The organism is Caballeronia sp. LZ028 (assembly GCF_031451415.1).
Classification (GTDB): domain Bacteria; phylum Pseudomonadota; class Gammaproteobacteria; order Burkholderiales; family Burkholderiaceae; genus Caballeronia; species Caballeronia zhejiangensis.
In genome coordinates, this window is sequence record NZ_JARUXN010000004.1 from 280,767 (window position 1) to 324,912 (window position 44,146).

General features: G+C 63.5%; 40 protein-coding genes. 30 read left to right on the top strand and 10 right to left on the bottom strand.

All coding sequences use genetic code 11. The features are described from left to right. On the bottom strand, nt 1–1,518 hold the full coding sequence (locus QCE58_RS24025) for an MDR family MFS transporter (protein ID WP_250521812.1): 1,518 nt from the start codon (nt 1,516–1,518) through the stop codon (nt 1–3). Between the two features lie 455 nt (nt 1,519–1,973). Between QCE58_RS24025 and QCE58_RS24030 the strand changes: the two genes are divergently transcribed. Next, nucleotides 1,974–3,323, top strand: a complete 1,350-nt coding sequence (locus QCE58_RS24030) for a HAMP domain-containing sensor histidine kinase (RefSeq protein WP_250440770.1) — start codon at nt 1,974–1,976, stop codon at nt 3,321–3,323. A 177-nt stretch (nt 3,324–3,500) separates the two neighbouring features. Further along, complete coding sequence (locus QCE58_RS24035; RefSeq protein ID WP_033536934.1) at nt 3,501–4,184, top strand: response regulator transcription factor; 684 nt, start codon at nt 3,501–3,503, stop codon at nt 4,182–4,184. Nucleotides 4,185–4,208: 24 nt separating this feature from the next. Here QCE58_RS24035 and QCE58_RS24040 read toward each other — a convergent pair whose 3' ends face one another. After that, nucleotides 4,209–4,403, bottom strand: a complete 195-nt coding sequence (locus QCE58_RS24040; protein ID WP_250521811.1) for a DUF3563 family protein — start codon at nt 4,401–4,403, stop codon at nt 4,209–4,211. Between the two features lie 279 nt (nt 4,404–4,682). On the opposite strand from QCE58_RS24040, the gene QCE58_RS24045 reads away from it, so the two are divergent. The 6 genes from QCE58_RS24045 to QCE58_RS24070 all read left to right on the top strand — a co-directional run bounded on the left by QCE58_RS24045 (nt 4,683) and on the right by QCE58_RS24070 (nt 10,170). Further along, nucleotides 4,683–5,048, top strand: coding sequence for a hypothetical protein (locus QCE58_RS24045; RefSeq protein WP_008354403.1), 366 nt, complete (start codon nt 4,683–4,685; stop codon nt 5,046–5,048). An 82-nt stretch (nt 5,049–5,130) separates the two neighbouring features. Next, nucleotides 5,131–6,309, top strand: a complete 1,179-nt coding sequence (gene dinB, locus QCE58_RS24050) for a DNA polymerase IV (protein ID WP_008354404.1) — start codon at nt 5,131–5,133, stop codon at nt 6,307–6,309. Between the two features lie 113 nt (nt 6,310–6,422). Beyond that, nucleotides 6,423–7,319, top strand: coding sequence for a TauD/TfdA family dioxygenase (locus tag QCE58_RS24055; RefSeq protein WP_250521810.1), 897 nt, complete (start codon nt 6,423–6,425; stop codon nt 7,317–7,319). Nucleotides 7,320–7,348: 29 nt separating this feature from the next. Next, nucleotides 7,349–8,371 (top strand): ABC transporter substrate-binding protein, encoded by a 1,023-nt coding sequence (locus QCE58_RS24060; RefSeq protein WP_008354407.1) that lies wholly within the window; start codon nt 7,349–7,351, stop codon nt 8,369–8,371. A gap of 99 nt (nt 8,372–8,470) precedes the next feature. After that, on the top strand, nt 8,471–9,295 hold the full coding sequence (locus QCE58_RS24065; protein ID WP_008354408.1) for an ABC transporter ATP-binding protein: 825 nt from the start codon (nt 8,471–8,473) through the stop codon (nt 9,293–9,295). After that, nucleotides 9,292–10,170: an ABC transporter permease gene (locus QCE58_RS24070; protein WP_250436124.1), complete on the top strand. Its 879-nt coding sequence runs from the start codon at nt 9,292–9,294 to the stop codon at nt 10,168–10,170. The genes QCE58_RS24065 and QCE58_RS24070 overlap by 4 nt, the downstream gene beginning before the upstream one ends. Nucleotides 10,171–10,176: 6 nt before the next feature. Here QCE58_RS24070 and QCE58_RS24075 read toward each other — a convergent pair whose 3' ends face one another. Continuing rightward, the gene (locus QCE58_RS24075) at nt 10,177–11,070 is read right to left on the bottom strand and encodes a LysR family transcriptional regulator (RefSeq protein ID WP_175982867.1); all 894 of its coding nucleotides are present in this window, start codon (nt 11,068–11,070) and stop codon (nt 10,177–10,179) included. A 108-nt stretch (nt 11,071–11,178) separates the two neighbouring features. On the opposite strand from QCE58_RS24075, the gene QCE58_RS24080 reads away from it, so the two are divergent. Together QCE58_RS24080 and QCE58_RS24085 are read left to right on the top strand one after the other, a co-directional pair. After that, complete coding sequence (locus QCE58_RS24080; RefSeq protein WP_008354411.1) at nt 11,179–12,183, top strand: aldo/keto reductase; 1,005 nt, start codon at nt 11,179–11,181, stop codon at nt 12,181–12,183. 68 nt (nt 12,184–12,251) lie between these two features. Beyond that, on the top strand, nt 12,252–13,064 hold the full coding sequence (locus QCE58_RS24085) for an exodeoxyribonuclease III (protein ID WP_250521809.1): 813 nt from the start codon (nt 12,252–12,254) through the stop codon (nt 13,062–13,064). Here the strand turns inward: QCE58_RS24085 and QCE58_RS24090 are convergent. Next, entirely contained in the window at nt 13,061–13,885 is an 825-nt protein-coding gene (locus tag QCE58_RS24090) for an alpha/beta hydrolase (RefSeq protein ID WP_250440766.1), read from the bottom strand. The genes QCE58_RS24085 and QCE58_RS24090 overlap by 4 nt on opposite strands. Nucleotides 13,886–14,422: 537 nt before the next feature. Beyond that, complete coding sequence (locus tag QCE58_RS24095) at nt 14,423–15,793, bottom strand: nucleobase:cation symporter-2 family protein (RefSeq protein WP_250436120.1); 1,371 nt, start codon at nt 15,791–15,793, stop codon at nt 14,423–14,425. Nucleotides 15,794–16,175: 382 nt separating this feature from the next. Here QCE58_RS24095 and QCE58_RS24100 point away from each other — a divergent pair, with 382 nt between their 5' ends. From QCE58_RS24100 to QCE58_RS24180, 17 genes are all read left to right on the top strand, one after another. Beyond that, complete coding sequence (locus QCE58_RS24100) at nt 16,176–17,093, top strand: STAS domain-containing protein (RefSeq protein WP_008354416.1); 918 nt, start codon at nt 16,176–16,178, stop codon at nt 17,091–17,093. A gap of 62 nt (nt 17,094–17,155) precedes the next feature. After that, nucleotides 17,156–17,515, top strand: a complete 360-nt coding sequence (locus tag QCE58_RS24105) for an STAS domain-containing protein (RefSeq protein ID WP_008354417.1) — start codon at nt 17,156–17,158, stop codon at nt 17,513–17,515. 21 nt (nt 17,516–17,536) lie between these two features. Further along, complete coding sequence (locus QCE58_RS24110) at nt 17,537–17,977, top strand: anti-sigma regulatory factor (RefSeq protein WP_008354418.1); 441 nt, start codon at nt 17,537–17,539, stop codon at nt 17,975–17,977. Next, entirely contained in the window at nt 17,962–19,029 is a 1,068-nt protein-coding gene (locus QCE58_RS24115) for an ATP-binding SpoIIE family protein phosphatase (RefSeq protein ID WP_008354419.1), read from the top strand. The genes QCE58_RS24110 and QCE58_RS24115 overlap by 16 nt, the downstream gene beginning before the upstream one ends. Further along, nucleotides 19,026–20,750: an ATP-binding protein gene (locus QCE58_RS24120; protein WP_250436118.1), complete on the top strand. Its 1,725-nt coding sequence runs from the start codon at nt 19,026–19,028 to the stop codon at nt 20,748–20,750. Before QCE58_RS24115 ends, QCE58_RS24120 begins: the two co-directional genes overlap by 4 nt. Further along, on the top strand, nt 20,747–22,666 hold the full coding sequence (locus QCE58_RS24125; protein WP_008354421.1) for a response regulator: 1,920 nt from the start codon (nt 20,747–20,749) through the stop codon (nt 22,664–22,666). The genes QCE58_RS24120 and QCE58_RS24125 overlap by 4 nt, the downstream gene beginning before the upstream one ends. Nucleotides 22,667–22,797: 131 nt before the next feature. Next, nucleotides 22,798–23,784 carry a glycosyltransferase family 2 protein gene (locus QCE58_RS24130; protein WP_250521824.1) on the top strand — a complete coding sequence of 329 codons (987 nt, stop codon included), beginning with the start codon at nt 22,798–22,800 and terminating at the stop codon, nt 23,782–23,784. Between the two features lie 198 nt (nt 23,785–23,982). Further along, nucleotides 23,983–24,636 (top strand): GntR family transcriptional regulator, encoded by a 654-nt coding sequence (locus QCE58_RS24135; RefSeq protein WP_008354423.1) that lies wholly within the window; start codon nt 23,983–23,985, stop codon nt 24,634–24,636. Between the two features lie 26 nt (nt 24,637–24,662). Continuing rightward, nucleotides 24,663–25,469: an SDR family oxidoreductase gene (locus QCE58_RS24140; protein WP_008354424.1), complete on the top strand. Its 807-nt coding sequence runs from the start codon at nt 24,663–24,665 to the stop codon at nt 25,467–25,469. A 15-nt stretch (nt 25,470–25,484) separates the two neighbouring features. Then, nucleotides 25,485–26,417: a 3-keto-5-aminohexanoate cleavage protein gene (locus tag QCE58_RS24145; RefSeq protein WP_008354425.1), complete on the top strand. Its 933-nt coding sequence runs from the start codon at nt 25,485–25,487 to the stop codon at nt 26,415–26,417. A 14-nt stretch (nt 26,418–26,431) separates the two neighbouring features. Then, nucleotides 26,432–27,205, top strand: a complete 774-nt coding sequence (locus QCE58_RS24150) for an N-acyl homoserine lactonase family protein (protein WP_008354426.1) — start codon at nt 26,432–26,434, stop codon at nt 27,203–27,205. A 40-nt stretch (nt 27,206–27,245) separates the two neighbouring features. Beyond that, nucleotides 27,246–28,373, top strand: a complete 1,128-nt coding sequence (locus tag QCE58_RS24155) for a sugar ABC transporter substrate-binding protein (protein WP_008354427.1) — start codon at nt 27,246–27,248, stop codon at nt 28,371–28,373. Between the two features lie 9 nt (nt 28,374–28,382). Next, the gene (locus QCE58_RS24160) at nt 28,383–29,894 is read left to right on the top strand and encodes a sugar ABC transporter ATP-binding protein (RefSeq protein ID WP_250521808.1); all 1,512 of its coding nucleotides are present in this window, start codon (nt 28,383–28,385) and stop codon (nt 29,892–29,894) included. Between the two features lie 10 nt (nt 29,895–29,904). Beyond that, nucleotides 29,905–32,004 (top strand): ABC transporter permease, encoded by a 2,100-nt coding sequence (locus tag QCE58_RS24165; protein ID WP_008354431.1) that lies wholly within the window; start codon nt 29,905–29,907, stop codon nt 32,002–32,004. Nucleotides 32,005–32,031: 27 nt separating this feature from the next. After that, nucleotides 32,032–32,976, top strand: coding sequence for a 3-hydroxyacyl-CoA dehydrogenase (locus QCE58_RS24170; RefSeq protein WP_175982877.1), 945 nt, complete (start codon nt 32,032–32,034; stop codon nt 32,974–32,976). Nucleotides 32,977–32,991: 15 nt separating this feature from the next. Then, on the top strand, nt 32,992–33,894 hold the full coding sequence (locus QCE58_RS24175; protein ID WP_250436106.1) for an SMP-30/gluconolactonase/LRE family protein: 903 nt from the start codon (nt 32,992–32,994) through the stop codon (nt 33,892–33,894). A gap of 52 nt (nt 33,895–33,946) precedes the next feature. Continuing rightward, nucleotides 33,947–35,476, top strand: a complete 1,530-nt coding sequence (locus QCE58_RS24180) for a class I adenylate-forming enzyme family protein (RefSeq protein ID WP_250521807.1) — start codon at nt 33,947–33,949, stop codon at nt 35,474–35,476. Here the strand turns inward: QCE58_RS24180 and QCE58_RS24185 are convergent. Genes QCE58_RS24185 through QCE58_RS24200 form a run of 4 tightly spaced genes read right to left on the bottom strand, consistent with a single transcriptional unit; the run spans nt 35,469 to nt 39,982 of the window. After that, nucleotides 35,469–36,908 (bottom strand): efflux transporter outer membrane subunit, encoded by a 1,440-nt coding sequence (locus QCE58_RS24185; protein ID WP_250521806.1) that lies wholly within the window; start codon nt 36,906–36,908, stop codon nt 35,469–35,471. The genes QCE58_RS24180 and QCE58_RS24185 overlap by 8 nt on opposite strands. A 10-nt stretch (nt 36,909–36,918) precedes the next feature. Then, a complete protein-coding gene (locus QCE58_RS24190; protein ID WP_008354441.1) occupies nt 36,919–38,079 on the bottom strand; it encodes an ABC transporter permease in 1,161 nt (386 codons plus the stop codon). Continuing rightward, nucleotides 38,076–39,029 (bottom strand): ABC transporter ATP-binding protein, encoded by a 954-nt coding sequence (locus tag QCE58_RS24195; RefSeq protein WP_404989950.1) that lies wholly within the window; start codon nt 39,027–39,029, stop codon nt 38,076–38,078. Before QCE58_RS24195 ends, QCE58_RS24190 begins: the two co-directional genes overlap by 4 nt. Then, nucleotides 39,026–39,982 carry an HlyD family secretion protein gene (locus QCE58_RS24200; protein ID WP_250521805.1) on the bottom strand — a complete coding sequence of 319 codons (957 nt, stop codon included), beginning with the start codon at nt 39,980–39,982 and terminating at the stop codon, nt 39,026–39,028. Before QCE58_RS24200 ends, QCE58_RS24195 begins: the two co-directional genes overlap by 4 nt. Before the next feature lie 247 nt (nt 39,983–40,229). Here QCE58_RS24200 and QCE58_RS24205 point away from each other — a divergent pair, with 247 nt between their 5' ends. The 3 genes from QCE58_RS24205 to QCE58_RS24215 all read left to right on the top strand — a co-directional run bounded on the left by QCE58_RS24205 (nt 40,230) and on the right by QCE58_RS24215 (nt 43,682). After that, complete coding sequence (locus QCE58_RS24205; protein ID WP_008354446.1) at nt 40,230–40,400, top strand: hypothetical protein; 171 nt, start codon at nt 40,230–40,232, stop codon at nt 40,398–40,400. A 169-nt stretch (nt 40,401–40,569) separates the two neighbouring features. Next, a complete protein-coding gene (locus QCE58_RS24210) occupies nt 40,570–42,993 on the top strand; it encodes a penicillin acylase family protein (protein ID WP_250440758.1) in 2,424 nt (807 codons plus the stop codon). 308 nt (nt 42,994–43,301) lie between these two features. After that, complete coding sequence (locus tag QCE58_RS24215; protein ID WP_250440757.1) at nt 43,302–43,682, top strand: DUF4148 domain-containing protein; 381 nt, start codon at nt 43,302–43,304, stop codon at nt 43,680–43,682. 218 nt (nt 43,683–43,900) lie between these two features. On the opposite strand, the gene QCE58_RS24220 is transcribed toward QCE58_RS24215, so the two are convergent. Beyond that, the coding region (locus tag QCE58_RS24220; RefSeq protein WP_309780478.1) for a hypothetical protein at nt 43,901–44,146 on the bottom strand (246 nt) is incomplete at its 5' end.

Sequence of the window (44,146 nt, forward strand, 5' to 3'; positions counted from 1 at the left end):
TCAATGAAACGCCTGATTTGCGGCGTTTTTCGCATCGGCCGCGCCGACCGTCTCGACCGTGCCCTTCGCGCGCCCGATGTCGATCTTCGGCATGAACAGCATCGAAATCACGGTGCCTAGCGCGATCACGAACATCGCCGTGAAGGTCAGATGCAGCGAATGGTGCAGCACGAGGCGAATCTCGTTGTTCGTCGCGAAGTCGCCGGGCACGGACGACAGCAGTTGCTTCAGCTGATCCGCATGAACGGGCGGCAGGCCGGCCGTGTGCGTGAGGCCGTAGTTCTGCACCGCGCCGAACACGGCTGCACCGAGCGTATTGCCGAGGTTGCGCGAAAAGAGGTTCGATGCCGTCGCGCTGCCGCGTTCCATCGGCTGCACGATTTCCTGTATCAGGATGAGGCAGGATACGCTCGTGATGCCCATGCCGAAGCCCAGCACCGCCGAGCCGACGCCCGCCCAGACCGGGCTCGATTGCGGACCGAGCAGCACGAACGGCAACGCGCCCAGCGGAATGAAGACCGGGCCGATCATCAACAGACGCCTCAGGCCGATGCGGCTGAACGCGCGCGACGTGAAAGTGGCGCCGCTCGGCCAGCCGATCATCATCATCGTGAGCGCGAGGCCCGCTTCCACCGGCGTGCGATGCATCACGCCCTGCACGTACATCGGCAGGAAAGTGGTGAGGCCCATCATCGCCATGCCGGCGAGGACCGTCGCGACGTTGCTCGCGGCAATCGGCCGATGCGACCACAGCCTGAACGAGATCATCGGATCGGCGGCGCGGCGCTCCTGAATCACGAAGCACACGATCGCGAGCACGAACACGCCGATCTCCACGCCGACGCGCGCATTGCTCGCGTGGCCGGCGTCGGTGAGCGCCATCATCAGCGCGGCGACGGCGGCGGTGAAGAAGAACGCGCCCGCGAGATCGATCGCCGGACGGTCGTGGCGCTTTTCCTCGTGCAGAAAGAGCGTGAAAAGCAGCGCGGCCAGTATGCCGATCGGCACGTTGATCCAGAAGATCCACGCCCACGAGAACTGGCGAATCAGCAGGCCGCCCACCATCGGCCCGAGCACGGCGGACACGGCCCACACGCTCGCGAGATAGCCCTGCACCTTGCCGCGCTCGCGCGCCGGATAGAGATCGCCGACGACCGTCAGCGCGACCGGCAGGATCGCGCCCGCGCCGACGCCCTGAATCAGCCGGAAGACGATCATCGCGGGCATCGACCACGCGAAGCCCGCGAGCACCGAGCCGATCAGAAAGATCGCGATGCCCGCGAGGATCGCCGGCTTGCGGCCGTAGAGATCGGCGAGCTTGCCGAACACGACCGTGAGCGCCGTCTGCGTGAGCAGGAACGACGAGAACACCCAGCTATACAGATTGAGGCCCCCGAGCTGCGTCGCGATTTGCGGCATCGCGGTGGAGACGATGGTGGCTTCGATCGCGACCATGGCCATCGAGGCCATCACCGCGCCGATGACGAGGGGACGGACGGTTTTGCTGTTCTGTGACATGCGGGCAGGAAGGCATATCGCCCGCCGCGCGTACGAGACAACGATGCGCGCAGACGGGCCATGCTCGAAAAATGAAGATGCGGCGGCGACGCCCCGGCTTGCGGATTCCTTGCAGCCGAAGCAATGTCGCCGATGAGAAAGCGCCGGATGCAATGTTATCCCGCCGCGCGAATCGCTGCTCGATGCGCATTTGCGCGCTCATTCAACGCTAATTCTTCGGGCCTACCTTCTGTACGTGGACGGGCAGCATGCTTCCCCGAGCAATCCGGCGGCCCGTTTCACGTATTCTCCTCAGCCCTTGGCGCCGGCCGTGATTCGGACCGGCGCATTTTTTTCCGCGCTTACGCGCATCTGCCACGCACATGTCGTCTTTCAGACCGAAAGCCCCGGGAATGTCGCCTAAAATCGAACGGGCTGCAGCTTTGCCCCGTTCCCTTCCGAAGCGGCGGACTCGCATGATCAAATCACTGAAGAATCAGCTGGTGCTCGCGCTCGGGCTGCTCGTCAGCGTGATCGGCGTCGTGCAGGGCGTGAGTTCGTATCAGTTGAGCAAGACCGGCATGAGCGCGCTGCTCGACATGCGGCTCGAACAAGTGGCGGCGCGTCTGCGCGACGGACTCGCCGACAGCCTGCCGAAAAATCCCGCACGCGGCACGCAGGACGAGCGCGATGTCGTCGCCGTGGTGTGGAAGCCGGGCGAGGCGCTGCCTTTCCGCACGACCGACCCGTCGCTGCACTTTCCGCGCGACGCGCAGCCGGGTTTTTCCGGCGTCGACGTCAACGGCGAGCATTGGCGCATGTTCACGCGCCAGGAGCCGACGATGACGATCCAGGTCGCGCAGCGCTCGTCGATCCGGCGCGAAATCACGCAGGAAGCCGCGACGCAAACGCTCTGGCCGATCGCGGTGCTTTTGCCGCTCGTGTGGATCGCGGTCGCGCTCGTCGTGCGGCGCTCGCTGCGTCAGTTGAACGAGCTGGGCGAGGAAGTCCGCGCCATCGACATGGGTCATCTGCAGCCGCTGCCGACCGTCGGCGTGCCCACGGAAATCGCGCCCTTCATCCATTCGATCAACACGATGATCGAGCGCCTCGCGACATCGATCGAGAAGGAGCGCAAGTTCATCGCCGATGCCGCGCACGAATTGCGCACGCCGCTCACCGCGCTGCAGCTTCAGGCCGACAATCTCGCGCCGCATATCTATCCCGGCAATCAGGAGCGCTTTCAGGAGTTGCGCAAGGGCATCGCGCGCAGCGGCAAGCTGATTACGCAACTCTTGCGGATGGCGCGCGCCGATGCGCCGATGAACGGCGCGCCGCTCGCGCGCGTGAACATCGCGGACGTGGTCACGGCCGCCGTCGCCGACGTGCTGCCGATCGCCTTGTCGCGCGGCATGGATATCGGCGCGGAGGAAATGGTGAACGCGCACGTGCGCGCGGTGGAAACCGACATCGGCATGGCGGTGAAGAATCTCGTGTCGAACGCGGTGCGCTATACGCCCGATGGCGGCACCATCGACCTGCGCACGCGGCGCGATGGCGACATGGTCTGGATCGATGTCGTCGACACGGGGCCGGGCATCGACGAAGCGTTGCTGCCGCGCGTGTTCGACCGCTTTTTCCGCGCGAATCCGGATATCGAGGGCAGCGGGCTGGGGCTGTCGATCGTGAAGGCGATTGCCGCGCGTTACGGCGGCGACGTGACGCTCGAAAATCGCAGCGACGGGCGCTCGGGCATCGTCGCTTCGATCGGTTTTCCGGTCGAGGAAGTGAGCGAAAGCGTGCCATCGCCCGCGTTGAACCTTTAGTGTTTTGCGCGCTGTTTTCCGCCGATTACAATGCATTCGCTGCGTGGCGCGAAGCGATCGTCGCCGGTCAGTAGAACACTCAAAATGACCGGTCGTGCGTTTTCCGTTTTCCCAGATCCTTCGGGCCGCATTCCGGGCGCGTGGCGCGCGCCATTCTCGCGGGACGCGGGGTGGAACATGCGAATTCTTCTGATCGAAGACGACGTGCAGATCGGCACGAGCCTGATGCGTGCGCTCAAGGACGCCGATTACGCCGTCGATTGGGTCCGCGACGGCAACGCGGGCCGCGAGGCGATCAACGCGGCCGAGTACACCGTCGTGCTGCTCGATCTCGGCTTGCCGGGCATGACGGGCATCGAACTCTTGCGGCAGGCGCGCACGTCCGGCAACGCGACGCCGGTGCTGATCCTCACCGCGCGCGACGATCTCGACACACGCGTCCAGGGCCTCGATCTCGGCGCCGACGACTATCTGCTCAAGCCCTTCGACATGCCCGAACTGCTGGCGCGCATCCGCGCGGTGCTGCGCCGCAAGGCGGGCTACGCGGTCTCGCGCCTCGGCGACGATTCGCTCTGCCTCAATCTCGATCAGCGTACGCTTACGTGCGGAGAGACGTCGGGCGTGCTGTCCGCGCGTGAATTCGCGCTGATGCACGCGCTGCTCGAACGTCCCGGCACGATCTTCTCGCGCGATCAACTCGAAGACCGTCTCTACGGCTGGGGCAAGGAAGTGGAGAGCAACGCGGTCGACGTGCTGATCCATTCGGTGCGCAAGAAATTCGGCGCGGGCGTGATCCGCAACGTGCGCGGCCTCGGCTGGACGGTGATGCTCGGCCAGGCCGGCCGCGAGGAAACGAAATAGCGCGCGCGACATCGGCGGCGCGGGTCAATGCTCGTCGTATCGACGGCCGAGCGCGCCGCAAAAATACATGCTGTAGTCGTGATCCTGCGTTTCGACCTGACGCATGCGCCGTTCGAGATCCGCGAGATCGCTCGACGATGCGAGATAGTCGTCGCGGGCTTCCTGCGCGGTGCGGATCGAAAAGAGATGGTCGATGGAGTGAGTGAGACGTTCAAACATGATGTGCTCCCGTCGTTGAATGCAGGCCGATGAGTGGGGCCGACGAAAGCAGGTTATGCGCGCTGAATTAGCAGCGAATGAGAGCGCGAAGCAGCGACTCGCGGCATGCGCGATGCTGCTCTTCGCATGACGAAGCGTTCGCCAACGCACCGTGACGCGGATCACGCTGCGGGAAGGCACTGCCGCGCCGCACCATCCCGTGCTATCTTGTTTTAATAGGGGTTTCATACGGAACTGTGCGCTGTTCGCATTCGTCGATCGTCTCTCGTGAAGGCCGCCATGAACGATGTGTCTCGTACCCTCAGTGCCCGCGACCGCGTCGAGTTGCTGTGCTGGCTCACATGCGGCAGTCTCGGCGCGTATTACCTCAATGGCGACTGGCCGGCGGCCTCGTTTCACGTACAGGCCGCGCACAAGTGGCTCGACCGTCATCAGCGGCTCGCGGACTGGCTGACGGTCGCGAAGCTCGCGGCCATCGCCCGCGACATCGCCACGCAGCATTGCGCGATGCTCGAAGCCGACTGGGCCCGCGACGCCGTCGAGGAAATTCTCGATAGCGAAGACCTCAACTATCAATCGGATGTCGTGCGGCAGGTTTTCGACGATTGCCGCCGCGCGCTCGCGGAAAAGCGCACGCCGGAATGAGCCGGCCATCGCGACGGGCGGCCTCTAGCGCGAACACCTGTATGGATGTACAGTAAGCCATTTTTCTGCTCTCGTCGCCGCGATGGACGCGCTGTCCTCCACATCCGCACCGCGCCGCATCGCGCATCTCGACATGGACGCCTTCTTCGCGTCGGTCGAACTTCTGCGTTATCCGGAATTGCGCGGCATGCCCGTCGTGGTCGGCGGCGGGCGCAGCGCCACGCCTGAAACGTTGCCCGACGGCACGCGCCGCTTCAAGCGTCTGCGCGATTACGCGGGTCGCGGCGTCGTCACCACGTCTACCTACGAGGCGCGCAAGTTCGGCGTCTTTTCCGCGATGGGCATGATGAAAGCCGCCCAGCTCGCGCCCGACGCAATTCTTCTGCCGACCGATTTCGAGTCCTATCGCCATTATTCGCGGCTTTTCAAGGCGGCCGTCGCGACGTTCACCACGCAGATCGAGAATCGCGGCATCGACGAAATTTATATCGATGTCAGCGATCTACCGGGCGAATCCGCCGAGATCGGCCAGCGCATGAAGGACGCCGTGCACGACGCGACGGGCCTCACCTGCTCGATCTGCATCGCGCCCAACAAGCTGCTCGCGAAGATCGGCTCCGAACTCGACAAGCCCGACGGTCTCACCATCCTCACGATGGACGATCTGCCAACGCGCATCTGGCCGCTCGCCGCGCGCAAGGTGAACGGCATCGGACCGAAGGCGAACGAGAAGCTCGCGGCGCTCGGCATCGTGACCGTGGGCGATATTGCCGCCGCCGATCCCGGTTTCCTGCAGACGCATTTCGGCCACACGTACGCCGCGTGGCTCGCGCGCATCGCGCAGGGGCAGGACGAGCGGCCTGTCGTCGTCACTTCGACGCCCAAATCGATGAGCCGCGAGACGACCTTCGAGCGGGACTTTCATCCGAAGCAGGATCGCGCGACGCTTTCCGCCGAGTTCACGGGGCTGTGCACGCGCGTCGCCGAAGACTTGCAGCGCAAGGGCTACGTCGGGCGCACGGTCGGCATCAAGCTGCGCTTCGACGACTTCCGCACCGTGACGCGCGATCTGACCGTGCCCGTCGCGACCGCCGATCCCGTCGAGATTCGCCGCGCCGCGACCGAATGCCTGAAGCGCATCGTGCTCGATCGCCGCATCCGTCTGCTCGGCGTACGCGTCAGCGCGCTCGCCGGGCGCGACGAAAGCGGCTTCGTCGAGCCGGTGCAGGTCGAATTGCCGTTCGATATCGCCGGCGACTGAAGCGCGCCTTATTTCATAGGCGCATAACGTAATCGCAGATGCTTCGTTGCCGCGCGAATCGCCGCGCGTTAGATTGATCGCTTCCCCAAGCTATCGATTGCCATTAGTCCGACGTGACGATTCTCACTGCCCCCATTGCCGAGCACGCTGCCGCCGATCAATCCATCGAGATTCGCCCGTTCGATGCGCCGCTCGGCGCGGAAGTCATCGGGCTCGAGCTGTCGAAGCCATTGTCACAAGCCGATTTCGCGCGCATCCATCGCGCGCATCTGGATCATCACGTTCTCGTGTTTCGCGATCAGCGCATCACGCCCGACGAACAGGTCGCGTTCAGCAAGCGCTTCGGTCCGCTGCAGATTCACGTGCTGCATCAGTTCGGGCTCGGGGGGCATCCGGAAGTGCTGATCGTGTCGAACATCGTCGAGAACGGCAAGCCGATCGGTCTCGGCGATGCGGGTCATTTCTGGCATTCCGATCTTTCGTACAAGGACAAGCCGAGTCTCGGCTCGATGCTGCACGCGCAGGAATTGCCCGCGACCGGCGGCGACACGCTGTTCGCGAATCAGCATCTCGCGTGGGACACGCTGCCCGCGCATCTGCGCGATGCAGTCGAAGGCCGCGTCGCCGAACACACCTATCTCGCCAAATACGGCGAGTTGCAAAAGCGCAGTCCGTGGCGTCCGAATCTGTCGGCGGAGCAGATCGCGCAAGTCAAGCCGGTGACGCATCCGATCGTGCGGACGCATCCGGAAACCAAGCGTCGCGCGCTCTTCGTGAGCGAGCATTTCACGACGCGCATCATCGGTCTGCCGGAAGACGAAAGCCGCGCCTTGCTCGCGGAACTCTTCGCGCATAGCACGCAAAGCGAGTTCGTCTATCGCCATCAATGGCGCGAACGCGACATGGTCTTCTGGGACAACCGCTCGGTGATGCATCTCGCCGCCGGCACGCCCGACGATCAGCGCCGCAAGCTCTATCGCACGACCATCGAAGGCGACGCGCCTTTCTAAAAAGCCACTATTTTTACGGGGTTTCATCGATGCATTCTCGAACCGGGAAGGGCGGCGCACGCGCGCTCGTCGCGGCGCTTTCGCTCGCGATCGGCGTCACGTCGGCGAGCGCGCATGCCGAAGGCACGTTGCGCATCGCCGAGCAATTCGGCGTCGTGTATCTGCTGCTCAATGTCGCGCGCGACCAGAAGTTCATCGAGCAGGAAGGCAAGAAGGAAGGGCTCGATATCAAGGTCGACTGGGCGAAGCTGTCGGGCGGATCGAGCGTCAACGATGCGCTGTTGTCCGGCTCGGTCGATATCGCCGCGGCGGGCGTCGGCCCGTTGCTGACGATCTGGGACCGCACGCACGGACGGCAAAACGTGAAGGGCGTCGCGTCGCTCGGCAACTTCCCGTATTACCTCGTATCGAACGATCCGCGCGTAAAAACCATCGCCGATTTCACCGACAAGGATCGCATCGCGGTGCCGGCAGTCGGCGTGTCGGTGCAATCGCGCGTCCTGCAATACGCGGCGGCGAAGCAATGGGGCGACAAGGAATACAACCGCCTCGACAAGCTCACGCAAGCGGTGCCGCATCCGGACGCAGCCGCGGCGCTCATCGCGGGCGGCACGGAGATCAACGCGCACTTCGGCAATCCGCCGTTCCAGCAGCAGGAACTCGCGGGCAATCCAAAAGCGCATATCGTGCTCAATTCATACGATGTGCTCGGCGGCCCCAGTTCCGCGACGGTGCTCTACGCGACCGAGAAATTCCGCAACGAGAATCCGAAGACGTATCGCGCGTTTGTCGCCGGTCTTGCCGATGCCGCGCGCTATATCACGCAACATCCGGAACAAGCCGCCGATATCTATCTGCGCGTGAACAACGCGAAGATCGACCGCGATCTGCTGATCAAGGTGATCAAGGATCCGTCGGTGCAATTCAAGGTCGCGCCGCAAAACACGTTCGGGCTCGCTCAGTTCATGCATCGCGTCGGCGTCATCAAGAACGAGCCGAAGTCGTGGCAGGATTACTTCTTTACCGATCCCGCGACGAAAGACGGAAGCTGACGCCGCTTATCGGCGATTGCGGATTCGATATGCGCAATGATTGGTTCGCTCGAGCGCAGCGCGCCGGTATCGTGATCGTTTGCAATCGGGCAGATGAACATGGCCGCCAATCCCCAAGCGCTTTATTCGCACGAAGCCGATCGTGAGGCTGCGACGAGCGGCAAGCTTCTCAGCGCGAAGAACGTCACGCTCGAATACCGCACGCCGGAGCGGCTCGTTCGCGCGACGCACGATGTCAGCTTCGATGTCTACGGCGCCGACCGCTTCGTGCTGCTCGGGCCTTCGGGCTGCGGCAAGTCGACCTTGCTCAAGGCCGTTGCGGGCTTCATCGAGCCGGTTGGAGGCAGCATCGAAATCGGCGGTGAACGTGTGCGCGGGCCGGGCGCGGATCGCATCGTCGTGTTTCAGGAGTTCGATCAGTTGCCGCCGTGGAAGACCGTCGTGCAGAACGTCGCCTTTCCGCTGCGCGTCGCGCGCAAGCTCGGCCGCGCCGAAGCTCGCGAACGCGCGCTGCATTATCTCGACAAGGTCGGTCTCGCCAAATTCGCCGATGCGTATCCGCATACGCTGTCGGGCGGCATGAAGCAGCGCGTCGCCATTGCACGCGCCCTCGCGATGCAGCCGCGCGTGCTGCTGATGGACGAGCCCTTCGCCGCACTCGATGCGCTCACGCGACGCCGCATGCAGGAAGAGCTCTTGCGCCTCTGGAGCGACGAGCGATTCACGCTGTTGTTCGTCACGCACTCGATCGAGGAAGCGCTGATCGTCGGCAATCGCATTCTGCTGCTGACGCCGCATCCGGGACGCGTGCGCGCCGAGCTCAACAGTCATCAATACACGCAGGACAGCCTGGGTCGCGGCGAGTTTCAGCAGAGCGTCGCGCGCATTCATCGTCTGTTGTTCGAAGAGGAGCGCGCGCAATGAGCACGCCGCATCTGATCGTGCCGCCCGTGCGGCCCGAGTATGAAATCGCGCCTGCCGCGAGCGTCGCCGTCGAACATGAAGCGCCGTTGCCGCTGTCGAAGCGGCTAGCGGATCGTGCGTGGCTGCGCAAGTCGATCATCGCGCTCGTGCTGATCGCGTTGTGGGAAATCGCCGCACGCGCCGTCGATAACGATCTGCTGTTGCCCACTTTCAGCGCGACCTTCGTCGCATTCGTGCAGGGCATCGCGTCGGGCGAACTCATCGAGAAGATCGGCATTTCGATGTCGGTACTGCTGCGCGGCTATGCGCTCGGCGCGGCGCTCGCGTTCGCGCTGACATCGCTTGCGGTCTCGACGCGCATCGGCCGCGACATCCTTTCGATGCTCACCGCGATGTTCAATCCGCTGCCTTCCATCGCGCTGTTGCCGCTCGCGTTGCTGTGGTTCGGCCTCGGCACCGGAAGCCTGCTTTTCGTGCTCGTGCATTCGGTGTTGTGGCCGCTCGCGCTCAACACGTATGCGGGCTTTCAGGCCGTGCCGACGACCTTGCGCATGACGGGCCGCAACTACGGTCTCAACGGCATGCGCCATGTGATGCTGATTCTGGTGCCCGCCGCGTTGCCTTCGATTCTCGCGGGCTTGCGCGTGGGCTGGGCCTTCGCGTGGCGCACGCTGATCGCGGCGGAGCTCGTGTTCGGCGCGAGCTCGGGCAAGGGCGGGCTCGGCTGGTACATCTTCCAGAACCGCAACGAGCTTTACACGGACCGCGTGTTCGCGGGACTGGCTGCGGTCATCGTGATCGGCCTTGCTGTGGAGCATCTCGTCTTCGATACGATCGAGCGCGTGACCGTGCGCCGCTGGGGCGTGCAGCAATGAGCGCGCTCAATTCCCCGCGCGAATGAAGTCGATGAACGCGCGCAACGGCCCCGGCATGTGCGCGCGGCTCGGATAATAGAGACGCGGCCCGGTGAAACTCTGCCACCACGGTTTGAGCACGGGCACGAGCGCGCCATCGTCGATGGCCGGGCGCACGAACTCGTCGAACGTATAGACGAGGCCCAATCCCGCGATGGCCGCGCTTCGGCTGATCTCGATCGACGACGTGACGAGCGGTCCTTCCGGCGCGATGCGTATCGTTTCCTTGCCGCGCATGAATTCCCACACGGCCAGCACGCCGCTATCGAAACGATGCCCGATGCACGCGTGATTCACGAGTTCGCGCGGATGCTTCGGCTCGCCGTGCGCCGCGAGATAAGCCGGCGACGCCACCGCGACGAAGCGTTGCGTGCGCGGCCCGATCGGCACGGCGATCATGTCGCGCTCGATGCGCTCGTCATAACGGATGCCCGCATCGAAACCGGCGGCGAGCACGTCGATGAAGGTATCGGTTGCGCTGATCTCCAGCTTGATGCCCGGATGCGCCGTCAGAAAACGCGCGACGATTGGCGGCAGGATCTCGCGTGACACGATGCGCGGGACGTTCAGGCGCAACGTGCCGGTCGGGCTGTCGCGAAAGCCGTTGACGGCATCGAGCGCGCCCGCGATTTCCGCGAACGCGGGCCCGAGGCGTTCGATGAGCCGCTCGCCCGCTTCGGTCGGCGTGACGCTGCGCGTCGTGCGATTCAAAAGCCGCACGCCCAGACGCGTTTCGAGCCTGCGTATGGCCTCGCTCAGCGACGACGCCGACACGCCGCGCAACAGCGCCGCCTGCCTGAAGCCACGCGACCGCGCGACGGCCAGAAACGCGTGAAGATCCGACAAATCCGGTTCGCTCATCTCTCACCCATTGTTCGCTGGGGCGCACAGCCCATTCGGATTGAGGCGGATTATCGCACGCGAGGTTTGCTCCCATAATCGTCTCCATTCTTCAAGGAGAGAACGAACATGGAACAACGCAAGCTCGGAAAGAACGGACCGCAATCGTCGGCGATCGGCCTCGGATGCATGGGCATGTCGGGCATGTACGGGCCGTCGGATCGCGCGGAGAGCATCGCGACGATACACGCGGCCCTCGAAGCGGGCGTGACGCTGCTCGACACCGGCGACTTCTACGGCATGGGGCACAACGAAATGCTGATCGGCGAAGCGTTGAGAAGCGCGCCGCCTTCACGCCGCGATGCGGCGATTCTCAGCGTGAAATTCGGCGGCATGCGCGATCCGGCCGGCCGGTTCATCGCGTTCGATGGACGGCCCGTCGCCGTGAAGAATTCGCTCGCGTATACATTGCAGCGGCTCGGCGTCGAACATATCGACATTTATCGGCCCGCGCGCCTCGATGCGAACGTGCCGGTCGAAGACACCGTCGGCGCGATCGCCGAGATGATCGACGCGGGCTATGTGCGCCACGTCGGATTGTCGGAAGTCGGCGCGGACACGATTCGCCGTGCCGCCGCCGTGCATGCGGTGTGCGATCTGCAGATCGAATACTCGCTGATTTCGCGCGGCCTCGAGGAATCGATTCTTCCGGCATGCCGCGAACTCGGCATCGGCATCACGGCGTACGGCGTGCTGTCGCGCGGACTCATCAGCGGACACTGGAGCCGCGACGCCGCGCAATCCGGCGACTGGCGCGCGAACAGTCCGCGCTTTCAGCAAGGCAACGTCGAACGCAATCTCGCGCTCGTCGATGCGTTGCGCAAGATCGCCGATGCAAAAGGCGTGAGCGTCGCGCAGATCGCGATCGCGTGGGTGCTCGCGCAGGGCGATGACATCGTGCCTGTCGTCGGCGCGCGCCGTCGCGACCGGCTGACGGAATCGCTCGGGGCGCTCGATGTCGCGCTCACGAAGGATGACCTCGCCGCGATCGAAGCGGCGGTGCCGAAGGGCGCGGCGGCGGGCGATCGCTACGAGGCCGTGCAGATGGCGCATCTCGACAGCGAGAAGCGCTGAATCTCCCGGCGTGGTTCGCGACGCGGCACGCAAACTGCGACGCGTGTAGCATCGATCCCGATCCACCGATGGAGAGACGCCGAGTGAAAATCGCGACCTTCAACATCAACGGCATCCGTCCGCGGCTCGACGCCTTGCTGACATGGCTCGAACGCGAATCGCCCGATATCGTCTGCCTGCAGGAACTGAAAGCGACCGACGCGCAGTTTCCCGCCGACGCGATCGCGAACGCGGGCTACGGCGCGCTATGGCATGGGCAGCAATCGTGGAACGGCGTGGCGATTCTCGCGAAAGACGCGGAGCCGGTGCTGAGCCGGCGCGGGCTGCCGGGTTACGAAGACGATACGCATAGCCGGTATATCGAGGCGGCCGTGGGCGGCTTGCTGATCGGCTGTCTTTATCTTCCGAACGGCAATCCGCAGCCCGGCCCGAAGTTCGATTACAAGCTCGAATGGTTCGCGCGCTTCAACGCACATGCGAAGATGTTGCTCGATAGCGGACATCCCGTCGTGCTCGCGGGCGATTACAACGTCGTGCCGACCGATGACGACATCTACAACACGCGCTCGTGGCTGAAGGACGCGCTGTTGCAGCCGGAGAGCCGCGCGGCCTACGCGGATTTGCTCGCGCAAGGCTGGACCGATGCGCTGAAGCAGAAGTTTCCCAATGAGCGCATCTATACGTTCTGGGATTACTTCCGCAATCATTGGCAGACGAATTCCGGCTTGCGCATCGATCACATCCTTCTTAGCAAGGATCTCGCGAAGAAGCTGGAGGCGGCGGGCGTCGACAAATGGGTGCGCGGCGAGCCGCATGCGAGCGATCATGCGCCGGCGTGGGTCACGCTCAAGCTCGGGCGCACGCGCAGGAAATCGGCTTAGGCTTGCAGCGTGTCGCGCGTCGGTTGCAGTGACGCGAGGAATTGCATCGCGTGTTCGCGGCCGCCCATCGTCCAAACGTCGAGATGATCGGCGTCTTCGATGAGCGCGAGACGCTTGTCGCCGCGTGCTGCATCGAAGAGACGCTGGAAGTGTTCGGGCGGAATCACGCCGTCTTTCGTGCCGCCGTAGATCAAGAGCGGCGCATCGATCGATGCGATTTTCGCGAGGCTTTCGTAGCGATCGCGTGCGAGCAGCCGCACGGGAAAGAGCCGGAAGCGTTTCGCGGCGACATCGACGATGCTCGTGAACGGCGCTTCGAGCATCAGCGCATGGATCTTCGCGACGCTTGCAAGCTGCACGGCGACACCCGAGCCGAGCGAATAACCGTGCAGCACGATGTTGCGTGAACGCGCCGCGGCGTAGGCGTAGGCGGCGCGCGAATCGGCGTAAAGGCCGGCTTCGTGCGGCCTGCCGGGATTGCCGCCGTAGCCGCGATATTCGGCGAGCAGCACGCCATAGCCCGCTTCGATCATCTCCAATGCAACATGACCGCGCTGGAAAAGGTCTTCGCCATTGCCGTGAAAGAGGATGACCGTGGGCGCGTCGTCGTCGGGCGGCGCTTTGTAGCGCATGGTCAGGTCGAGGCCGTCATCGGTTCTGATGACGACTGCTTCGGTGCGCGCTTCCACATCGGCGTTCTTGAAGGCTTCGATCTGTTCCAGCGGATAGACGAGCCTTCCTTGCAGCCAATACAGGCCCGCGAGCGCGATCGTGTAGACCAGCGCTATGGCGAGCAGGGCGATCCAGAGGACTTCGCGCATCGGTGTCGGCGGCGGGTTGGCGTTCCTCGTATGGTAGTGGAGTTGCGGCGTGTGGATGCGTGCGCTTGCGCCTGCATTTCATGTATGGGCGGTGAATTGTTACCGACAGAAAAATGACCCAGATGAATTCCGCGGATCCAATCGATCAAATTCGACGCGGACAACTTGTCGGTGTCAAATCGCCATCGAGTTGATCTGGCGCGCACGCTCGTCGACGCTAACAACAGCGTCGCGCGGACTGACATTGTTGTTCTCTATGGCTATTTCGAAAAGGGCGACGAGACGGAACGGCGGTCACAAAAAAGCGCGTTGAATCCGTCGTTAGCTATCTTCGTGCGCTCGGCGTCGAAGAGAGGCGTATCGAGGTCGACTATGAGATTTGGCCTACCGTTCCAAATGTCCCCGATTCGGAGCGCTTCCAGGTTCTGTTCGAATTCATCCCGGCCCAAAGCCCTTGCGGTTAGGTAAGGCGCGGTTGCGCGCGAGCGATTGCAGGCCGCTTGCGTGGCGCCAGCGGCCGGATCTCCGGCAACTCGCTCACTCCCGCACATCCACATCCCCCTGCCGCAAGCTCAAAGGCATCTCCGCAGCGATCTCCTTCTCCACGTCCTCCGCTTCCCGCTCGCGATTGAACAGCGCGTTGAGCAGAATCGCGAACACCGCGGCGAGCGTGATTCCGCTATGCGTCAGCGGCCCCGCCCACGCCGGCATGTGCGCGAAGAACGTCGGCGCGGCAAGCGGAATCACGCCCACGCCCAGACTGATCGCGATGATGAGCAAGTTGTTCTTGCTATCGAAATCGACCTTGCTCAGGATCTTCACGCCGGTCGCCGCGACCATGCCGAACATCGCGATGCCCGCGCCGCCGAGCACGACCACCGGTATCGAAGCAATCAGATTCGAGAGCTTCGGCAGCAGCCCGAGCAGGATCAGGATCACGCCTGACACCGCGACCACCCAGCGGCTTTTGACGCCCGTAATGCCCACGAGCCCGATGTTCTGCGAAAACGACGAATGCGGAAACGTATTGAAGATGCCGCCGATCACCGTGCCGAGACCATCGGTGCGCAGTCCGCGCGTCGCATCGATGCGCGAAACGGGGCGCATCGCGAGATCGCCGAGCGCGAGGAACATACCGAGCGATTCCACCATGATGACGACCATCACGAGACACAGCGAGGCGATCGCCGCGACATCGAAGACCGGCATGCCGAACGCGAACGGCCGCACCGGCGCGAACCACGCGGCTTGACCGACGCCCGCGAAATCGACGAAGCCGAGCGGCAACGCGATCACGAAGCCGATCGCCATGCCGAGCAACACCGAAATATTCGCGACGAAGCCCTTCAGATACTTGTTGATGAGCAGAATCGCGAGCAGCACGATGCCCGCGATCATCAGATTGCGCGGCTCGCCGAAATTCGGTGCGCCGCGTCCGCCGCCCGCCCAGTTGATCGCGACGGGAAAGAGCGTCATGCCGATCGTCAGAATGATCGTGCCCGTGACGATCGGCGGAAAGAAGCGCATCAGCCGTCCGAAGAACGGCGCGATCAGGACCGCGAACACGCCCGCCGCGATGGTCGCGCCGAAGATCGCCGGCAGGCCCGCACCGGATGATGCCATCGCGACCATCGGCCCGACCGGCGCGAAGCTCACGCCCATGATGACCGGCAGGCGGATGCCGAATTTCCATACGCCGATGCACTGCACCAGCGTGACGACTCCGCACGCGAAGAGGTCCGAGCTGATCAGAAACGCGACCTGCTCCTTCGGCAGCTTGAGCGCTGCGCCGATGATGAGCGGCACCGCGATCGCGCCCGCGTACATCACGAGTACGTGCTGAATGCCGACCGCGAGCATCTGACCGATGGGCAGCACTTCGTCGACGGGATGAATCGTTTGGGCCATGTGCGCTCCGGCAAGCTCGAATGTCTATGACGTTGAGTGGGTCGCCCGAGTATTGCACCGCGCGACGGCCGAAAAAATATTCGGGCCGCTATACATGGCATCGGACGCGCGCTTGACTTTGTTCAGGATATTTGACCGATATTGTCCATGCGATCGCGCGCACACGGCAGCATTTGCCGATTCGGCGCAGCGCGCATCGCGACAAACGGAAGAATCCTCGAAACCCTTGTGCCGCAAGGCTTGTCGCACTGTCGATTTTTGGGATGGCGTGCTACATTCCGAGCGCTTCGCGTTGCTTTATTTCGATAGCTTTCGCGGCGATGCAACAATCCAGCTTCCAGGGCTTGGCGCCCAATAACATCATTCGCACGGGGATCTCGGCATGGAAATGGTCGGCGGAACGCGGCTTGCCCAACTGTTCACCAGCAACCAGGAGCAATTGCTCGCGGAATGGTTCGCGCAGCAGCACGCCATCGCGGCGCGGCGCGGCCTCGTCGGCGAGGCGGAACTGCGCAATCAGTTCAGCCAGTTCACGTCGCTTCTCGTGACGGCGCTCGGCGCCTCCGAACGCGTCGATTTCAAATCGTCCGCATGGCAGGAAGTGCGCGCGTTTCTCGCGGAAATGTCGGCGCAGCGTGCGCGTCAGGGCTTCACGCCCGTCGAGACCGCGATGTTCGTGTTCTCGCTCAAGCAGCCGCTCTTCGCGCGTTTGCGCGACACGCTCGTCAACGATGCCCCCGCGCTCGCCGATCTCACCTGGACGATCAGCACGCTCTTCGACGAGCTCGGGCTCTTCACGACCGAAGTGTTCCAGGCGAGCCGCGAGCAGGTCATCGTGCGCCAGCAGCAGGAACTGCTCGAACTGTCGACGCCCGTCGTGCAGTTGTGGGACGGCATTCTCGCGCTGCCGCTCATCGGCACGCTCGATTCCGCGCGCACGCAAGTCGTGATGGAAAACCTGCTGCAGAAGATCGTCGAGACGGGCGCGGCCATTTCGATCATCGACATCACCGGCGTGCCGACCGTCGATACGCTCGTCGCGCAGCACTTGCTGAAGACGGTCGCGGCGGCGCGTCTGATGGGCGCAGACTGCATCATCAGCGGTATTCGTCCGCAGATCGCGCAGACCATCGTTCATCTCGGCGTGAATCTCACGAACGTCACGACCAAGGCGACGCTCGCGTCGGCGTTCGTCGTCGCGCTGCAGCGCACGGGCAAGTCGGTGACGGCCGGATCCGCGCAGGACGCCTCGCGCGGCAGCCGCGCAAGCGACGGCTTCGATTCGCTGCAAGCGGAATGACGCAGCCTTTCGCCATTCGAAGCACGCATCGAACGCAACGCGACTGAACGGGGTTTCAAGCGATGGAACGCATTCCGATTCTCACGATGGGCAGGCTCCTGCTCGTCACCATTCAGGTCGACATGCACGACCGGCTCGCGCTCGCGCTGCAGGACGATCTGACGAGCCGCATCGTGAAAGACGGCGCGCGCGGCGTCCTGATCGACATTTCCTCGCTCGACGTGGTCGATTCGTTCATCGGACGCATGATCGGCAACACGGCCGCCATGGCGCGCGTGCTCGATGCCGAGACGGTCGTCGTCGGCATGCAGCCTTCGGTCGCGATCACGCTCGTCGAACTCGGCCTCACGCTTTCGGGCGTACGCACGGCGCTGAACGTGGAGAAGGGCATGGCGCTCCTTTCGAAGGGCGGCACGGCCTGACGGCCGCATGCACACGACTCCATGACGATCTTCAATTCCACAGCCGCGCCGACGTCCTCGTCGCCGCCCGACACGCTGCCGATCCGCAACGACGAGCAGATCGTGCGGCTGCGCCAGTTCGTGCGCGAGAAGGCGGTCTCGCAGGGCCTGTCTCTCATCGACCAGACGAAGTTCGTGACGGCGGCGAGCGAGCTGGCACGCAACACGCTCATCTATGGCGGCGGCGGCGACGTGCATTGCTATCTCGTCGAGCGTAACGGCCGCCGTGGCCTCAAGCTCGAATTCGTCGACAATGGTCCGGGCATTCCGGATATCCCGCGCGCGCTCTCCGACGGATTCACGTCGGGCAGCGGCCTCGGGCTCGGGCTTGGCGGCGCCAAGCGCCTGTGCGACGAATTCGACATCCGCTCCGCGCCGGGCGAAGGCACGCACGTCTCGATCACAAAATGGAAACCGTTCTGAAGGAATCGATGGCCGCGCAGCAGCGCTACGAGATCGCCGAGGCGAGCCAGATCGCCTATGCGCGGCGTTCTATCGGCGAACTCGCGCGCGGGCTCGGTTTCAACGAGACGGCCGCGGGCGAGCTCGCGATCGTCGTCACCGAATGCGGCACGAATCTGCTGAAGCATGCACAGCGCGGCGAATTGCTCGTGCGTCCGCTCGTCGACAGGGGCGCCGGCGCGACTTTGCGCTACGGCATCGAAGTGCTGTGCATCGACAACGGGCCGGGCATTTACGATCTGCATCGCTGTTTCGAGGACGGCTACACGACGGCGGGCAGTCCCGGCAACGGCATGGGCGCGATCGAGCGTCTTTCCGACGAACTCGACATCTGGAGCGCGCCGCAACGCGGCACGGTGTTGCGCGCCGTGTTCTGGAACGCGCCGGGCGCGGCGAACACGCGTGCGCCGCAACTGACATACGGCGTCGTGAACCTGCCGCTGCAAACCGAAACCGTATCCGGCGATGCATGGTCCGTCTACGCGCATGACGGCGAATTCACCGTGCTCGTCGCCGATGGCCTCGGTCACGGACCGCTCGCCAATGTCGCGGCGATCGAGGCGGCCAAAGCGCTCGCCGCGAACGGCGACCAGGCGCTCGATCGCATCATGGAGGCCGCCAACGAGGCGTTGCGCCCGACGCGCGGCGCGGCGGTCGGCATCGCGCGCATGCCGGCGTTCGCGTCGATGCCGGGCATGGCGGTGAGCTTCGCGGGCATCGGCAATATTTCGGCGAGCGTGTGGACCGAAGGCACGCACAAGCATCTCGTCTCGCACAGCGGCATCGTCGGGCATGCGGCGCGGCGCGCGCAGATCTTCGACGTGCCGTATCCGCCGAACGCGCTCGTCGTGCTGCATTCGGACGGGCTCACGTCGCGCTGGGATCTCGCGCGCTATCCGGGCCTCGCGATGCGGCACCCGGCGCTCGTCGCGGCGGTGCTGTATCGCGACTTCGCGCGCGGCCGCGACGACATCACCGTGTTCGTGGCCCGCGCGGCCGGGAGCGCAGGATGACGCAACCGCTCTACTCGATGCGGATCGATCACGAGCGCGACATCGTCGCGGTCCGCGTGAAGGCGCGCGATGCGAGCGCGGCGCTCGGCTTCTCGCCGCAGGATCAGACGCGCATTTCCACGTCCGTGCTCGAAGCCGCGCGCACCGTGCTGATCGCGGGGCAGGCGGCGCGCGCGGAATTTCTCGTCGATAACGCCGCGCGCCCGCCGCGCTTCGTCGTGCGTTTTCTGGCGGGCGGCGGTGCGGGCGAGCGTCTGCGCGCCATGCGCCACGACGACTCGCAAGCCGCGCTCGGCCTGCTCGCGGCGCAACGTCTGATGGATCAATGCGCGATCGCCGACGAAGCCGATGGCGACACCTCGATCTCGCTCGCGAAGGCTCTACCCGATGGCGTGCCGTGCGATGCGCAGGCGGTGAAGAACGCACTCGAGCGTCAGCCGAGCGAAGACACGGCCGCGGAATTGCAGCGCCAGAATCGCGAGCTGATCGCCGCGCTCGCGGATCTGCGCGAGCGTCAGGAGGAGCTCACGCGTCTTACGCGCGAACTCGAGGACACCAATCGCGGCGTCGTCGCGCTTTATGCGGAGCTGGATGCGCGCGCCGATCATCTGCGCCGCGCGGACGAATCGAAATCGCGCTTTCTGTCGAACATGAGCCACGAGTTCCGCACGCCGCTGTCGTCGATCCGCGCGCTCTCGAAACTCTTGCTCGAACGTATCGACGGCGATCTGACGGAAGAGCAGGAAAAGCAGGTGCGCTTCATCCGCAAAGCGGCGGAGGATTTGTCGGAAACGGTCGACGATCTGCTCGATCTCGCGAAGATCGAAGCGGGCAAGATCGAAGTGCGTCCCGCCGAATTCGAAGTCGATACCCTGTTTTCGGCGCTGCGCGGCATGTTGCGGCCGCTGTCGCCGGGCGGCGCGGTGGAACTCGTGTTCGAATCGTGCGAAGGCCTGCCGCCCATTCATACCGATGAAGCCAAGGTCGCGCAGGTGCTGCGCAACTTCGTATCGAATGCGCTCAAGTTCACCGAGCGCGGCGAAGTGCGCGTCGCGGCGAGCTATGACGACGCGCGCCGGCTCATCACGTTTTCCGTCAGCGATACGGGCATCGGCATCGCGCCGGAGCATCAGCAGGTCGTCTTCGAAGAGTTCGGGCAAGTCGAAAACCGCCTTCAGCAATACGTGAAGGGTACGGGCCTCGGCCTGCCGCTGTGCCGCAAGCTGTGCAAGCTGCTCGGCGGCGATGTGTCGCTCGCGAGCGAACCCGGGCGCGGCTCGACTTTCAGCGCGACGATTCCCGCGCATTACGGCGCGGACGTCGACGCCGCGCATCACGCCGCGAGCGATACGCGGCCCGCCGTGCTGATCGTCGCGAGCAATCCGATCGAGCGGCTCGACTGCGAGGCCGCGCTGCGCGCTTCGCCGTATCGCCCGATGAGCGCCGCGACGCTCGACGAGGCGAGCCGCCTGCTCGCGCGCACGCAGCCCGCCGCGTTGCTGCTCGCCGTGCGGCCCGCGCCGTCGGAAGCGTGGATCTGGCTCGCCGCGTTGCGCGCGCAGGCCGCGACGCGCAGCATTCCGATCGTGGTGCTCGGCGAGGACGAGGATCGCAATGAAGCGCGGGCGCTGGGCGCGACCGCGTTCGTTGAAAAGCCGGCGGGCGGTGGCGAGCTGCCGGGCGTGCTGGATGCGGTGACGGGCGAGGGACGAGCATCATGAGAAGCGACTGGAACGAGGTGCTGATCCTCAACGTCGACGACAACGACGGCGCGCGCTATGCGAAAACGCGCATCCTGTCGCGCGCGGGCTTCAACGTGATCGAAGCGCCGACGGGCACGGCCGCGCTCGAACGCGTGCGCGCCGAAGCGCCCGATCTCGTGCTGCTCGACGTGAAGCTGCCCGACATCAACGGGCTCGAAGTGTGCAGGCAGATCAAGGCATCGCCGGAGACGTCGGGCACGCTCGTGCTGCAGACATCGGCGGCGGCCGTGCATAGCCTCGATCGCATTCGCGGTCTCGAAGGCGGCGCGGATAGCTATTTGACCGAGCCTGTCGAACCCGCGGAACTGATCGCGCATGTGCGCGCGTTGCTGCGCGTGCGGCTCGCGGAAAATGCGCTGCGCGAGAGCGAGGAGCGCTTTCGCCAGCTTGCCGGGAATATCGACGACGTGTTCTGGATGCTCGATCCGGCATCCAACGAACTGCTCTATGTGAGCCCCGCTTACGCGCATCTCTTCGATACCGGCGGCGGCGCGCCCGCGCCCCTGCCTGGCCCCGATCACTGGTCCGGCGACATTCTTCCCCTCGATCGCGATCATGTCGCCGAGGCGTATCGGCAACTGCTCGCGAACGGCACGCCGTATCAGGTCGAATATCGCATCGTGCGCGCGAGCGGCGGGCCGCGCTGGGTCGCGGAGCGCGCGTTTCCGGTTCACGGCGCGGCGGGTCATCCGGCGCGGCCGTATCGCATCGCGGGCATCGTCAACGATATCTCCGAGCGCAAGGCCGCCGAACTGCTGTTGCGCGAAGCGGACCGCCGCAAGGACGAGTTTCTCGCGATGCTCGCGCATGAATTGCGCAATCCGCTCGCGCCGATCCGCAATGCGGTCGATCTGCTCGATCCGGACCGCGAGCCGTCCGTGCAGCACTTCGCGACGGTGCGGGCGATCATCGACAGACAGGTGCGGCATTTGAGCCGGCTCGTCGACGATCTGCTCGACGTTGCGCGCATCACGCAGGGCAAGATCACGCTGCGCCAGGAAACGGTCGATCTCGCGGCGGCGCTCGCGGCGGCCATCGAGACCGTGCAGCCCGCGCTCGAACGAAAGCGGCACGCGTTGACGGTGAAGCTGCCGGATGCGCCGCTCTACATCGTCGGCGACAGCGTGCGGCTCGCGCAGGTGTTCGGCAATCTGCTGTCGAATGCGTCGAAGTACAGCGTCGAGGAAGGCGAGATCGCCATCGAAACGGAACAGTTCGGCGATGAGGTGCGTATCGTCGTGCGCGACAAGGGCATCGGCATCGCGTCCGACATGCTGCCGCACATCTTCGATCTGTTCGTGCAATCGGAGACATCGCTCGAACGATCGGAGGGCGGGCTCGGCATCGGCTTGCCGCTGGCGAAGACGCTCGTCGAGTTGCAGGGCGGACGCATCGAAGCATTCTCGGCGGGGGCGCAGGCGGGCAGCGAGTTCGTCGTGTGGCTGCCGCTCGCGAAGGATGCGCAAGTGGCCACGCAAGGCGCGCCGGCAACGCCCGCGACCGTCAACGCGGGCAAGCGCGTGCTGCTCGTCGATGACAGCGTCGACGCGGCCACCGCGATGGCGCTGCTGCTCGAAGCCGACGGCTTCGACGTTCGCACGGCGCACGATGCAACCGAAGCGCTCGCGGTCTCCGACACCTTCATGCCGCAGATCGTGCTGCTCGATATCGGCTTGCCGGGCATGGACGGATACCGGCTCGCGGCCGAGATGCGCGCGCGTCCCGCAACCGCCGATGCCTTGCTGATCGCCGTGACGGGATACGGGCAGGCGCATGATCGTCAGCGCTCGAAGGAAGCGGGCTTCGATCATCATCTCGTGAAGCCGGTGGCGTTCGCGGAGATTCAAAGGGCGGTGTCGGGAAAGTTCGCCTGAGGGCGGAGCCGAAAAATCTGAATTGCCGATGGAAATGGCGTAATCGCGCGCCGATTGCGGCACACTCCGCCGGGAACAAATCAGAACGGATTCCGGTTCCCATGACATACTCACCGCTCGTCACCGTCGTCATGCCCGCGTTCAACGCGCAGGCCTTCATCGGCGAAGCAATCGCTTCGATTCGCGCTCAAACGCTCGAAGACTGGGAGCTCATCGTCGTGGACGATGGCTCGATCGATCAGACGTTCGCCGTCGCGCAGCAGGCAGCGGGCGACGACAGCCGCGTGCGCCTCATACGCTTCGGCCGGAACGAGGGCATCAGCGCCGCATCGAATGCGGGTTTCGACGCGGCGCGCGGCGAGTTCATCGCGCGCATCGACTCGGACGACCGGGCGCTGCCGACGAGGCTCGCCGCGCAAGTCGCCGCTTTCCGCGAGTGCGCGCGCCTTGCCGCTTGCGGCGGCCATGCGCGCTTGTTCGGCGATGGTATTTCGAACGACACTTATGGGCTTTGCACGCTCGGCGACGGCGCTCTGAAGGCCCGGCTTTTCGAAGGCTTCAACACCATCGGCGGCGCAATGCTCATGGTGCGCCGTTCGTTCGTCCGCGAGCATCGCATCCGGTTCGACGTGCAGATGGCGAGCGCCGAAGACCTGAACTATCTCGTCGCGATCATGGTGGCCGGCGGCGAGATCGGCAATGTCGATGAAGTCCTCGTCGAGGTCAGGTCGCACCGCACCAGTTTCACCAGAAGCCGGGAAGATCTGGCGGGCCCGGCGATGAAAGGCCTCCGCAAACGTCTTTTGGCGCTCTGGTACCCGAGCCTCGATCCGCGCGACATCGATCTCATCGTTGGCATGTGGTTCGGCCTGGAAGTCGGCACCGACGAATTGCTCGCCGTCGTGCGCGCGGTCGACAGACTCATTGCTGCCGACGCGAAGGACTTCGGGCAAGACGTGTCCGTGCTTCATGATCTCATCGTCAGGCGCTTGGTCGCGGTGGTCGACTTCTTTCGAGGCGCATTCGATGCGTCCCATTTTCAGGCAATCCGCGTGTTGGCCGCTCCGGCCATCGGCGTCGCGCTCGATGCGGCCCGTCTTTCGCACGAAGCGGTCTGAGGCGTCGCTCCGCGTTTTCACCTAGCAATTCAAGGTTGACTCGCGTGCTCGCGCGTCCGACACTTTAGCCATGCAAGTGTGATCACAGGTCACACCAATCGAAAGCATCGCAGCAGCCGAACGAAAGAACGGAGGCAAAAGTTGGCGACACGCTCGACGACGGACTTACCCGCGCTCGAATTAGTTGCACGCGAAACCATGGCCGGTCGCGTTCATGCGCAATTGAGGCAGGCGATCATGACGGGCCGCTTCGCGCCTGGGCAGTTGCTCAGCTTGCGCAGCGTCGCGGAAGCGGTCGGCTCGTCGACCATGCCCGTGCGCGCCGCGCTCACGCGCTTGCAGGCGGAAGGCGCATTGATCGACGGTCCCGGCCGCGCGCTGATGGTTCCGCCGATGACGCTCGAACTTCTCGATGAGTTGCGGGACGTTCGCATCGCACTGGAAGGCGCGGTCGCCAAACGCGCGGCGTCGCGCATGACACGCGCGCATCTCGACGCGCTGCAGGCCATCTTCGACACGATGGACGCACACGTCGAAGCGGGCGACGTACCCGCGTATCTGCGCAGCAACTTCGAATTTCATATCGCCATTTACACGCACGGCGCGAGCGATCTCACGCTCGCGACCATCCAGAACCTCTGGATGCGCATCGGCCCGTTCCTGAATCTCGTCGCGCCCGACATTCCGCATATGCGCCGTTCGATGGCGGCGCATCGTCATATCGTCGAAGCGCTCTGGCGCGGCGATGGCGAAGGCGCGCGCGCCGGCATCGAGGAAGACATCGGCGATGCGGCCGCCGATCTGCAAGAGCGTTTGCAAAGCGGCGAACTGAGCAACAAGGCAAGCGCCTGACACGCATAACAACAACGGAGACATGGATGACGGTTCTTCAGATGCTGAAACCGCACGCGGGATTGCGCGTGCTCATCACGGGCGGCGCATCGGGCATCGGGCTCGTGATAGCGCGCGCGTTCATCGATGCAGGCGCGCGCGTGCACGTCTGCGATGCGAGTCCCGAAGCAATCGACGCATTGGCGAAAGCCGAAGCGAGCGCGGAGTGCAATGCGATCACGTCGACGCTCGCGGACGTAGCGGACAAGGAAGCGGTCGAGCGCGTATTCGTCGATGTGGAACGCGAGCTCGGCGGACTCGATGTGCTCGTGAACAACGCGGGCATCGCGGGGCCGACGGGCGGCATCGACGAGCTCGATGCGAACGAATGGGAACAGACCGTCGATGTGAATCTGAACGCGCAGTTCTACTTCGCGCGCCGCGCGGTGCCGCTCTTGCGCAACGCGAATGGCGGCGGGGCGATCATCGCGCTGTCGTCGGTGGCGGGACGGCTCGGCTACGCGTTTCGCACGCCTTATGCCGCGACGAAGTGGGCCGTCGTCGGCATGACGAAGAGCCTGGCTATCGAGCTCGGGCCGTCGAACATTCGCGTCAATGCGATCCAGCCGGGCATCGTGAAAGGGCCGCGCATCGAGCGCGTGATCGCGGCGCGCGCGAAACAACTGAACGTCTCCTATGAAGAGATGGAGAAGCAATATCTCGCGAAGATTTCGCTGCGCCGCATGACGACGCCCGAGGAAGTCGCGGCCACGGCGCTCTTCCTGTGCTCGCCCGCGGGCAGCGGCATCTCGGGACAGGCGATCTCCGTCTGCGGCAACGTCGAAGTCCTTTAATAGAACGAGGAGCACATGGCAACGAAACGCAAGGTCATCATCACCTGCGCGCCGACGGGCGCGATCCATACGCCTTCGATGTCGCCGTATCTTCCGCTCACGCCGCAGCAGATCGGCGATGCCGCGCTCGCGGCTGCAAAGGAAGGCGCCGCCATTCTGCATCTTCATGCACGCGACCCGAACGATGGTCATCCGACGCAGGATCCCGCCGTGTTTCAGGAGTTTCTGCCGCGCATCAAGGCGGAAACCGATGCGGTCATCAACATCACGACGGGCGGCAGCCCGCACATGACCGTCGCGGAGCGATTGAAGCCCGCGCATCACTTCAAGCCGGAAGTGGCGTCGCTCAACATGGGATCGATGAACTTCGGCCTGTATCCGATGCTCGATCGCTTCAAGGAATTCAAGTACGAGTGGGAGCGCAAGCATCTGGAAAACAGCCGCGATCTCGTGTTCAAGAACACGTTCGCGGATATCGAATACATCCTCACGTCGTGCAGCGATAACGGTACGCGCTTCGAGCACGAGTGCTACGACATCTCGCACCTGTACAACCTCGCGCACTTCGTCGATCGCGGGCTCGTCAAGCCGCCGTTCTTCGTGCAGAGCGTTTTTGGCTTGCTCGGTGGCATCGGGCCGCATCCCGAAGATCTGGCGCATATGAAGCGCACGGCGGATCGTCTCTTCGGCGACGACTATGTATGGTCGATTCTCGGCGCGGGACGTCATCAGATTCCGCTCGGCTCGATGGGCGTCGCGCAGGGATCGAACGTGCGTGTCGGCCTCGAAGACTCGTTGTGGATCGAGCCGGGCAAGCTCGCCGAATCGAGCGCGGCGCAGGTGAAGAAGATTCGCCAGGTGATCGAAGGACTGTCCCTCGATATCGCGACGCCCGCCGAAGCACGCGAGATGCTCAAGCTCAAAGGCGCGAGCGATACCAACTTCTGATAGCGGAGGGCATCGTGAGCACGAAGCTGAAGGTAGTCGCGATGCCGACGGGCTGGCTCACCGTCGATCGCTCATCGCAAGTGTATGGCCGCTACTTCGGCCAGCAGATGAAGGTGCCCGTATGGTCGACGGCGATTGTCGGCGCGCAGAAGAAGATCGTCGTCGATACGGGCATACACGATCCAGGCTGGGTGTCGAACTTCGTGTGCCCATGCGATCAGGCGCCGGAGGAAAAGCTCGAACGCGCGTTGAAGGAGTATGTCGGCTGGAGCGCGGACGAGGTCGATATCGTCATCAACACGCATCTGCATTACGACCATTCCGGCGGCAACACGCTTTTCAAGAATGCGCGCTTCATCGTGCAGGCGGCCGAGTGGGAATACGCGGGTCATCCGCTGCCGACGCAGGCCACGTATTACCAGGAGTTTCTGATCGGCCGCGAGCCGCTCGCGTATTTTCGCTGGCAGTTCGTGAACGGCGTGACCGATATCGTGCCCGGCGTGCGCGTCGTGCCGACGCCGGGTCATACGCCGGGGCATCAGTCCGTCGCGGTCGACACGGAAGAAGGTGTCGTGCTGATCGCCGGCGATTGCGCGAACTGCATGGAGAACATCGTCGATCTCGTTCCAGTGGGCATCGTGCATGAAACGCTGGCGGAGATCGGCTCGTTGTCGCGCATCCGTCAGATCGCCGATTTCGTCATACCCGGACACGACCCGAATGTCGTGCCCGGCAGCGCGGGCATCGCTCTGCCCGCGAGCGCTCGTCTGCCGCACATCCGAAGTTAGAAGCGCCCGCTTCATAACCATACGAATACCGGAGGAAGACATGAAAGCATTGACGCAGTCGATTCGTCATGCGGGACGGGCAGCGCTCGGCCTCGCGTTCGCGGCGGCGCTCGCCGTATCGGGCACGGCGCACGCGGCCGGCAAATACAAGATCTTTTTGTCGATGAGCTATGTCGGCAACGACTGGCAAACCGAAGCCGCGAACATGGTCAAGGCGATGGCCAATACGCCGGGGCTGAAAGACAAGGTCGATCTCGAAGTGCAGGTCGCGGGCACCGATGCGCAGAAGCAGATTCAGCAGATCAACTCGATGGTGCAGGCAGGCGCGAAGGCCATCGTCATCTATCCGATCTCGCCGACGGCGCTCAATCGCGCGATCAAGAACGCGTGCTCGAAGGGCGTCGTCGTCGCGGCGTATGACGGAGAAGTCACCGAGCCGTGCGCGCATAACGTGACGATCGATCAGCATCAGGCGGGCACCGTCACCGCGGAATGGCTCGCGAAGACCATCAACGGCAAGGGCAATGTCGTGATGATCACGGGGGTGCCGGGCACGTCGGTCGATCGCGCGCGCACCGAGGCGGCGAAGGCCGTGTTCGCGAAGTATCCGGACATCAAGATCGTCGCGGAAGGAACGGGCATGTGGAGTCAGGCGACCGCGAAGACCGAGCTTTCGAAGATTCTCGCGACGAACAGCTGGGACAAGATCGACGGCCTGTGGATGCAGGTCGGCTGCTTCACGGCGGCGTCGATGCAGCTCGAAGCGGGCATTGCCGACGACAAGATCAAGCCGTGCGCGGGCGAATCGTCTAACGGGCATCGCGTGCAGATGCTGCCGCCGGGCGAAGTGAAGGGACAGGGCGGTTATCGCTCGATCGGCTATCGCTCGATCTCTTACGGCGCGCCTCCGTACTCGGGCGCGATGGCGCTCAAGATGGCCGTGAAGAAGCTCGACGGCGGCGACTTTCCGGCGCGCGTGACGCTCAAGCTGCCGCTCGTGCTGACCTCGGAATCGAAGCTCTGCAAGACGGGCAGCATCGACGAACTGAAGGCGGGCTGCACCGCGTTTCCGCCGGACAAGGTGCCGCCGGGCTGGTTCGCGGACATCTACTCCGAAGAGACGAAGGAAGTCGGCTTCAATGCGGCCTTGACGGGCAATCAGGACTGAGGCGGCGCGATGAACGACGCATCATTGGCGATCGATCTGTCGAACGTGACGAAGCGCTTCGGCGCGACCGTCGCGCTCGATGGCGCGTCGTTCTCGGTGAAGCGCGGCGCGGTGCATGCGCTGCTCGGCGAGAACGGCGCGGGAAAGTCCACCACGGTCAAGCTGCTGTCCGGATTGATGCAGCCGGATGCGGGCAGCATCCGCGTAATGGGCAGCGACGTGACGATGAAGAGCCCGAAGGACGCGCATCGCGCGGGCGTGCAGACGGCGTTTCAGGAGATGACGCTCGTGCGCGATCTCACGGTCGCGCAGAACCTATTGATGTCGTACGAGCCGACGGGTTTTCTCGGGCGCATCAGAAAGCGCGACGCGCAGCGGCAAGCAGCGGAATGGCTCGACAGGCTTGAACTGTCCGATGTGCGTCCCGGCGCATATATTCGCGATCTTTCGTTGCCGGTGCGGCAGAAGATCGAGATTGCGAAGGCCATCGTGCGCAAGCCGAAAGTGCTGTTGCTCGACGAACCGACGTCCGCGCTGTCGGGACGCGATGTCGCGTGGCTCTCACGGCGCATCGACGAACTGAAGGCGAGCGGCGTGACTTTCGTGTTCATCTCGCATCGCATGCAGGAAGTGCGCGAGTTCTGCGACAGCCTCACGGTGTATCGCAATGGCCGAGATGTGGGCGCGTTCGACGCTGCGGATATATCGGATGACGAAGTAATTCGACTCGTCATCGGGCGTTCGATGGAGGCGAAGTATCCGCCTAAGATCACGACGGTACAAAGCGACGCGACGCCGGCGATCGAGACGCGCAACGTTCGCGTCGATGGCGTCGTCGCCGATTTCGATCTCGCCGTGAAGCCGGGCGAAGTGCACGGCATCGCAGCGCTGCAGGGCATGGGGCAACGCGAGCTGTTCGAGGCGCTGTTCGGTGCCACTTACATCGACGATGGCGAGATTCGCATCGACGGCAAACCGGTGACGCTGACATCGACGGCGGATTCGCTGAAGGCCGGCGTATCGACGAGCTTTCTGCCCGAAGACCGCAAGACCGAAGGCCTGTTCCTGCGCTTGCCCGGCGGCGAGAATGTGTCGCTTCCCGTGATCGGCCGCTATGCGCGCTTCGGCCTCATCGATCGCAAGCGCGAGCAGGCCGCGATTCGTCGCTCGCTTGCGCAGATGGAGGTGAATCCGCGCGCGCTGTACAAGCCGTGTCTGTCGTTCTCCGGCGGCAATCAGCAGAAGATCGCGATGGCCAAGTGGCTGCTCACGCAAAGCCGCGTGTGGCTCATGTTCGATCCGACGCGCGGCATCGACGTCGGCACCAAGCATCAGATCTTCGTGCTGATGCGTGCATTCGCCGCGGCGGGTGGCTCCGTGCTCTTCTATTCGACGGACGTGCCCGAGCTCGTCAACGTGTGCGACCGCGTGTCGGTGATGTATCGCGGACGCAACGCCGGCGAGTTGAGCGGCGACGCGCTGACCGAAGAAAACGTGATGCGCAAGATGCTTTCCAGTTGAGAGGTTGCTCATGAAGATAGCCGTTGCGTCGCCCGAAAGCGAGGTCGTGCGGCCGGGCGCGCGCGTGGGATTTGGCGCGCGCATCGATCATCATCGCGGGCTCATCATCGCGATCAGTGCGTTGCTTGCGATGCTCGCCGGATGGGTTTCGCTGTCCGCGACACCTGTCGGGCTCTACGACATCGGATCGGTAATTTCGAGCGCAACTACACTCGCGCTCGCGGCGATCGGGCAGACCATCGTCGTGCTGTCGGGCGGATTCGATCTGTCGGCCTCGGCGGTCGTGTCGCTCGCGAACGTGCTTGCCGTGCGCTTCGTGCAAGGATCGCCCGTCGAACAATGGGGCGGCGCCGCGCTGATTCTGGCGATCGGCGGCGGCATCGGCCTCGTCAACGGCGCGCTGATCGCATGGTTTCGCTTGCAATCGATCGTCGTCACGCTGGCGACGATGTTCATGGTGCAAGGCTTGACGCTGCTGATTCAGAACAAGCCGGGCGGCAGCGTCGGCGATCAGTTCGGCGCGGTGCTCACCGCCGATCTCATCCCCGACAAGATGCCGATGTCGGCGGGCTTGCTGATTCTTGCGCTGTTGATCTGGTCGTTCATCAAGCGCACGCGTTACGGCGTGGGTCTGTACGCGTTAGGCAGCGATGCCGACGGCGCGTATGCGAACGGCATGCCGGTCACGCGCTACCGCATCGCGACGTATGCGCTCGCTGGCATGTTCTACGCGGCGGCGGGTCTGTATGTATCGGCACAGACGGGCTCGGCCGATCCGCTCGTCGGCCGTCCGCTGCTGCTCTCGATGTTCACGGCCGTCGTGCTCGGCGGCACGTTGCTCGGCGGCGGACGTGGCGGCTGCGTCGGCACCGTGTTCGCAGCAATGACGCTGATGATCACCGTGAACATTCTGCTCGTGCTGAACGTATCGGCGTTCTTCACGACGATAGCCGAAGCGGTGATTCTGATTCTCGCGGTGCTCGGTTCGTCGATCGGCAAGCAATCGGCGGCGCATGAATGCGCGCGTCACGCGGCGCAGTGGCTCAAGGCGGTGCGAACGGGCACGCGCGCACGCGACGACAAGCATGCGCGGCGCGTTGCGTTCGAAGTCGACGATTATCGTCCGGTTGAAAACACGGAGCTGAAGGGACGACCGATCGCCGACTGGATCGAGCGCAATCGCGAATGGGTCAAGTATGTGGTGCCGGCTTATCTGCTGTTCTTCGCGGTGGTCGTCATCACGGGCTTTGTCTATGGGCCGGGCGTGCTCGTCAGCGCGAACTTCTATAGCAGCCTGCTCACGCTGACCTTGTTTCTCGCGATACTCGGCCTCGGCCAGGGCGCGGTGATCCTGACGGGCGGACTCGACTTGTCGATGCCCTGGCTCATCACGCTGTCGGGCGTGTTGCTGACCGGACTCACGCACGGCGTGAACGGCGCGGCCGCGTGGGCGGTGCCGATGGTGCTGCTGGTCGGCCTGCTCGTCGGCGTGTTCAATGGCGTGGGCGTCGTGATGCTCGGCTTGCCGCCGATCGTCGTCACGCTTGCGGCGAACGGTTTGCTGCAAGGCCTCACGCTGATCTATTGCAATGGCTCGCCACAAGGATGGTCGCCGTCGACGATCAGCGAATTCACCAACGGACGCTTCGGTCCGCTGTCGATCGCGGCGTGGAGCGTGCCGGTGTTTCTCGTCATCGCGTTGCTGCTCCTGCATCGCACGCCGTTTGGGCGGCGCGTGTATGCGGTCGGCAATTCGCCGGTCGCGGCGAAGCTGTCGGGCGTGCGCGTGGGCACGACGCTCATCGCCGTGTATTGCCTGTCGGGTCTGTGCTCCGCGATCGTCGGCTTGTTGCTCGCGGGGTTCAGCTCGCAAGCTTTTCTCGGCATGGGCGATCCGTATCTGCTGCCGTCGATTGCAGTGGTTGTCGTCGGCGGCGCATTGATTACCGGTGGACGCGGGCACTATCTCGGCGTGTTCGGCGGCGCGCTGCTGCTTACGGCGCTCGGGACGTTGCTCGCGGGAACCACGGTGCCGCCCGCGGTGCGCGACATCATCAACGGACTCGTCGTGCTGGCGGCTGTCATCACGCTGCGGGACAAGAAGGGCTAAACCAACTCGAACGAGGACCAGATGCAGATGCAAGCGAACAACATTGCGGTGATCGGTTCGGGCCGTATCGGCCGCGCGTGGGCGATCGTCTTTGCGAAGAGCGGCTTCAACGTCACGATCCACGATGCATCGAAGGACATGCTCGGCGGCGCGATTCCCGCGATTCGCGAAAGCGTCGAGGATCTGGCGTCGTTCGACCTGATCGATGAAGCCGTCGATGCGATCGTGGCCCGCATCACCGCATGCGAACATCTCGCCGATGCTGTCGCCGACGCCGATCTCGTGCAGGAGAACATCGCGGAAGTGGTGGAAGCGAAGCGTGCGTTGTTCATCGAACTGGACCGCCTCACGAAGCCTGACGCGATTCTCGCGAGTTCGACATCGGGATTGCCTGCATCGACCTTCACGGAAGGCATCGCAGGCCGCGCACGCTGTCTCGTCGCGCATCCGGTGAATCCGCCGTCGCTGGTGCCGCTCGTCGAGTTGTGCGGCGCGCCGTGGACCTCGCAGGACACGATGGAACGCGCACGCGCCATCTACGAAGGAGCGAAGCAAAAGCCCGTCACCGTGAATCGCGAGATCTCGGGCTTTCTGCTCAATCGTCTGCAAGGCGCGTTGCTCGACGAAGCGTTGAGTCTCTATGAACAAGGTTATGCGAGCGCCGCCGATCTCGACACCGTGATACGCGATGGACTCGCGATGCGCTGGTCGTTCATGGGCCCGTTCGAAACGATCGACCTCAACGCGCCCGGTGGCGTGGCCGATTACGCTGCGCGCTACGGCGGCACATACAAGAGCATCGCTGCGGGACGCAAGCCGTTCGACTGGTCCGCCGAGACGCTCGGCAAGCTCGATGCCGAACGGCGCGCGGTGCTGCCCCGCGAGAAGATCGAAGAACGCAGCCGCTGGCGCGATCGGCGTTTGATGGCGCTGCTCGCGCATCGGCGCGATATCGAGGACGGTGAAGCCTGAACAAAGGAGACGACGATGCCCGAAGTACGCTTGCTGGTCGATGCGAACAATCATCTCGGCGAAGGACCGCTATGGGATGTGAAGGAGGAGCGGCTCTACTGGATCGACAGCACGGCCGCGGAAATCTATAGCTGCCGTGCTGACGGCGGCGACGTGAAGCGCTATTTCGTGCCGCGTCACATCGGTTCGATGGCGTTGCGCGAGCAGGGCGGCGCGGTGGTCGCGCTCGCGAACGGCCTGCATTTCTACGACTTCGATGCGCAGACCGTGCAGTTCATCGCCGATCCCGAAAGCGACGATCCCGAGACGCGGTTCAATGACGGAAAGGTGGATCGCCGTGGACGCTTCATCGCGGGCACCATGTCCTACGACTTCGACCGCTACGATGCCGATCGCGGCCAGCGCTCGACGCGCAGCGGCGGGCTGTATCGGCTCGATACGAATGGCCAGGTCACGCGGCTCGACAGCGGCATCAGTTGTTCGAACGGCCCATGCTGGAGCCCCGACAACAAGACCTTCTACTTCACCGACACATACAGCAAGGAGATGTACGCCTACGACTACGACATCGAAACGGGCGCGGCGACGAACAAGCGCCTGTTCGCATCGGCGCACGACATGGCCGGCACGTTCGATGGCGCAACCGTCGATGAAGAAGGCTATGTCTGGTCTGCTCTCGTCTTCGGCGGACGCATTCTGCGCTTCGCTCCCGATGGCAAACTCGATCGCGTCGTGCCGTTTCCCGTGCGCAATCTGACGAGCGTGATGTTCGGCGGACCGAGTCTCGACATCCTCTACGTATCGACGATGGGCCGCCCGATGTGGGGCATTCCGCAGAAAGAGCGCGACAAGGGCGGCCTTTTCGCGGTGACGGGCCTCGGCGTGCGCGGCATTCCCGAGCCGCGTTTCGCGGGATAGAGCATGAGCGTTTATCATTCGGGCCTCAGGGTCTCGAACGATATCGCTCGACATGGATACGAACAAGCTCATTGCGTCGCTGCCCGCGCGCATCGACGCGATCATCTCGCGCGGTGCGAAGGCGCATCCCGATCACATCGCGTTGCATGAGGACGCGCGCGCGTTGACTTATGCGCAACTCGACGATGCAATCGATGCGCTGGCCGCGCGTCTCGGTGCGGCGGGCGTGCGCGCCGGCGATCGCGTCATGCTGATCGGCGAGAACAGCGTCGTGCTCGTCGCATCGCTTTTTGCCGTGAGCCGTCTCGATGCGTGGGTGCTGATCGTGAATGCGCGATTGTCCGCAGTCGAGCTCGATGTGATCCGCGCGCATGCGAAGCCACGCATCGCGCTCTATACCGTCGATGTTTCCGACGACGCCGCGCATCACGCGCAACGTGACGGCGCTTCGGTCGAATCGCTCGATGCGACGCCGATCGGCGCGTTTGCGTTAAGCGATATCGATGCCGCGTCTGAGCAGGAGCCGCACGGACTGTCATCGGACAGGCAATGCGCGGCGCTCATCTACACGACGGGAACGACCGGCGCGCCGAAGGGCGTGATGCTGTCGCATCGTAATCTGCTGTTCGTCGCGGCAGTATCCAGCACGCTGCGTCGTGTCGGTACCAGCGATCGCGTCTATGCCGTACTGCCGGTATCGCATGTGTTCGGTCTTGCTTCCATGTGCCTCGGTTCGCTGTATGCGGGCGCGACGTTGCGTCTTGCGGCGCGTTTCGATCCCGCGCGCGCGGGACGCGTTCTCAGCGATGAACGCATGACGATCTTTCAAGGCGTTCCCGCGATGCATGCGAAGCTGATCGATCATTTCACGCCGCGCGGCGGCCTGAATGCGCCATCGTTGCGCTTCGTCTATTGCGGCGGCTCGCCTCTCGACATGACGCTCAAGGCCGCTGCCGAAGCGTTCTACGGTGTGCCCTTGCATAACGGCTATGGCATGACGGAGAGCAGTCCGACCGTATCGAACACGCTGCTCGATGCACCGGCGCCCGATTCGTCCGTCGGGCCGCTGATTCCAGGCGTCGAGGCGCGCATCGTGCCGCTCGCGCATCAAAGCGACGCCGACGATACCGGCGAACTATGGGTGCGCGGGCCGAACGTGATGCTCGGCTATTACCGCGATGCGGCGCAGACGGCGGCCACGGTGACGGAGGACGGCTGGCTCAAGACGGGCGATCTCGCGCGCTTCGAGAGGGGCAACCTGTATATCGTCGGGCGCAGCAAGGAGTTGATCATCCGCTCGGGTTTCAACGTGTATCCCGCGGAAGTGGAGCAGGCGTTCAACAGTCATCCCGCCGTGCTGCATTCCGCCGTGATCGGACGGAGCGTGCAGGGCAATGAAGACGTGCTTGCGTTCGTCGAATTGAGGCCCGGCTGCACGGCGAGCGAAAGCGAACTCGCGGAGTGGGTCGGCGAGCGGCTCGCGCCCTACAAGCGGCCTTCTTCTATCCGCATACTCGATGCATTGCCGGTGTCCGCGAGCGGCAAGGTGCTCAAGCATCGGCTCGGAAAGCTCGCTAATTAGTTGCGGATGCAACCGGTTTGCTCGCTGCATTCGTGTCTTCGCCTGCGCCGCCCAGCGACTGGAAAAGTGCCGCGGTGTCCGAGAGACGATTAGCGTGCGCGAGCGCGTAATCGAGTTGCGTCTGAAGCGCCTGGCGTTGTGTGTCGAGCAGATCGAAGCGGCTCACGCCGCCCGCCGTAAAGCGCGCGCTGGCTGTGTCGAGATTGGCTTGCGCTTCGTTCGCCGCGATCTCGCGCGCGTGCAGGGCATCGGCATCGTTTTGAAGCGCGGTCAGGCTATCGGCGACTTGTTGCAGCGCGTCCAGCACGGTCTGTCGATAGGCTTGCATGGTTGCTTCGTAGGCCGCTTCGGACGATCGCTTCCTCGCGCGCAGCTCGCCGCCATGAAATAGCGGCTGCGTGAGATTCAGGCCGACGTTCCACACGTTGAGGCTATTGAGCATGTCGTGGATGTTCGTGCGCTGGCTTCCCACGCCCGCAGAGAGCGAGAACTTCGGATAGAGGTCGGCAGTCGCCACGCCGACGTTCGCGCTCGCCCGATGCAGCAACGCTTCCGATGCGCGGATGTCGGGTCGTTCGCGTGCGAGCGTCGAGGGCAAGGTCAGCGGAACGTTGCCCGGAACATGAAGCGAGTCGAGCGTGATGGCATCGAAGTCGGCCTTGGATGGCTCGACGCCCAGCAACACTGCAAGCCGGTGATCGGCCTGATCGCGTTGCGTAACGAGCGACGGAAGGTTTGCGCGCGTCTGCTCGACGAGCGTGCGCTGGCTGCGCACGTCGAACGGCGCGACGCCGCCCGCCTTCAGGCGGCCTTCCATGATGGACAGTTGACGCATCTGTGCATCGACGAGACCTTCGGTGAGCGTGATCTGATGCTGCAACGAAGCGCGCCGGATCGCGGTGGCAACGACATTGCCCGCGATCGAAAGCCGCGCCGCATCGAGCTCGAACGACTGATAGTCCACTTGCGCACGCAATGCTTCGAGTGCGCGCCGCTCGCCGCCGAAGAAGTCGAGCGTGTAAGACACGCTCACCGAGGCATCATAAAGCGTGAACGGACCCGGACTCGGAATCGGCACGCCGAAGGCAGCAGGATCGACCTTTTGACGCGAGCCGGAGAGCGAGGCATCGACGACGGGAAAGTATGTCGCGCCCGCTTGTGCGCGATAGTCCTCGCGCGCCTGCACGAGCTTCGCGCGCGCCTCGTCGAGCGTGGGACTGTCGCTCAATGCGCGATCGACGAGACGGTTCAGCGTATCGGAGCCGAACTGCGTCCACCAGCGCGGCAGCGCATGATCGGCCGCGGGAAAGTCCTTTACCTCGACCGGCGTTTTGACATAGGTCTGCGTGTCCGGCGGCGCAGGCGCATGAAAATCGGGGCCGACAGTGCAGCCGCACAACATGAGCGCGCAGAGGGCAAGAATCTTTTTCATCGATGTTTCCCTAGTCGAGCGTGCGCCGATAGAAGCGCAACGCAATGCCCATCACGATGACGGTGAAGAGCGCCATCGGCCACACCGAGGGCCACAGGTCCGCCCAGCCGTTGCCCTTGAGAAGAATGCCGCGAATCAGGCGATTGAAGTACGTGAGCGGCAGCAAATTGCCGATGAACTGCGCCCACGCCGGCATGCCCGCGAACGGAAACATGAAGCCGGAGAGAAGGATGTTCGGCAGGAAATAGAACATGGTGAGCTGCATCGCCTGAAGTTGGTTCTGCGCGAGCGACGACAGCGTGATGCCCACTGTCAGATTCGCGGCGATGAAAAGCAGCGCGGCGAGATAGATCGCGAGCGGATTGCCGACGAGCGGCACATGGAAGACGAAACGCGTGGCCGCGAGAATGATCGACGCCTGAATGAGACCGATGAACACGTAAGGCACGATCTTGCCCGTCATCACTTCGACGGGACGCACGGGCGTGGCAAGGAGGTTTTCCATCGTGCCGCGCTCGCGTTCGCGCGTCATCGCGAGGCCGGTCATCATGACGAGCGTCATCGTGAGAATCACGCCCATCAAGCCGGGCACGACGTTGTATTGCGTGATGCCTTCGGGGTTGTAGAGGTTGTGGACCTGCACGTCGAATGGGGCGGGCGTTGCGTTCAAACGAGCAAGCGGGCCGGTGATGTCCTTGTCGGCAACGGACTGCACGAGCATGGTCAGCGCGTTGCTCGCCTTGCTCACCGCATTCGGATCGGTCGCGTCGGCCTCGACGAGCAGCGCGGGCCGCTCGCCGCGCAACAGCTTGCGCGAGAAGTCGACGGGAATGTTCAGCACGAAAAGCACGCGGCCTTGCGCAAGTGCGCGACGGCCAGCTTCGTCGTCGGGCAGCGTCTCGACGATGTCGAAATAGCCGGAGTGCTCCATTGCCGCGATGAAGCTGCGCGAAAACGGACTCTGATCGCCGACGATCACGGCCGTCGGCAGATGCTTCGGGTCGGTGTTGATTGCGTAGCCGAAGAGGGCGAGCTGCACGATAGGCAAGCCGACGATCATGCCGAACGTGATGCGGTCGCGCCGCAATTGCAGGAACTCCTTGATGACGATGCTCCACCAGCGCGTCACGGAGAAGCGCGCGAATATCGCGAGCGGGCCGCGTGCCTTCATGACGTCACCTTGAAGTTGTCGGTCGACCGGCTCATCAGATAGATGAAGACATCTTCGAGTCCGGTTTCGATCGGCTCGGCGCGCGTTGCGCCGTCTTTTGTCGCATCGCGCACGGCCGCCTCGAGCGCGGCGTGATCGCTGCCGCTCACATGCAGCGCAGAGCCGAATACGACGGTCTGATCGATGCCGGGTGTCTTGCGCAAGCGTTCGGAAAGTTCGCTCAAATGCTCGCCGTGAATGCTCCATGTCGCGAGGTTTTGCGATGCGATCACTTCGTTCGCGGTGCCTTGCGCAAGCAGCTTGCCATACGCGATATACGCGAGCTTGTGGCATCGCTCGGCTTCATCCATGTAGTGCGTGCTCACCAGCACCGAAATGCCTTTCGCGGCGAGACGATGCAACTCCTCCCAGAAGTCGCGGCGCGCGGTGGGATCCACGCCTGCGGTCGGCTCATCGAGCAGGAGCAGCTTCGGCTCGTGCAGCATGCATGCGGCGAGCGCGAGGCGTTGCTTCCATCCGCCCGAGAGCGAGCCCGTCAGCTGACTCGCGCGGCTCTGCAGACCGAGCGCTTCGAGCGCGCGATCCACGGTTTCGCGGCGATTGCTCATCTGATAGATGCGCGCGACGAAGTCGAGATTCTCGCGAATCGTCAGGTCTTCCCAGTACGAGAAGCGCTGCGTCATATAGCCGACGTTGCGCTTGATCTCTTCGCTTTCGCGCACGATGTCGTAGCCGAGGCACGTACCGCTGCCCGAATCGGGGGTGAGCAGGCCGCACATCAGGCGGATGGATGTTGTCTTGCCGCTGCCGTTCGGGCCGAGAAAGCCGAAGATCTCGCCGCGCGCGACTTGCAGCGATACATCGTTGACGACGTGTTTGTCGCCGAAGTGCTTGTTGAGATTCTGGACGTCGATGACGTATTGCGTGTCCTGCATGCTCGTTACACTCATTGCAACCTCACGCCGACGGGTTGGCCCGGATGAAGCTTCGATGCATCGGCCGGTTGAGGATGCGCTTCGACCATGAACACGAGCTTCGAGCGATTCTCGTTGCTATAGATGACCGGCGGCGTGTATTCGGCCTGATTCGAGATGTAGGTGATTTTCGCGGGCACGTCTTCCGTGCAGCCGTCGCAATGAATCGATATCGCGCGCCCCGTTGCGAGGCTACCCACCGTGTTTTCCGCAACGAAGAAGCGCACTTTCACGTTCTGCGGCGGCAACATCTGCACGACCGGACTGCCCGCCTGTACCCATTCGCCGACACGATAAAGCGTGTCGTACACGAGCCCGTCCGCAGGCGCCGCAACGCGCTTTTGGTCGACCTTCCATTGCGCCTGAGCGACAAAGGCTTGCGCGGCTGCGACTTGCGCGCGTTGCGCCGCGATCTGTTGAGGACGGCCCGGCAGGCGTGCGATATCGACCTGTTCGGCGAGGTCGCGTACTTGCGCGGCGGCGGCATCCGCATTCGCGCGCGAATCGTCGAGCTGCCCTTTGGCGATGCCGCCCGCGCTGAACTGCGCTTCATCGCGGCTCAGTTGCAGCGCGGCCTTGCGAGCGTTCGCGCGTGCCTGCGCGAGTTGCGCGCGCACCGATGCGACCTCCGGTGCGCGCTTTCCCGTGAGGATGTCCTCGAGTTGCGACTGCGCGGCCGTGAGTTGACGCTGTGCCTGATCGAGGGCGGCGATTTCATCGGCCGATTCGAGCATGAAGGCGCTCGTTCCCGCCTTCAACGTTTGCCCCCGCGCGACGGACAGCGCTGTGAGCTTGCCCGATTGCGACGAGCCGAGGTAGACGAATTCACCTTCCACGTAGCCCTGATAGATATCGCGGTCCTGATGCGAGCACGCCGCGAGCGCCGTGGCGAAAAGCAAGCAGGTCGGGATGGCGGTGATGCGGCTCATGGCGCGCTCCGTGGAAGTATTCGTTACTTGGTTGGTCTACCAAACAATACTTGAGGCGGCTCGTCGGTGTCAAGCAGAGCGGCGGTGAGTCGCACGCGGGTGTGCCAAATCAAGGATAGACGGCGCGAGTAAAAATTACAGGCGGGGCGGATGCGCCGGCGTAAAACGACGCCATGAGCGAAAGTAAGACGAAAGCGCGAGCAGGCATTACGTGTGCTTCGTGATAGCGACACGAGGCGACTACGACATGGACAATCTTTTGAAGATCGCGCAGGACTGCGGCTTTTCCGTGGTGCTGGAAGGCCGGATCGGCACGCAGGAATACAACAGCGTGAGTGGTCCGCTGCAGGCGTTGGAGAAGTTCGCGGAAGTCATCCGCGATACGGCTTTGCAGGAGCAGCCGCGGCAGGACGAGTGAGCTCGAGTCGCTGTTCGAGAATGGCGTCGTTCGGGTGAAAGCGTTTCGCGAATAGATTCGGCGTCCGAATTAAATAACCGCCGACAACCTTTGCGTGTCTCCTGCATTCGAATTACAGTGCGATATTCGTGTGACTGGAATCGACACTGATAAGAACGGAGACGCCAAGATGAATCGAAGAAAGGGACAACGCCTGATTGCGCTGACGATCGGCGCATCTCTAATCGCACCGCTCGACGCGCGAATCGCATTCGCCGATACACCGGGCGATGAAACGATTGCCGTTGCGGGTCTTTCGCAACCGTCGGACATCCTGATCGACCGTTGGGGCGTACCGCACATCTTCGCCGTCAACGATAGCGACGCCTTCTTCGTGCAAGGCTTCAACGCCGCGCGTGACCGCATGTTTCAGATCGATCTGTGGCGCAGACGCGGCCTCGGCGAGCTTTCGGAGGTCTTCGGTCCCGCTTATGTGGAACAGGACAAGGCCACGCGGCTCTTTCTTTATCGCGGCGACATGGCGACCGAATGGCAGCGCTATGGTCCCGATGCGAAGCCTGCCGCGACACGCTACGCAGCCGGCGTGAATGCGTATATCGACTGGCTTGCCGCGCATCCGGACCGCATGCCTTATGAGTTTCGCAAGATCGGCTATTGGCCGGCGAAATGGAGCGCCGACGATATCGTGCGTATTCGCAGCCACGGTCTCACGCGAAATCTCACGAGCGAAGTCGCGCGTGCACGCGTGACGTGCAAGAGCTCGCTCGACGCGGACACCGTGCGTTTCGGACTGCAGCCGCAGTGGAAAGCGCAGATGCCCGCGGGCCTCGATCCCTGCCTTCCCGATGATGTCCTCAAAGTCTTTACGCTCGCAACACAAGGCGTGCGCGTGACGAAGGAGTCGATGAAGAGCACGGATGCATCGACGACGATGATCGCCGCAGCCGAGAATCCCGAGGAAGTGACCGAAGGCAGCAACAACTGGGTGATCGCGCCATCGAAGTCGGCGACGGGCCGCGCGATCATGGCGAACGATCCGCATCGTGCTTATGCCGCGCCGAGCCTTCGCTACATTCAGCAGATCAGCACGCCGACGCTCGATATCATCGGCGCGGGCGAACCTTCGGCGCCAGGCATTTCGATCGGGCATAACGGCTCGATCGCTTATGGACTCACGATCTTCAACATCGATCAGGAAGATCTTTATGTATATGAGTTGAATCCGGCGAATTCGCGGCAGTATCGTTATAAGGGCAAGTGGGAGCCGATGCGCGTCGTGCGTGAACAGATCGCCGTGCGTAATGGCGCTCCCGTCACCGCCGATCTGCTTTACACGCGACACGGTCCTGTGATCTATACGGAAGAAGGCAAGCATCGGGCCTTCGCCGTGCGCACGGCGTGGCTGTCGCCCGGCATGTCGCCGTATTTCGATTCGATGCGCTATATGCGCGCGAAGAATTACGCGCAGTTCAAGGCATCGCTTGCGACATGGGGCGCGCCGACTGTGAATCAGCTCTATGCGGACAAGGATGGAAACATCGGCTGGGTGCCGAGCGGCCTCGCGCCGAAACGCCCGAATTGGGACGGCCTCATGCCCGTGCCCGGCGATGGCCGCTATGAATGGGCGGGCTTCTGGCCGCGCGATGCAATGCCTTCGGTCTATAACCCGGCGCAAGCTTATTTCACCACGTCGAACGAAATGAATCTGCCCGCGGGTTATCCGTATGCGGAGCGCAAGCTCGGCTTCGAATGGACCAACGGGTCGCGGCATCAGCGTATCGACGAAGTGTTGAAATCGCTGCCGAGGGTGTCGATCGAAGACTCCGAGCGCTTGCAGAACGATGACGTTTCGATTCCGGCGCGCAGGCTCGTCGCATTACTCGCGCCGCTTTCGAGCGATGATGAAGACACACGCGCCGCGCTCGCGATGCTCAAGGACTGGGACGCGCACATGAGCGCGAGTTCGCCGCAAGCCGCGCTCGAAGAAGTATGGTTCTCGCGTCATCTCGGACGCACGTTCAAGGAAGCGGTGTTGCCGAAGGACGCGGCGGCGTCGTTCGGCGCACCCGATACCTCGGTGATGCTCGATTCGCTCGAACATCCCGAGACGCGCTTCGGCGACGAGGCGCCGGCCAAACGCGATGCCGTTCTGCTTTCGAGTCTGCGCGATGCCTATGCGGAGATGCGTCATCTGCAAGGCGCCGATGCAACCCAGTGGCGTTGGGGCAAGCTGCAAACGAACCTCAACGCGCATCCTCTGGCCGATGTCGTCGATGCGGACATGCGTGCGAAGCTGAACGTCGGGCCGATCGGAAAGGGAGGCAGCGCTTACACGCCGAATCAGTCGACCTATCGCGCGAGCGACTTCCGTGAGACGAACGGACCGTCGTTTCGTGTGGTCGTCGATGTCGGCAACTGGGACAACTCGCGTGCGGTGAATCTGCCTGGCGAATCGGGCGATCCGGATAGCCCGCATTATCGGGATCTCGCGCAGATGTGGCTCGACGGGCAGTATTTCCCGTTGCTGTATTCGCGCTCGGCCGTCGAAGCCGCAACGGAGAAACGCGTGCATCTCGTGCCGGACGCGCATTGAGCACGGGCTGCGTGAGCGCCGATGATCTTCACGGCGCTTTGCATCACGATTACGATCGCGGTGGACGGGTGCTGGCTGGCGCCTTGCCGGACTCCTCATCCGGTCCGTCCTCCGCGCTTCCTTCCTTTTTCTTCTTATAGAGTCTGCTCGACGCGGGAATAGATCGCTGCGTACCCGGGTTAACCAGTCGAAGCCTCTACGCTTGAAACCTAGGTCGAGTGAGTCGAAGCCGCGCAAGGGCCCTGTGCGTTCGATGAGGTCGTGGATCGCGTGCGATCCGGTCAACCTTTTCTGTCGGAGTGAACATCATGAACGCCATCGCCAAAATCGTCGTGTCCGTCGCCGTGGTCGCTGCACCCACGTTCGTTTTCGCGCAGAGCCAGAACGCCCCTCTGACGCGCGAACAAGTCAAGGCCGAGCTTGTTCAGCTCGAACAGGCGGGGTATTCGCCGGCCACGGGCGAGCAAGCCAACTATCCCTCGGATATTCAGGCGGCGGAAGCGAAGGTCGCCGCCCGGCGGAACACGAACGAAGCGAATGAAGCGTACGGCGGCACCCATGCCGGCGGCGCGGCGTCGGGTTCAGGCGCGATGCGCAAGCCGATGTCGATGAAGCATGGTTCGATGTGGATGTCTACGTCGGATTGCGTCGGGCCCGCGAGTTATTGCACGCTGTTTTTCGGAAGCTGAGTCGTCGGGCTGTTGGTGAGCGCGGGGAGCCGGTCGGGACTTCCCGCGTTTGCATGTCTGGCTATTTGTACGTCCAGCGGCGTTTGGCGGGCGCAGAAAAATAATTTGCGAAAGGGGCTTGCGGAGATGTCATCGGCTCTTCATAATCTCGTTTCTCTGCTGCTGATGCAGCGACGCAAGACGGAAGTTGAAGTAAGGCTTGTCTTGCGATGTGCTCTTTAAAAACTAACAGCCGATAAGTGTGGGCGCTTGATGGCGAGTGCGGCTGGTTCTTCGGAATCGGCGATAGCAAAGGTATCAAGAGTCTCACACGAAGTATCAGAGGAAGGTTTGTTCATCTTTGGATGGAATAAATCATCGTCAGTACGTTGAGTGAGCGACCTATTCGGAAGAATAGAAAACAGTAACAGGTATTGAACTGAAGAGTTTGATCCTGGCTCAGATTGAACGCTGGCGGCATGCCT

What these genes read in the sequence shown, in the direction of transcription:
- QCE58_RS24025 (WP_250521812.1), bottom strand. Translation starts at nt 1,518, where the DNA reads ATGTCACAGAACAGCAAAACCGTCCGTCCCCTCGTCATCGGCGCGGTG.
- QCE58_RS24030 (WP_250440770.1), top strand. Translation starts at nt 1,974, where the DNA reads ATGATCAAATCACTGAAGAATCAGCTGGTGCTCGCGCTCGGGCTGCTC.
- QCE58_RS24035 (WP_033536934.1), top strand. Translation starts at nt 3,501, where the DNA reads ATGCGAATTCTTCTGATCGAAGACGACGTGCAGATCGGCACGAGCCTG.
- QCE58_RS24040 (WP_250521811.1), bottom strand. Translation starts at nt 4,403, where the DNA reads ATGTTTGAACGTCTCACTCACTCCATCGACCATCTCTTTTCGATCCGC.
- QCE58_RS24045 (WP_008354403.1), top strand. Translation starts at nt 4,683, where the DNA reads ATGAACGATGTGTCTCGTACCCTCAGTGCCCGCGACCGCGTCGAGTTG.
- dinB (WP_008354404.1), top strand. Translation starts at nt 5,131, where the DNA reads ATGGACGCGCTGTCCTCCACATCCGCACCGCGCCGCATCGCGCATCTC.
- QCE58_RS24060 (WP_008354407.1), top strand. Translation starts at nt 7,349, where the DNA reads ATGCATTCTCGAACCGGGAAGGGCGGCGCACGCGCGCTCGTCGCGGCG.
- QCE58_RS24065 (WP_008354408.1), top strand. Translation starts at nt 8,471, where the DNA reads ATGGCCGCCAATCCCCAAGCGCTTTATTCGCACGAAGCCGATCGTGAG.
- QCE58_RS24070 (WP_250436124.1), top strand. Translation starts at nt 9,292, where the DNA reads ATGAGCACGCCGCATCTGATCGTGCCGCCCGTGCGGCCCGAGTATGAA.
- QCE58_RS24075 (WP_175982867.1), bottom strand. Translation starts at nt 11,070, where the DNA reads ATGAGCGAACCGGATTTGTCGGATCTTCACGCGTTTCTGGCCGTCGCG.
- QCE58_RS24080 (WP_008354411.1), top strand. Translation starts at nt 11,179, where the DNA reads ATGGAACAACGCAAGCTCGGAAAGAACGGACCGCAATCGTCGGCGATC.
- QCE58_RS24085 (WP_250521809.1), top strand. Translation starts at nt 12,252, where the DNA reads ATGGAGAGACGCCGAGTGAAAATCGCGACCTTCAACATCAACGGCATC.
- QCE58_RS24090 (WP_250440766.1), bottom strand. Translation starts at nt 13,885, where the DNA reads ATGCGCGAAGTCCTCTGGATCGCCCTGCTCGCCATAGCGCTGGTCTAC.
- QCE58_RS24095 (WP_250436120.1), bottom strand. Translation starts at nt 15,793, where the DNA reads ATGGCCCAAACGATTCATCCCGTCGACGAAGTGCTGCCCATCGGTCAG.
- QCE58_RS24100 (WP_008354416.1), top strand. Translation starts at nt 16,176, where the DNA reads ATGGAAATGGTCGGCGGAACGCGGCTTGCCCAACTGTTCACCAGCAAC.
- QCE58_RS24105 (WP_008354417.1), top strand. Translation starts at nt 17,156, where the DNA reads ATGGAACGCATTCCGATTCTCACGATGGGCAGGCTCCTGCTCGTCACC.
- QCE58_RS24110 (WP_008354418.1), top strand. Translation starts at nt 17,537, where the DNA reads ATGACGATCTTCAATTCCACAGCCGCGCCGACGTCCTCGTCGCCGCCC.
- QCE58_RS24115 (WP_008354419.1), top strand. Translation starts at nt 17,962, where the DNA reads ATGGAAACCGTTCTGAAGGAATCGATGGCCGCGCAGCAGCGCTACGAG.
- QCE58_RS24120 (WP_250436118.1), top strand. Translation starts at nt 19,026, where the DNA reads ATGACGCAACCGCTCTACTCGATGCGGATCGATCACGAGCGCGACATC.
- QCE58_RS24125 (WP_008354421.1), top strand. Translation starts at nt 20,747, where the DNA reads ATGAGAAGCGACTGGAACGAGGTGCTGATCCTCAACGTCGACGACAAC.
- QCE58_RS24130 (WP_250521824.1), top strand. Translation starts at nt 22,798, where the DNA reads ATGCCCGCGTTCAACGCGCAGGCCTTCATCGGCGAAGCAATCGCTTCG.
- QCE58_RS24135 (WP_008354423.1), top strand. Translation starts at nt 23,983, where the DNA reads ATGGCCGGTCGCGTTCATGCGCAATTGAGGCAGGCGATCATGACGGGC.
- QCE58_RS24140 (WP_008354424.1), top strand. Translation starts at nt 24,663, where the DNA reads ATGACGGTTCTTCAGATGCTGAAACCGCACGCGGGATTGCGCGTGCTC.
- QCE58_RS24145 (WP_008354425.1), top strand. Translation starts at nt 25,485, where the DNA reads ATGGCAACGAAACGCAAGGTCATCATCACCTGCGCGCCGACGGGCGCG.
- QCE58_RS24155 (WP_008354427.1), top strand. Translation starts at nt 27,246, where the DNA reads ATGAAAGCATTGACGCAGTCGATTCGTCATGCGGGACGGGCAGCGCTC.
- QCE58_RS24160 (WP_250521808.1), top strand. Translation starts at nt 28,383, where the DNA reads ATGAACGACGCATCATTGGCGATCGATCTGTCGAACGTGACGAAGCGC.
- QCE58_RS24165 (WP_008354431.1), top strand. Translation starts at nt 29,905, where the DNA reads ATGAAGATAGCCGTTGCGTCGCCCGAAAGCGAGGTCGTGCGGCCGGGC.
- QCE58_RS24170 (WP_175982877.1), top strand. Translation starts at nt 32,032, where the DNA reads ATGCAAGCGAACAACATTGCGGTGATCGGTTCGGGCCGTATCGGCCGC.
- QCE58_RS24175 (WP_250436106.1), top strand. Translation starts at nt 32,992, where the DNA reads ATGCCCGAAGTACGCTTGCTGGTCGATGCGAACAATCATCTCGGCGAA.
- QCE58_RS24180 (WP_250521807.1), top strand. Translation starts at nt 33,947, where the DNA reads ATGGATACGAACAAGCTCATTGCGTCGCTGCCCGCGCGCATCGACGCG.
- QCE58_RS24185 (WP_250521806.1), bottom strand. Translation starts at nt 36,908, where the DNA reads ATGAAAAAGATTCTTGCCCTCTGCGCGCTCATGTTGTGCGGCTGCACT.
- QCE58_RS24190 (WP_008354441.1), bottom strand. Translation starts at nt 38,079, where the DNA reads ATGAAGGCACGCGGCCCGCTCGCGATATTCGCGCGCTTCTCCGTGACG.
- QCE58_RS24195 (WP_404989950.1), bottom strand. Translation starts at nt 39,029, where the DNA reads ATGAGTGTAACGAGCATGCAGGACACGCAATACGTCATCGACGTCCAG.
- QCE58_RS24200 (WP_250521805.1), bottom strand. Translation starts at nt 39,982, where the DNA reads ATGAGCCGCATCACCGCCATCCCGACCTGCTTGCTTTTCGCCACGGCG.
- QCE58_RS24205 (WP_008354446.1), top strand. Translation starts at nt 40,230, where the DNA reads ATGGACAATCTTTTGAAGATCGCGCAGGACTGCGGCTTTTCCGTGGTG.
- QCE58_RS24210 (WP_250440758.1), top strand. Translation starts at nt 40,570, where the DNA reads ATGAATCGAAGAAAGGGACAACGCCTGATTGCGCTGACGATCGGCGCA.
- QCE58_RS24215 (WP_250440757.1), top strand. Translation starts at nt 43,302, where the DNA reads ATGAACGCCATCGCCAAAATCGTCGTGTCCGTCGCCGTGGTCGCTGCA.